This is a genomic window from Pseudomonas sp. BS3782 TE3695 (assembly GCF_050435305.1).
GTDB lineage: Bacteria > Pseudomonadota > Gammaproteobacteria > Pseudomonadales > Pseudomonadaceae > Aquipseudomonas.
The window spans coordinates 1,437,772-1,495,442 of sequence record NZ_JBNDKB010000001.1; the positions used below are offsets into that span (position 1 = coordinate 1,437,772).

46 protein-coding genes, 6 tRNA genes and 3 rRNA genes (2 of these 55 only partly in view) are annotated in these 57,671 nt (G+C 56.9%); 44 read left to right on the plus strand and 11 right to left on the minus strand.

All coding sequences use genetic code 11. The features are described from left to right. Positions 1 to 674, plus strand: the 3' portion of a protein-coding gene (locus ABH909_RS06425; RefSeq protein ID WP_429431368.1) for a TerB family tellurite resistance protein. It extends 94 nt beyond the left edge of the window; the window shows 674 of its 768 coding nt (coding positions 95-768); its start codon lies off the left edge, out of view; the stop codon is at positions 672 to 674. A gap of 131 nt (positions 675 to 805) precedes the next feature. On the opposite strand, the gene ABH909_RS06430 is transcribed toward ABH909_RS06425, so the two are convergent. After that, entirely contained in the window at positions 806 to 1,798 is a 993-nt protein-coding gene (locus ABH909_RS06430; RefSeq protein WP_429431371.1) for an alpha/beta hydrolase family protein, read from the minus strand. Positions 1,799 to 1,871: 73 nt separating this feature from the next. Between ABH909_RS06430 and ABH909_RS06435 the strand changes: the two genes are divergently transcribed. The 10 genes from ABH909_RS06435 to trpE all read left to right on the plus strand — a co-directional run bounded on the left by ABH909_RS06435 (position 1,872) and on the right by trpE (position 14,326). Beyond that, positions 1,872 to 4,265 (plus strand): PAS domain-containing sensor histidine kinase, encoded by a 2,394-nt coding sequence (locus ABH909_RS06435; RefSeq protein ID WP_429431374.1) that lies wholly within the window; start codon positions 1,872 to 1,874, stop codon positions 4,263 to 4,265. A gap of 104 nt (positions 4,266 to 4,369) precedes the next feature. After that, on the plus strand, positions 4,370 to 4,999 hold the full coding sequence (locus ABH909_RS06440; RefSeq protein WP_003210977.1) for a response regulator: 630 nt from the start codon (positions 4,370 to 4,372) through the stop codon (positions 4,997 to 4,999). Between the two features lie 346 nt (positions 5,000 to 5,345). Further along, the gene (locus ABH909_RS06445) at positions 5,346 to 6,470 is read left to right on the plus strand and encodes an ABC transporter ATP-binding protein (RefSeq protein ID WP_429431377.1); all 1,125 of its coding nucleotides are present in this window, start codon (positions 5,346 to 5,348) and stop codon (positions 6,468 to 6,470) included. A 48-nt stretch (positions 6,471 to 6,518) separates the two neighbouring features. After that, entirely contained in the window at positions 6,519 to 7,562 is a 1,044-nt protein-coding gene (locus ABH909_RS06450; RefSeq protein ID WP_429431380.1) for an ABC transporter substrate-binding protein, read from the plus strand. Between the two features lie 181 nt (positions 7,563 to 7,743). Continuing rightward, positions 7,744 to 8,991 (plus strand): ABC transporter permease, encoded by a 1,248-nt coding sequence (locus ABH909_RS06455; RefSeq protein ID WP_429431383.1) that lies wholly within the window; start codon positions 7,744 to 7,746, stop codon positions 8,989 to 8,991. 12 nt (positions 8,992 to 9,003) lie between these two features. Further along, positions 9,004 to 9,828: an ABC transporter permease gene (locus ABH909_RS06460; RefSeq protein WP_095630821.1), complete on the plus strand. Its 825-nt coding sequence runs from the start codon at positions 9,004 to 9,006 to the stop codon at positions 9,826 to 9,828. A gap of 221 nt (positions 9,829 to 10,049) precedes the next feature. Further along, complete coding sequence (locus ABH909_RS06465; protein WP_429431386.1) at positions 10,050 to 11,198, plus strand: iron-containing alcohol dehydrogenase; 1,149 nt, start codon at positions 10,050 to 10,052, stop codon at positions 11,196 to 11,198. An 86-nt stretch (positions 11,199 to 11,284) separates the two neighbouring features. After that, positions 11,285 to 11,959 carry a ribulose-phosphate 3-epimerase gene (gene rpe, locus ABH909_RS06470; RefSeq protein ID WP_429431389.1) on the plus strand — a complete coding sequence of 225 codons (675 nt, stop codon included), beginning with the start codon at positions 11,285 to 11,287 and terminating at the stop codon, positions 11,957 to 11,959. Further along, positions 11,956 to 12,774 (plus strand): phosphoglycolate phosphatase, encoded by an 819-nt coding sequence (locus ABH909_RS06475; RefSeq protein ID WP_429431391.1) that lies wholly within the window; start codon positions 11,956 to 11,958, stop codon positions 12,772 to 12,774. The genes rpe and ABH909_RS06475 overlap by 4 nt, the downstream gene beginning before the upstream one ends. Positions 12,775 to 12,844: 70 nt before the next feature. Then, positions 12,845 to 14,326 (plus strand): anthranilate synthase component I, encoded by a 1,482-nt coding sequence (trpE, locus tag ABH909_RS06480; protein ID WP_429431394.1) that lies wholly within the window; start codon positions 12,845 to 12,847, stop codon positions 14,324 to 14,326. 347 nt (positions 14,327 to 14,673) lie between these two features. Here the strand turns inward: trpE and estP are convergent, their stop codons facing one another. Next, entirely contained in the window at positions 14,674 to 16,581 is a 1,908-nt protein-coding gene (gene estP, locus ABH909_RS06485) for an esterase EstP (RefSeq protein WP_429431397.1), read from the minus strand. A 409-nt stretch (positions 16,582 to 16,990) separates the two neighbouring features. Here estP and ABH909_RS06490 point away from each other — a divergent pair, with 409 nt between their 5' ends. The 4 genes from ABH909_RS06490 to ABH909_RS06505 all read left to right on the plus strand — a co-directional run bounded on the left by ABH909_RS06490 (position 16,991) and on the right by ABH909_RS06505 (position 20,326). Then, positions 16,991 to 17,584: an aminodeoxychorismate/anthranilate synthase component II gene (locus ABH909_RS06490; protein WP_008067458.1), complete on the plus strand. Its 594-nt coding sequence runs from the start codon at positions 16,991 to 16,993 to the stop codon at positions 17,582 to 17,584. Positions 17,585 to 17,593: 9 nt separating this feature from the next. Next, positions 17,594 to 18,643 (plus strand): anthranilate phosphoribosyltransferase, encoded by a 1,050-nt coding sequence (gene trpD, locus ABH909_RS06495; protein ID WP_429431400.1) that lies wholly within the window; start codon positions 17,594 to 17,596, stop codon positions 18,641 to 18,643. Beyond that, positions 18,640 to 19,476: an indole-3-glycerol phosphate synthase TrpC gene (gene trpC / locus ABH909_RS06500; RefSeq protein ID WP_429431403.1), complete on the plus strand. Its 837-nt coding sequence runs from the start codon at positions 18,640 to 18,642 to the stop codon at positions 19,474 to 19,476. Before trpD ends, trpC begins: the two co-directional genes overlap by 4 nt. Positions 19,477 to 19,624: 148 nt before the next feature. Further along, complete coding sequence (locus ABH909_RS06505) at positions 19,625 to 20,326, plus strand: lipoate--protein ligase family protein (protein ID WP_429431405.1); 702 nt, start codon at positions 19,625 to 19,627, stop codon at positions 20,324 to 20,326. 10 nt (positions 20,327 to 20,336) lie between these two features. On the opposite strand, the gene crp is transcribed toward ABH909_RS06505, so the two are convergent. Continuing rightward, positions 20,337 to 20,981: a cAMP-activated global transcriptional regulator CRP gene (crp, locus tag ABH909_RS06510; RefSeq protein WP_429431408.1), complete on the minus strand. Its 645-nt coding sequence runs from the start codon at positions 20,979 to 20,981 to the stop codon at positions 20,337 to 20,339. A gap of 249 nt (positions 20,982 to 21,230) precedes the next feature. Here crp and ABH909_RS06515 point away from each other — a divergent pair, with 249 nt between their 5' ends. Continuing rightward, the gene (locus ABH909_RS06515) at positions 21,231 to 21,653 is read left to right on the plus strand and encodes an OsmC family protein (RefSeq protein ID WP_007941657.1); all 423 of its coding nucleotides are present in this window, start codon (positions 21,231 to 21,233) and stop codon (positions 21,651 to 21,653) included. 174 nt (positions 21,654 to 21,827) lie between these two features. Here the strand turns inward: ABH909_RS06515 and coq7 are convergent, their stop codons facing one another. The 6 genes from coq7 to hemJ form a co-directional block, all read right to left on the minus strand. Beyond that, entirely contained in the window at positions 21,828 to 22,475 is a 648-nt protein-coding gene (gene coq7, locus ABH909_RS06520) for a 2-polyprenyl-3-methyl-6-methoxy-1,4-benzoquinone monooxygenase (RefSeq protein ID WP_008008345.1), read from the minus strand. A gap of 224 nt (positions 22,476 to 22,699) precedes the next feature. Next, entirely contained in the window at positions 22,700 to 23,038 is a 339-nt protein-coding gene (locus ABH909_RS06525) for a histidine triad nucleotide-binding protein (RefSeq protein WP_007906873.1), read from the minus strand. A gap of 82 nt (positions 23,039 to 23,120) precedes the next feature. Then, positions 23,121 to 23,909 carry an SDR family NAD(P)-dependent oxidoreductase gene (locus tag ABH909_RS06530; RefSeq protein WP_429431412.1) on the minus strand — a complete coding sequence of 263 codons (789 nt, stop codon included), beginning with the start codon at positions 23,907 to 23,909 and terminating at the stop codon, positions 23,121 to 23,123. Between the two features lie 62 nt (positions 23,910 to 23,971). Continuing rightward, positions 23,972 to 24,949: a DUF805 domain-containing protein gene (locus ABH909_RS06535; protein WP_429431415.1), complete on the minus strand. Its 978-nt coding sequence runs from the start codon at positions 24,947 to 24,949 to the stop codon at positions 23,972 to 23,974. A gap of 69 nt (positions 24,950 to 25,018) precedes the next feature. Beyond that, positions 25,019 to 25,987, minus strand: coding sequence for an NAD(P)H-dependent flavin oxidoreductase (locus tag ABH909_RS06540; RefSeq protein WP_429431418.1), 969 nt, complete (start codon positions 25,985 to 25,987; stop codon positions 25,019 to 25,021). A gap of 33 nt (positions 25,988 to 26,020) precedes the next feature. Next, complete coding sequence (gene hemJ / locus ABH909_RS06545) at positions 26,021 to 26,452, minus strand: protoporphyrinogen oxidase HemJ (RefSeq protein ID WP_429431421.1); 432 nt, start codon at positions 26,450 to 26,452, stop codon at positions 26,021 to 26,023. Between the two features lie 135 nt (positions 26,453 to 26,587). Between hemJ and argC the strand changes: the two genes are divergently transcribed. Together argC and erpA are read left to right on the plus strand one after the other, a co-directional pair. Further along, positions 26,588 to 27,622 carry an N-acetyl-gamma-glutamyl-phosphate reductase gene (gene argC, locus ABH909_RS06550; protein WP_429431424.1) on the plus strand — a complete coding sequence of 345 codons (1,035 nt, stop codon included), beginning with the start codon at positions 26,588 to 26,590 and terminating at the stop codon, positions 27,620 to 27,622. Between the two features lie 168 nt (positions 27,623 to 27,790). After that, entirely contained in the window at positions 27,791 to 28,141 is a 351-nt protein-coding gene (gene erpA, locus ABH909_RS06555) for an iron-sulfur cluster insertion protein ErpA (RefSeq protein ID WP_007906865.1), read from the plus strand. A 72-nt stretch (positions 28,142 to 28,213) separates the two neighbouring features. Here the strand turns inward: erpA and ABH909_RS06560 are convergent, their stop codons facing one another. Then, complete coding sequence (locus ABH909_RS06560; protein ID WP_429431427.1) at positions 28,214 to 29,305, minus strand: anhydro-N-acetylmuramic acid kinase; 1,092 nt, start codon at positions 29,303 to 29,305, stop codon at positions 28,214 to 28,216. Positions 29,306 to 29,308: 3 nt separating this feature from the next. After that, positions 29,309 to 30,739, minus strand: coding sequence for a peptidoglycan DD-metalloendopeptidase family protein (locus tag ABH909_RS06565; protein WP_429431430.1), 1,431 nt, complete (start codon positions 30,737 to 30,739; stop codon positions 29,309 to 29,311). Positions 30,740 to 30,949: 210 nt separating this feature from the next. On the opposite strand from ABH909_RS06565, the gene tyrS reads away from it, so the two are divergent. The 26 genes from tyrS to tuf (ABH909_RS06695) form a co-directional block, all read left to right on the plus strand. Further along, complete coding sequence (tyrS, locus tag ABH909_RS06570; RefSeq protein WP_429431433.1) at positions 30,950 to 32,149, plus strand: tyrosine--tRNA ligase; 1,200 nt, start codon at positions 30,950 to 30,952, stop codon at positions 32,147 to 32,149. A 563-nt stretch (positions 32,150 to 32,712) separates the two neighbouring features. Further along, positions 32,713 to 34,249 (plus strand): 16S ribosomal RNA (locus ABH909_RS06575). 82 nt (positions 34,250 to 34,331) lie between these two features. Continuing rightward, positions 34,332 to 34,408, plus strand: a tRNA-Ile gene (locus ABH909_RS06580). Positions 34,409 to 34,438: 30 nt separating this feature from the next. Continuing rightward, a tRNA-Ala gene (locus ABH909_RS06585) sits at positions 34,439 to 34,514 on the plus strand. 249 nt (positions 34,515 to 34,763) lie between these two features. Further along, a 23S ribosomal RNA gene (locus ABH909_RS06590) occupies positions 34,764 to 37,655 on the plus strand. A gap of 154 nt (positions 37,656 to 37,809) precedes the next feature. Continuing rightward, a 5S ribosomal RNA gene (rrf, locus tag ABH909_RS06595) occupies positions 37,810 to 37,925 on the plus strand. Together the 16S, 23S and 5S rRNA genes with 2 tRNA genes alongside form the textbook arrangement of a ribosomal RNA operon. Positions 37,926 to 38,061: 136 nt before the next feature. Beyond that, positions 38,062 to 39,021 carry a bifunctional biotin--[acetyl-CoA-carboxylase] ligase/biotin operon repressor BirA gene (gene birA / locus ABH909_RS06600; RefSeq protein ID WP_429431437.1) on the plus strand — a complete coding sequence of 320 codons (960 nt, stop codon included), beginning with the start codon at positions 38,062 to 38,064 and terminating at the stop codon, positions 39,019 to 39,021. Continuing rightward, entirely contained in the window at positions 39,011 to 39,760 is a 750-nt protein-coding gene (locus ABH909_RS06605; RefSeq protein ID WP_429431440.1) for a pantothenate kinase, read from the plus strand. Before birA ends, ABH909_RS06605 begins: the two co-directional genes overlap by 11 nt. A gap of 7 nt (positions 39,761 to 39,767) precedes the next feature. Beyond that, entirely contained in the window at positions 39,768 to 40,208 is a 441-nt protein-coding gene (locus ABH909_RS06610; protein ID WP_429431443.1) for a hypothetical protein, read from the plus strand. 142 nt (positions 40,209 to 40,350) lie between these two features. Next, a tRNA-Tyr gene (locus ABH909_RS06615) sits at positions 40,351 to 40,435 on the plus strand. Positions 40,436 to 40,459: 24 nt separating this feature from the next. Further along, positions 40,460 to 40,533: transfer RNA gene (locus tag ABH909_RS06620), tRNA-Gly, on the plus strand. A 26-nt stretch (positions 40,534 to 40,559) separates the two neighbouring features. Continuing rightward, positions 40,560 to 40,635: transfer RNA gene (locus tag ABH909_RS06625), tRNA-Thr, on the plus strand. Between the two features lie 84 nt (positions 40,636 to 40,719). Beyond that, complete coding sequence (tuf, locus tag ABH909_RS06630; protein ID WP_007896619.1) at positions 40,720 to 41,913, plus strand: elongation factor Tu; 1,194 nt, start codon at positions 40,720 to 40,722, stop codon at positions 41,911 to 41,913. A gap of 53 nt (positions 41,914 to 41,966) precedes the next feature. Further along, positions 41,967 to 42,042 (plus strand) — tRNA-Trp (locus ABH909_RS06635). A 45-nt stretch (positions 42,043 to 42,087) separates the two neighbouring features. Beyond that, positions 42,088 to 42,456 carry a preprotein translocase subunit SecE gene (gene secE, locus ABH909_RS06640; RefSeq protein ID WP_429431446.1) on the plus strand — a complete coding sequence of 123 codons (369 nt, stop codon included), beginning with the start codon at positions 42,088 to 42,090 and terminating at the stop codon, positions 42,454 to 42,456. 9 nt (positions 42,457 to 42,465) lie between these two features. Then, positions 42,466 to 42,999: a transcription termination/antitermination protein NusG gene (nusG, locus tag ABH909_RS06645; RefSeq protein WP_007933727.1), complete on the plus strand. Its 534-nt coding sequence runs from the start codon at positions 42,466 to 42,468 to the stop codon at positions 42,997 to 42,999. Between the two features lie 117 nt (positions 43,000 to 43,116). Further along, positions 43,117 to 43,548 (plus strand): 50S ribosomal protein L11, encoded by a 432-nt coding sequence (gene rplK, locus ABH909_RS06650; RefSeq protein ID WP_008008888.1) that lies wholly within the window; start codon positions 43,117 to 43,119, stop codon positions 43,546 to 43,548. Further along, on the plus strand, positions 43,548 to 44,243 hold the full coding sequence (gene rplA, locus ABH909_RS06655; protein WP_007896626.1) for a 50S ribosomal protein L1: 696 nt from the start codon (positions 43,548 to 43,550) through the stop codon (positions 44,241 to 44,243). The genes rplK and rplA overlap by 1 nt, the downstream gene beginning before the upstream one ends. Positions 44,244 to 44,441: 198 nt before the next feature. Then, positions 44,442 to 44,942 (plus strand): 50S ribosomal protein L10, encoded by a 501-nt coding sequence (rplJ, locus tag ABH909_RS06660; RefSeq protein WP_007896629.1) that lies wholly within the window; start codon positions 44,442 to 44,444, stop codon positions 44,940 to 44,942. Positions 44,943 to 45,022: 80 nt separating this feature from the next. Beyond that, positions 45,023 to 45,388, plus strand: a complete 366-nt coding sequence (gene rplL, locus ABH909_RS06665; RefSeq protein ID WP_008073881.1) for a 50S ribosomal protein L7/L12 — start codon at positions 45,023 to 45,025, stop codon at positions 45,386 to 45,388. 220 nt (positions 45,389 to 45,608) lie between these two features. Next, positions 45,609 to 49,682 (plus strand): DNA-directed RNA polymerase subunit beta, encoded by a 4,074-nt coding sequence (gene rpoB, locus ABH909_RS06670; RefSeq protein WP_007896631.1) that lies wholly within the window; start codon positions 45,609 to 45,611, stop codon positions 49,680 to 49,682. 64 nt (positions 49,683 to 49,746) lie between these two features. Then, positions 49,747 to 53,946: a DNA-directed RNA polymerase subunit beta' gene (gene rpoC / locus ABH909_RS06675; protein ID WP_007896632.1), complete on the plus strand. Its 4,200-nt coding sequence runs from the start codon at positions 49,747 to 49,749 to the stop codon at positions 53,944 to 53,946. A gap of 216 nt (positions 53,947 to 54,162) precedes the next feature. Next, on the plus strand, positions 54,163 to 54,534 hold the full coding sequence (gene rpsL / locus ABH909_RS06680) for a 30S ribosomal protein S12 (protein WP_002555494.1): 372 nt from the start codon (positions 54,163 to 54,165) through the stop codon (positions 54,532 to 54,534). A gap of 118 nt (positions 54,535 to 54,652) precedes the next feature. Then, positions 54,653 to 55,123 (plus strand): 30S ribosomal protein S7, encoded by a 471-nt coding sequence (rpsG, locus tag ABH909_RS06685; protein ID WP_002555493.1) that lies wholly within the window; start codon positions 54,653 to 54,655, stop codon positions 55,121 to 55,123. A 30-nt stretch (positions 55,124 to 55,153) separates the two neighbouring features. After that, entirely contained in the window at positions 55,154 to 57,259 is a 2,106-nt protein-coding gene (gene fusA / locus ABH909_RS06690; protein ID WP_083375647.1) for an elongation factor G, read from the plus strand. 31 nt (positions 57,260 to 57,290) lie between these two features. Beyond that, positions 57,291 to 57,671, plus strand: the 5' end (the start) of a protein-coding gene (gene tuf, locus ABH909_RS06695) for an elongation factor Tu (RefSeq protein WP_007896660.1). It continues 813 nt past the right edge of the window; the window shows 381 of its 1,194 coding nt (coding positions 1-381); it begins with the start codon at positions 57,291 to 57,293; its stop codon lies off the right edge, out of view.

The window sequence follows — 57,671 nt, forward strand, 5'->3', positions numbered from 1 at the left end:
TGGACCGGCGCCTGCATCTGCAAAGCTGGGCGCATTTATGGGAAAAATTCGGTGGTCGCTCGGTGCTGCGCAACGATGAACTGCTGTTCGTGTTGCTGGGTCGATTGGCCAAGAGCGATGGACGGGTAGTCGATGGCCACATTCAGCAGGCGCGGCAGGAAATGCGCTCGCTGGAGATGACCGAGTCGGCGCAACGTCGGGCGATTGCGGCGTTCAATCGCGGTAAGTCGGGACACGACCGGTTGCGCGGTTATCTGCGACGCCTGAGTGCCCAACCCCATGCGGCGGAAGGGGTGTTGCGTGCCTGTTGGCGGATGGTCTGGGCGGATGGTCGCGCCGGTAGCAATGAGCGCGAACTGATTGCCCAGTGGGGCAAATGGCTCGGCTGGACGTCCCATCAAGTGCAGGCGCTGGCCAGCGATTATGAGCCGCAGAAGCGATCGTTGGTCACCGGCGCGATCACGTATCAGGATGCCTTGCGACTGTTGGGCGTGTCTGCCACCAGTGAACCGGCACAAATCAAGCGTGCCTATCGCCGCCTGCTCAGTCGGCATCATCCGGACAAGATTGCCGGCAGCGGTGCGACGGCGTTGCAGGTTCGTGAGGCAACGGACAAGACTCGTGAATTGCACAATGCCTATACGTTGATTCGTGAGCGGCGGGATTTTCGGTAGCAGGGCAGAGTTGTGTTGACATGCTATTGCTTTCGCGAGCAAGCCCGCTCCCACATTTGATCGGTGTTGCCTGTCTGAACGCGATCTGATGTGGGAGCGGGCTTGCTCGCGAAGGGCGCGCCGCCGATCTATCAGTCCGCCGCAGGCTGTGGATTCAACCACCCGCGCACCCGCCGTACCAATTGCTCTTGTTCGGCCTTGGCATTCCCCGGCAAAGCCTTGAGCGACACCTGACTGAACCCCGAAGTTTTCAAGCGCTTGCTGGCCTGCAAACGTTCCAGCGCCGCGTTACGATCCACCGGCTTATCCATATAGAAGATGTCTGCGGTAGGCAGCTTCAACGTGGGTGTGAGCTCAGCCAGTCCCGGTTTTGCTGTAACAGGCGTCTGGGTGGCAATCATCACGAATTTCTCGACTTGCGATGGCTGCTTCTCGCTCAGATAACGCGCGGCCCAGTAAGCGCCGGTGCCATGGCCCAGCAGGACAATACTGCGAGCGCTTTGCTGTTCGGCGTAGGCGATGGCGGCATCGATACGGGCGAAGATTCGCTCCGCGTCGGCTTTGGCGTGTTCTTCGGTGGTTTCGACGATGGCCTTGTCGGTCACCTCCGCTTCGCCGCCGGCCGCCTGTTCGATGGGCGCCGCCGTCGTCGCGTCTTTGCTGCCGGCATCAGGGGTTTTGGGCGCTGGCGCCACTTCGACGATACGTGGCGCAATGGCGTCGCTTTGCAGGTCCGGCAAGGTGATACTCAGGCTGCTCCACTCGGCGTCCGGCAATTTACGGCGCAATGGGCCGATCGCTTGCGGCCAGTCAACGGTTTCGCCGGCGCCCGGGATGATAATCACCGCGCCTTTGGGTTCGGCGGTATTGGCCGGTTTCCACAAGGCGAGGAAGTTGTCGGTACCGGCTTGCAGTTGCTGCTGTTCCTGTGCGGGGATTTTTCGCTCAAGTGCGGCCGCTTCTTCCTGACTACGCTCAAGCAGCGGCTGGCGTTCAACCGGTTTTTCTTCTGCGGGTTTTTCCGCGGCGGCAGGTGCCGGGTCAGCCGCTTCGACGGAAAACGCGCAAGGCAGGATCAACGACAGGCACAATGCTGGCAGTGCCAGGCGGTAGACAGGGGGCATCGGATATTCCAGGCCAGAAGTGATTCCGGCAGCCTAATGGGTTGGTCAGTATTTGTCAGTGTGTGAGACTTCGATGATGCATTTTCGCTGCCTGTGGGTTATCGGCTGTTTGTGGTTTCCCTTGATGGGCTGGGCGGCGCCCGCGCCACCGGCGCATGTCGTGCAACTGTCGCCAGCGCAACAGCAATGGCTGGCGCAGCATGGCGAGTTGCGGGTCGGCGTGGTGTTGCAAACGCCTTATGCCCAATACGATCGCCGCTTGCAGCGCCTGTCCGGGGTTAATATCGAGCTGATGAAGTGGCTGGCCAAGGCGCTCAAGATCGAACTGAGCTGGCGTAATTATCCCGATCTTGCGCAACTGGAAGCCGCCGCCCGTGAAGGCGACATCGATATCGCGCCAGGCCTGACGCAAACCCCCGCGGCTTTGCGGCTCTGGCAATTTTCCGACCCTTACATGCGGGTGTCGCAACTGGTGGTCAGCGACCAGAAAAGCACCGGGGCCGTAGAGCTGGAAAAACTCGACAGCCAGACCCGCGTTGCCGTGCGCATGCCCAGCGTCACCGCCGATTATCTGCGCAGCAATTATCCTCATCTGAACTTGCAGGGCGTGCCTCTGGAGCGCCAGGCGCTGCAACTGTTGTTGAGTCAGCAGGCCGGTTACGCCGTAGTCGATGAAGCGCAGTTCGGGCGTCTGTCTGCCGAGCCCGAATTCTCCGGGTTGGTCGTGGTGGGCGATATCGGTTTCCCGCAACTGCTGCGAGTGGCCACGCGCCGGGATTGGCCGGAGTTGGCCGGTATCGTTGAAAGCGCACTGCGAGCGATCCCGGCCAAGGATCTGGAGCAATTGCACAATCAATGGGTGCAACCCAAGTATCCGCGGCTGACCGAGTCGCCGGGGTTCTGGCAAAACCTCTGCCTGCTCTTGTTGGTGTTGCTGCTGAGCAGCATGGCCATTGTGTTCTGGCAGCGGCGTCAACAACACAGTCTGGAGCAACGATTGCTGGCGGCGCGCGAAGACATTGCCCTGCGCGAGGCCAGCGAAGAGGCCTTGCGCCTCACGCAGTTTTCCATCGATCAGAGCACCGTCGGCATCCTTTGGGTCAACTGGGACAGCCACGTGCGCTATGCCAACCGGGCGGCTGAAACCATGCTCGGCTACCCGGTGGGCGGAATCATTGATCGGCCATTGATCGACTTCGAGCCCGGCTTGCACATGGATCGCTGGCTGAGCCTGTGGAAACGCGCCAGGGCCAGTGACGAAGCGCCGCAAAGTTTCGAGACCCATTGCGTGCGAGCGGACGGCAGTATCCTGCCGGCGGATGTTTCGTTGAGTTTCTTGCGTTTTCGCGATGGCGAATACCTGGTGGTTTACCTCAATGACGTCACCGAGCGTCGTCGCGCCCTGGCCGCGTTGCAGGAAAGCGAAGCGCGCCTGAAAGGGATCGCCGCCAATGTCCCCGGCCTGGTCTTTCGTCTGGAGCGCGCGCCGGTGACCGGGCAGATCGACTTTGCCTACATCAGTGAAGGCAGCGAGAGCCTGGTGGGCTACTCGCCCGCGACGCTGGCTCATCGCGACAAAGGCTTGCGCAGTCTGGTGCATCCGGACGATAGGGCCAGTTATCACCAGACCCAGGATCACGCGCTGGACACCGACAGCGACTGGTCGTGGCAGGGCCGGATTCTGACCCGTCAGGGCGAGCAGCGCTGGGCCGAGATCAAGGCCATCACTCGCCGCCTCGATGACGGCGCCTATGTCTGGGACGGGATCGTCTGGGACATCACCGAGAGCAAGCGTATCGAACTGGAACTGGCCAGCTCCCGCGAGCAATTGCGCGAGTTGTCCGCCCACCTGGAGAGCGTTCGGGAAGAGGAAAAGGCCCGCATCGCCCGGGAAGTTCACGACGAATTGGGTCAGATGCTGACCGTGTTGAAGCTGGAAACGTCCATGTGCGAATTGGCCTACGCCCAGCTCGATCCGGGCCTGCATGAACGCTTGAACAGCATGAAGCGGCTGATCGCGCAGCTGTTTCAATTGGTGCGCGATGTGGCCACGGCGCTACGGCCGCCGATTCTCGATGCCGGGATTGCCTCGGCCATTGAATGGCAGGCCCGGCGGTTCGAGGCGCGCACGCAGATTCCGTGTCTGGTGCAGGTGCCGGATAACTTGCCGGTGCTCAGCGATGCCAAGGCCATTGGGCTGTTCCGCATCCTTCAGGAAGCGCTGACCAATGTCATGCGCCACGCCCAGGCGCATACTGTTGAACTGACGCTGGCCCTTGAGGGCGATGAACTCTGCCTGACTGTCAGCGATGATGGCGTAGGATTTGTCGCCGCCACTGGCAGGCAGACATCCTTTGGTGTGGTCGGCATGCGTGAGCGGGTGTTGATCATGGGCGGGCAGTTATCGCTTGAGAGTGAGCCGGGGGAGGGTACGACTCTCAGCGTGCGCGTGCCGTTGGACCGCTAAAAGATCGCAGCCTTCGGCAGCTCCTACGCCGAACGCATACCCCTGTAGGAGCTGCCGAAGGCTGCGATCTTTTCGGCGACAAGGCAATTTTTGAGGAGAGGCAAGTGATCCGTGTACTGGTAGCCGAAGACCACACCATCGTTCGTGAAGGCATCAAGCAATTGATCGGCTTGGCCAAGGACTTGCTGGTGGTAGGGGAGGCGAGCAATGGTGAACAGTTGCTCGAAACCTTGCGCCATGTTCCCTGCGAAGTGGTGTTGCTGGATATCTCCATGCCCGGGGTCAACGGCCTGGAAGCGATCCCGCGGATTCGCGCCTTGAACAATCCCCCGGCGATTCTGGTGTTGTCGATGCACGACGAAGCACAAATGGCCGCTCGGGCGTTGAAGGTCGGTGCAGCAGGTTATGCGACCAAGGACAGCGATCCGGCATTGCTGCTCACGGCAATCCGCAAAGTCGCGGCGGGTGGGCGATACATTGACCCGGACCTGGCTGACCGGATGGTCTTCGAAGTCGGCCTGACGGATTCGCGGCCATTGCACTCCTTGCTGTCGGAGCGTGAATTCTCGGTATTCGAACGCTTGGCCCAGGGCGCCAACGTCAACGACATCGCCCAGCAACTGGCCCTGAGCAGCAAAACCATCAGCACCCACAAGGCGCGACTGATGCAGAAACTCAACATCACCTCCCTGGCTGAACTGGTGAAGTACGCGATGGAACACAAACTCCTCTGAGAACTGTTCACGATCACCCGTAGGAGCTGCCGCAGGCTGCGATCTTTTGATCTTGATCTTCGGCGATCTTGATGCCGCCAAAAGATCGCAGCCTGCGGCAGCTCCTACAAGGACCGTGTCGGCATGTCCATTTGCGACATGCACACAAAGCCGCTTTTACCCATTCTTGCGGCTTGCAGCTTCAAGCTTGCCGCTGCTCCTATCCATCCCCGCCATCCTTGTAGGGCAATCCCTACCCACAACCTTCCATCCGGCTGAGGCGATTCTCTCCTGCGCCCCGATTTGCGCCACTCCCAGCGTCCACTAGGCTTAGTCCACAGCAGTCATCAATAACAAAGGTGTGGGTATGAGCCAGGTTGATTCAAGCGCAGGGGCCAGCGATATTCTGGTCAGCTTTCGTGGAGTGCAAAAGAGCTACGACGGCGAGAACCTGATCGTCAAAGACCTCAACCTGGATATTCGCAAAGGCGAATTCCTCACCTTGCTCGGGCCGTCCGGCTCCGGCAAGACCACCAGTCTGATGATGCTCGCCGGTTTCGAAACGCCGACCGCCGGCGAAATTCAGCTGGCCGGGCGTTCCATCAACAACGTGCCACCGCATAAACGCGACATCGGCATGGTGTTCCAGAACTACGCGTTGTTCCCGCACATGACGGTCGCCGAGAACCTGGCGTTCCCGCTGACCGTGCGCGGCTTGAACAAGAATGATGTCAGTGACCGGGTCAAACGCGTTTTGAGCATGGTTCAGCTCGACACCTTCGCCCAGCGTTATCCGGCGCAACTGTCCGGCGGCCAGCAACAGCGTGTGGCCTTGGCCCGTGCGTTGGTGTTCGAACCGCAACTGGTGCTGATGGACGAACCTCTCGGCGCACTGGATAAACAACTGCGCGAACACATGCAGATGGAAATCAAACACCTGCACCAGCGCCTCGGTGTGACCGTGGTCTACGTGACCCACGACCAGGGCGAAGCCCTCACCATGTCTGACCGTGTGGCGGTGTTCCATCAGGGCGAGATCCAGCAGATCGCGCCACCGCGCTCCCTCTATGAAGAACCGAAAAACACCTTCGTCGCCAACTTCATCGGCGAGAACAACCGTCTCAATGGTCGCTTGCACAGCCACACCGGCGACCGCTGCGTCGTCGAACTCGGTCGCGGTGAAAAGGTTGAGGCCCTGGCGGTCAATGTCGGCAAGACCGGCGACCCCGTCACCCTGTCGATTCGCCCGGAACGCGTGAGCCTCAATGGTTCGAGCGAGTCCTGCGTCAACCGCTTCTCGGGGCGGGTGGCGGAATTCATCTATCTGGGCGACCACGTCCGGGTTCGCCTGGAAGTCTGCGGCAAGACCGACTTCTTCGTGAAACAACCGATTGCCGAGCTCGATCCCGCGCTCACTGTCGGCGACGTGGTACCGCTTGGCTGGCAGGTCGAACACGTTCGCGCGCTCGACCCACTTTTAGAGGCGCATTGATCGCCCCGGCTACACCAACACCAACCCTGCACGTGGAGAGAACAATAAATGTTGAGATCCCTGAAATTCACCGCTTTGGTCATGGGCATGATCGGCGCGGCACACGCGATGGCGGCGGGCCCGGACCTGACCGTGGTGTCCTTTGGCGGGGCGAACAAGGCGGCGCAGGTCAAAGCCTTCTACGCACCGTGGGAAGCGGCGGGCAACGGCAAGATCGTGGCGGGCGAGTACAACGGCGAAATGGCCAAGGTCAAAGCCATGGTCGACACCAAGAGCGTGTCCTGGGACCTGGTGGAGGTTGAATCGCCAGAACTGTCCCGTGGTTGCGACGAAGACATGTTCGAGCAACTCGACCCTGCGCTGTTCGGCAACACCGAAGACTACGTCAAAGGCGCTATCCAGCCTTGTGGCGTGGGCTTCTTCGTGTGGTCGACCGTGCTGGCCTACAACGCCGACAAACTGAAAACCGCGCCGACCAGTTGGGTCGATTTCTGGGACACCAAGACATTCCCGGGCAAACGTGGCCTGCGTAAAGGCGCCAAGTACACCCTTGAGTTCGCCTTGATGGCCGATGGTGTTGCACCGAAAGACGTCTACAAAGTGCTGGCCGGCAAGGACGGTCAGGACCGTGCGTTCAAGAAGCTCGATGAGCTGAAGCCAAGCATCCAGTGGTGGGAAGCCGGCGCGCAACCGCCGCAGTATCTCGCTTCCGGTGACGTGGTCATGAGCTCGGCCTACAACGGCCGGATCGCCGCGGTACAGAAAGAAAGCAACCTGAAAGTGGTGTGGAATGGCGGTATCTACGACTTCGACGCGTGGGCGATTCCAAAAGGTCTGGACAAGACCCGTGCTGAAGCGGCGAAGAAATTCATCGCCTTCACCGTGCAACCGCAGCAACAGAAGACCTACTCGGAAAATATCGCTTACGGCCCGGCCAACACCAAAGCTGTGCCGTTGTTGGCCAAGGATGTCCTGAAAGACATGCCGACCACCCCGGAAAACATCGCCAACCAGGTGCAGATCGACGTCAGCTTCTGGGCTGACAACGGCGAGCAACTGGAGCAGCGCTTCAATTCCTGGGCTGCGAAGTAATCCTTCGCCTGTAGGAGCTGCCGAAGGCTGCGATCTTTTGACTTTGGCTTTTTCAAGATCAAGAGATCGCAGCCTCGTTGCACTCGACAGCTCCTACAGGAGCGAGGCGTTTTTTGAGTATTGATGTAATGCGGCATCGCTGTGTGCGATGCCGCCCATCCAAAGATTTCCGGAGTACGCCATGGCTATCGCCGTTCCCGTGAACGCGGGCACTGACCCCACCTTGAAGCAGCGGCTCAAGCATGCCGAGCGGATCAACCGCTGGAAAGCTCAAGCCTTGATCGCGCCGTTGGTGCTGTTTCTGTTGCTGGTGTTCCTGGTGCCGATCGTGGCGCTGCTCTACAAAAGCGTCGGTAACCCCGAAGTGGTCGGCGCCATGCCGCGCACCGTGGCAGCCATCGCCAGTTGGGATGGCCGAGGCCTGCCGGCAGAGCCTGTGTACAAGGCCGCCAGCGAAGACCTCGCCGAAGCCCGCAAGAATCAGACCTTGGGCGACTTGTCCAAGCGCTTGAACATGGAGTTGGCCGGCTACCGCAGCCTGCTGACCAAAACCGCACGCGCCTTGCCGTTCGCCACCGAGCCGACGTCCTATAAAGAAGCGCTCGAAGCGCTGGACGAGCGTTGGGGTGATCCGGCCTATTGGCAGGTCATACGCCGCAATACCAGCAATGTGACGCCTTATTACCTGCTGGCCGCTGTCGATCATCGTATCGACGACCTCGGTGAGCTGGCTCCGGCCACCCCCGATCAGGCGATCTACCTCGATATCTTTGCCCGAACCTTCTGGATGGGCCTGATCATCACCGTGATCTGCCTGGTGCTAGCCTATCCACTGGCCTACCTGCTGGCGAACCTGCCATCGCGGCAAAGCAACCTGTTGATGATTCTGGTGCTGTTGCCGTTCTGGACCTCGATTCTGGTGCGGGTCGCCGCGTGGATCGTGTTGCTACAGTCGGGCGGTTTGATCAACAGCGGGTTGATGGCCATGGGCATTATCGATAAGCCGCTGGAACTGGTGTTCAACCGCACCGGGGTTTACATCTCGATGGTGCACATCCTGCTGCCGTTCATGATTCTGCCGATCTACAGCGTAATGAAAGGCATCTCGCCGACGTACATGCGCGCAGCGATTTCCCTGGGCTGCCACCCGTTCGCCAGTTTCTGGCGGGTGTATTTCCCGCAGACCTATGCCGGTGTCGGTGCCGGTTGCCTGTTGGTGTTCATCCTCGCCATCGGCTACTACATCACCCCGGCGTTGCTGGGCAGCCCGAACGATCAGATGGTCAGTTATTTCGTCGCCTTCTACACCAACACCAGCATCAACTGGGGTATGGCGACCGCGCTCGGTGGGCTGTTGCTGCTGGCGACCGTGGTGCTTTATCTGATTTACAGCCGGCTGGTGGGCGCCAGTCGCCTGCGTCTGAGCTAAGGGGAGAATGAAATGCTGAGTCCTTACATGTCGCCCATCGAACGGGTGTGGTTCTACAGCTTGCGGATTCTCTGCGGCTTGATTCTGTTGTTCCTGATCCTGCCGGTGCTGGTGATCATTCCGCTGTCGTTCAACTCCGGAAGCTTTCTGGTCTATCCGCTGCAAGGCTTCTCGTTGCAGTGGTACGAGGACTTTTTTGCTTCGGCGGAATGGATGCGTTCGTTGAAGAACAGCATGATCGTGGCCCCCGCAGCGACGGTGCTGGCGATGATCTTTGGCACGTTGGCGGCGATCGGCCTGACCCGGGGTGATTTCCCGGGTAAGCCACTGGTGATGGCGCTGGTGATTTCGCCGATGGTGGTGCCGGTGGTCATCATTGGTGTGGCGAGTTATCTGTTCTTTGCGCCGCTGGGATTGGGCAACAGCTTTTTCTCGTTGATCGTGGTGCATGCGGTGTTGGGTGTGCCGTTTGTGATCATCACGGTGTCGGCGACCTTGCAGGGGTTCAACCAGAACCTGGTGCGGGCCGCTGCCAGCCTCGGGGCTTCACCGCTGACCGCATTCCGGCGGGTGACCTTGCCGTTGATTGCGCCGGGCGTGATTTCCGGTGCGCTGTTTGCCTTCGCCACCTCATTCGATGAAGTGGTGGTGACACTGTTCCTTGCCGGTCCTGAACAAGCGACCTTGCCTCGGCAGATGTTCAGCGGTATCCGTGAAAACCTCAGCCCGACGATTGCCGCTGCCGCGACGCTGCTGATTGCGTTCTCGGTGGTCCTGTTGCTGACCCTGGAATGGCTGCGTGGGCGCAGCGAAAAACTGCGTACCGCGCAGGTCTGACGCGGTCTCTGTAGGAGCTGTCGAGTGAAACGAGGCTGCGATCTTTTGATCTTGTTCTTAAAAGCAAAATCAAAAGATCGCAGCCTCGTTTCGCTCGACAGCGCCTACAGGGTTTTGTGTGTTTTTCGGGGGCGTGGGGCATTCACGAACTTAATAGCAGACAACCCCCAATCCCCAGCTACTATTGTGCCCAGCTCCCCTATCTATAAGAGGCTGCGCATATGAGTCTTTCCTCTTTCAAAATCGCTCACAAACTGATCACTGGCGCAGGTGCCATCGAGCAACTGGCGGCTGAACTCACACGTCTGGACATCGATAACCCGCTGATCGTCACCGACGCCGCACTGGTCAAGTCCGGCACGGTAGAGCTGGCGCTGGCGCAGCTGGGCGAGCGCAGCTACGAGGTTTTCGACCGGGTGCTGCCGGATCCGGAAATCGCCATCGTCGAAGATTGCATGCGGGTTTACCGTGAAGGCGGGCATGACGGATTGATTGGTCTCGGTGGCGGCAGTGCCATCGACATTGCCAAGAGTGTTGCAGCCTATGCGGGTTACCACGGCGCCCTGGAGGATTTGTTCGGCGTCGATCAGGTGCCGCGCAAAGGCCCGCCGCTGATTGCTATCCCGACCACTGCCGGCACCGGTTCGGAAGTGACTAACGTGGCCATCCTCTCCGACAAGGTCGCGCAACTGAAGAAAGGTATTGTCAGCGATTACCTGTTGCCGGACGTGGCAATGATCAGCCCGCAAATGACCCTGACCTGCCCGCGCAGTGTCACCGCTGCCAGTGGCATCGATGCGCTGGTGCATGCCATCGAGTCCTACCTGTCGCTCAATGCCTCGCCCATCACCGATGCCCTGGCCATTGGCGCGATCAAACTGATTACCAAAGCACTGCCCAAGGCCTACGCCAATCCATCCCATCTGCAAGCCCGCGAAGACATGGCCACCGCCAGCCTGATGGCCGGCATGGCGTTCGGCAATGCCGGGGTCGGCGCGGTGCATGCGTTGGCGTATCCACTGGGCGGGCGTTTCAACATTGCCCATGGCGTCAGCAATGCCTTGCTGCTGCCGTATGTAATGACCTGGAACAAGATGGCTTGCGTGGAGCGCATGCAGGATATTGCCGAGGCCATGGGAGTGAAGACCGCTCATCTGAGCGCCAACGAAGCGGCGGACAAAGCCGTGGAGGCGATGACCGAGCTGTGTGCAGCGGTAGAAATCCCGCTGGGCCTACGCAGTTTCGGGGTGCCCGAGGATGCGATCCCGGCCATGGCCGTGGAAGCCGCTGGGATTGAGCGCCTGATGCGTAACAATCCGCGCAAGTTGAGTACCGTCGATATCGAGAAGATCTATCGAGCGGCCTATTAGTACCCAATCATCGCAGCACGGTGCGCGCGTCAAAGCATGAGGTATACAATGCGCGCCATCGTGATTCTGCTCAAAAAAGGTGCGTCATGCAGCCCTTCGTCATTGCTCCGTCGATTCTCTCCGCCGACTTCGCCCGCCTGGGCGAGGAAGTGGACAACGTCCTGGCCGCCGGCGCCGACTTCGTGCACTTCGATGTCATGGACAACCACTACGTGCCCAACCTGACCATCGGCCCGATGGTGTGTGCCGCGCTGCGCAAGTACGGCGTGACTGCGCCGATCGATGCGCACTTGATGGTCAGCCCGGTGGACCGCATCGTCGGTGACTTCATCGAAGCCGGTGCGACCTACATTACTTTCCACCCGGAAGCCACGCAGCACGTCGACCGTTCCCTGCAACTGATCCGCGAGGGCGGCTGCAAGGCCGGCCTGGTGTTCAACCCGGCGACCCCGCTGGACGTACTCAAGTACGTGATGGACAAGGTCGACATGGTGTTGCTGATGAGCGTCAACCCGGGCTTCGGCGGGCAGAAGTTCATTCCCGGCACCCTCGACAAGCTGCGTGAGGCGCGGGCGCTGATCGATGCCTCCGGTCGTGACATTCGCCTGGAAATCGACGGTGGGGTGAACGTGAACAACATTCGCGAAATCGCTGCTGCTGGCGCCGACACCTTCGTGGCCGGTTCGGCGATCTTCAATGCGCCGAACTACCAGGACGTGATTGAAAAAATGCGCGCCGAACTGGCTCTGGCTCGCCCATGAGTGGTTTTGAGCAGCTGTTCCCCGGGCGTCTGCCGCGGCTGGTGATGTTCGATCTGGATGGCACGCTGGTCGATTCAGTCCCCGACCTCGCGGCGGCCGTGGATAACATGCTGCTCAAACTCGGGCGCCAACCTGCCGGTATCGAAGCGGTACGGGAGTGGGTCGGCAACGGCGTGCACGTGCTGGTGCGCCGGGCCTTGGCCAACCACATCGACGGCGAGGGTGTCGATGAGGTCGAGGCTGAGCATGCCCTGGAATTGTTCAACGGCTTTTATGAGGACGGTCACGAACTGACGGTGGTTTACCCCGGCGTGCGTGACACCCTCAAATGGCTGAACAAGCAAGGCGTCGAAATGGCGCTGATCACCAATAAGCCGGAACGCTTCGTCGCGCCGCTGCTGGATCACATGAAGATCGGCCGTTACTTCAAATGGATCATCGGTGGCGACACCCTGCCGAATAAGAAACCCGACCCGGCCGCGCTGTTTTTCGTGATGAAAATGGCCAACATTCCAGCGTCCCAATCGTTGTTCGTCGGTGACTCGCGCAGCGACGTGCTGGCGGCGAAAGCGGCGGGGGTCAAATGCGTGGCCCTCAGTTACGGCTATAACCACGGTCGGCCAATCGCCGAAGAATCGCCGGCGCTGGTGATCGATGATCTGCGCAAACTAATTCCCGGTTGCCTGGATCCGGCCGCTGAGATAACGTTGCCCGACGCTGTTCAATCCCCTCCTGGAAACGCCATCGTGGTGGTCACTCGCAAACTCTGGATGAAAGTCATCAAGGCCCTGGCCCGCTGGCGTTGGCGCGCCTGACTTGTTCCTGGCCGGCGTACCGGCGCGTTTGCACACCTGACCGTTAGACCCTCAAGCCACGAGGCACCTCATGATCCGCGAAGAATTCCTGCGTTTGGCCGCTGCCGGCTACAACCGCATCCCGCTTGCCTGCGAAACCCTGGCCGACTTCGACACGCCGTTGTCGATCTACCTGAAACTGGCCGACGAGCCCAATTCCTACTTGCTGGAGTCGGTGCAGGGCGGCGAGAAATGGGGCCGTTATTCAATCATCGGCCTGCCGTGCCGCACCGTGTTGCGGGTTCACGATCACCACGTCAGCGTGACCCACGACGGCGTCGAGATCGAAAGCCACGACGTTGAAGACCCGCTGGCCTTTGTCGAAGCCTTCAAGGCGCGTTACAACGTGCCGACCATCGCCGGTCTGCCGCGCTTCAATGGTGGTCTGGTGGGCTACTTCGGTTATGACTGCGTGCGCTATGTGGAGAAGCGTTTGGGCAAATGCCCGAACCCGGATCCACTGGGCGTACCGGATATTCTGCTGATGGTGTCCGACGCGGTGGTGGTGTTCGACAACCTCGCCGGCAAAATGCACGCGATTGTCCTGGCCGATCCATCGCAGGAAGACGCCTTCGAACAAGGTCAGGCGCGTCTGCAAGCGCTGCTCGAGCAACTTCGTCAGCCGATCACCCCGCGCCGTGGCCTGGACTTCAGCAAACAGCAATCGGCTGACCCGGTGTTCCGCTCCAGCTTCACCCAGAACGATTACGAAAAAGCCGTCGACACCATCAAGGAATACATCCTGGCCGGTGACTGCATGCAGGTCGTGCCGTCCCAGCGTATGTCGATCGACTTCAAGGCCGCGCCTATCGATCTGTATCGGGCGCTGCGCTGCTTCAACCCGACGCCTTACATGTACTTCTTCAACTTCGGCGATTTCCACGTCGTCGGCAGTTCGCCGGAAGTACTGGTGCGAGTCGAAGACAATCTGATCACCGTGCGCCCGATTGCTGGCACTCGTCCGCGAGGTGCCAACGAAGAGGCTGACGTGGCGCTGGAAAAAGATCTGCTGTCGGACGACAAGGAAATCGCCGAGCACTTGATGCTGATCGATCTGGGCCGCAACGACACTGGTCGGGTTTCGGAAATCGGTTCGGTGAAACTCACCGAGAAGATGGTCATCGAGCGTTACTCCAACGTGATGCACATCGTGTCCAACGTGACCGGTCAGTTGAAGGCCGGTCTGACGGCGATGGACGCATTGCGGGCGATCCTGCCGGCCGGTACCTTGTCTGGCGCGCCGAAGATCCGCGCGATGGAAATCATCGACGAGCTGGAACCGGTCAAGCGTGGCGTCTACGGCGGCGCGGTCGGTTACTTCGCCTGGAACGGCAACATGGACACCGCGATTGCGATCCGCACCGCAGTGATCAAGAACGGCGAACTGCACGTGCAGGCCGGTGGCGGCATCGTCGCCGACTCTGTCCCGGCACTGGAATGGGAAGAAACCCTGAACAAGCGCCGCGCCATGTTCCGTGCAGTAGCCCTGGCCGAGCAGACGCCGGACATCTGAGTACGCAAAACCTGCAGGAACGGGCTTTTGTGGCGGGAGCTTCTGTGGCGAGGGGGCTTGCCCCCGTTGGGTCGCGAAGCGGCCCTCTGCATTCTTTCCTTTCAGGCTGATCAATTCGCCTGGATTTACGACTGCTACGCAGCCGAACGGGGGCAAGCCCCCTCGCCACAATAAGTGCTCACTATAAAAAACGCGGCGCCTGTAAGGGCGCCGCGTTTTTTGTGCCTGCCATTCCCGTGTAGGAGCTGCCGAAGGCTGCGATCTTTTGATCTTGTACCTCGGTCGCTCCCAACACCGCCAAAAGATTGCAGGCTGCGCCAGCTCCTACGCAAACCGCCTGCGCAGGGTCAGAAGTCTAGCGCCACCCCAACGCTGATGCCCTGTTGGGTAAAGTCATCATCCTTGCGGAACGTGTAACCACCACGCAGCGCCAGGTCGGCGGTCAATTTGTGGCTGACCCCCAGGCTCACGCGGTTCAAATGACTTTGCGGCGTATAACCTTCCAGCGTGAAGTCATTGGCCGGCAGGCTATTGAGGGCCATGTTTACCTTCTGAACGTCATCTTCGTACTCGCGTTCGTAGGCATATTCGCCAAAAACCTGGGTCTGACGGGTGAAGTTGTATTTGCCTTGCAAGCCGACACCCAGGCGTTTCGAGTCTCGGGTCTGATCATCAAAAGTCAGCGCCGTGGAGCGGTTGCCGTTTTCCGAGTAGCCGTCGACTTCCACTTCTGCGTAATCGGCACTGATGAACGGTGACAGATGCCATTCGCTGCCCGGTTGCGCAATGTCATAGCCAAGGCGAGTGCTGAAGGCCCAGAGATGGCCGTCGGTATCACCCTTTTCCCCACCTTCGCTGACACCCAGGTCGAATTTGCGTTCGAGGTTGTCGTAATCCAGTTTGCCACCGGTCAATGCGGCATCGGCCCACCAGCGATTCTGCTGAAACTGGGCGAAGGCGGTCGCCAGATAGCTATTGAGTTTGTAGTCCGAATCGTTACTGCCAGCGTCCAGGTTCTGACGATAGAAGCCTGCTGCCACACCCACGCGCCAGGCTTCATTGAGGCGATAGCTGCCACCGATATTCAGGTTGTAGCCGCTGCCATCAGCACTGGCGCCGCTGCTTTGACTATCGACATCCAGATGCTGACCACCGCCGGCGACAATCGCGCGCCATTGACCGACGGCCTGCCAGTTTTCCCAGTCGGATTGCCACTGGCTACGCAGTTCATCCTGATGGGCGCGTAAGGTGGCATGGGCCATTTCCGGCAGCAGCGTCAGTTCCCAAGGCGCCGACAGCAAGGAATAGGCGTAATCGGCGATCAGCTTTTGCCCGGCTTCCGTGGGGTGGACCGAGTCGTTATAAATCAGCTTGCTCGGGTCCGGGGTTGCACTGTTGATGCCATACACGGCGTTCTCCGTACAACCGCTGCCGCTAAAACAGGTGGCTGTCAGATTCTGGCCGGTGGCGAGGCCGAAACGCGCCGGGTCGGCGAAGGTTTCCTGCAACAGCAGTGGAATGTTCAGCGGGATAATTTCGGCATTGATCCCCGCCAGGCGTGTGACCAACTGTTGATTGAAGTCGGTACTCAGCTGTGAGATCGAGGCTTGTAATGGGGTGCCATTGACGGCGGGCGTCAACCCAAGGTCGGGCAGCAGCCAGACCACGATGTATTTGGCGCCGGCGGTTTGCAGCGTCTGCACGCTGTCGGCCAGTTGATTCGCCGCGGTATTGGCCTGGGCGGTATTGAGTACGCGGCCTTGAAGGAAGTCGTTGCCGCCCCCGGAGATGTAATACAGCGCATTCGGATCGGCGCGGAAATTGTTCGTCGGCAGATAGCCTGGTCGGGTGCGTTCGCCCGTGGCGGATTCGGTAGTGATCGAATCCAGAATCTGGTCGGTGCGGTAACCGCCCACGGCCCAGTTGTTGCCATCCACCAGCCCTTGATTGGCGCGTACAGCCGAAGTCGAGGCGGCGGTCTGATCTGCTGAGAACCCGAGACGTCCGCCCAACAATTGGGTGGAATTCAGCGAGCGAAATTCACCACTGCCATCCAGGTAGACCGGCCCTGTCCGGTTAGTAAAACGCTGAGTCGCACCGGCAGGGCCGCCCGTGTCGGTAAACTGCCCGGCATCGTTGAGGCTGTCGCCGAAGACGACGAAATTCGAATACGGGTTGGGCGCGGCGATCGCCTGGGCACAGGCCGCAGCGAGCAGGCATCCGGCGAGCGGTACAAACAACGTCTGTTTGATCATGAGCAAGTCCGTTTATTTATTGTTGTTGTAAGCGAAACGACAGTACCAAAAACTTCCGGCCCTTTGCCATCTATCGCGAACCCTTCGCTTGTTTCGCGCCCTGTCGCCCCGACCATATTGCACGCTCTGCCCAGCTAAGTTACTGTGCCGAGACGTATGAATGAGACCTTCCCCGTGTTGATCGTCAGCAAACTTCTGGATCAAGTCATCAAGGCACACGCCCGTTGGCGTTGGCGCGCCTGAATCTTTTCTGCCGGCCTGGCCGGACCTGTACCGCTTTGCCTTCTTTACCTGTATGAAATGCCGCTTTGCTGGCGCCACTCCAGCACCTGACAAAGCGCAACGCACTGCGGGTAAATCATTCGAAGGCCGTATTAAAAGTCAGTGAATTCAAGAGGTTCTTAACGCCATGTTGCTGATGATCGATAACTACGATTCTTTTACTTACAACGTTGTGCAGTACCTCGGCGAGCTGGGTTCCGAGGTCAAAGTCGTGCGCAACGATGAACTCACCATTGCCGAAATCGAAGCCCTCAACCCTGAGCGTATCGTCGTGTCGCCCGGTCCTTGCACCCCGACCGAAGCCGGTATTTCCATCGAAGCGATCAAGCACTTCGCTGGCAAGTTGCCGATTCTCGGTGTTTGCCTGGGTCACCAGTCCATCGGCCAAGCCTTTGGTGGCGATGTGGTCCGTGCCCGTCAAGTCATGCATGGTAAGACTAGCCCGGTATTCCACGAGGACAAGGGCGTGTTCGAAGGTCTGAATCGCCCGCTGACGGTCACCCGCTACCACTCGCTGATCGTCAAGCGTGAAACCCTGCCCGATTGCCTGGAACTCACCGCCTGGACCCAGCTCGAAGACGGCTCGGTCGACGAAATCATGGGCCTGCGCCACAAAACGCTGAACATCGAGGGTGTGCAATTCCACCCTGAGTCTATCCTCACCGAACAGGGCCACGAGCTGTTCGCCAACTTCCTCAAACAAACCGGCGGCACGCGCTAAGGACTTTCCATGGATATCAAGACTGCCCTGAGCCGTATCGTCGGCCACCTCGACCTCAGTACCGAAGAGATGCGCGATGTCATGCGCGAAATCATGACCGGGCAATGCACGGATGCGCAGATCGGCGCGTTCATGATGGCCATGCGCATGAAGAGCGAAAGCATCGATGAAATCGTCGGCGCCGTGACGGCGATGCGCGAGTTGGCGGACAAGGTTGAACTCAATACCCTCGACGGCGTGGTCGATGTGGTCGGCACCGGCGGCGACGGCGCGAACATTTTCAACGTTTCCACTGCTTCCTCGTTCGTGGTCGCGGCGGCCGGCTGCACCGTGGCCAAGCACGGTAACCGTGCGGTGTCGGGCAAAAGTGGCAGCGCTGATCTGCTTGAGGCGGCCGGTATCTACCTGAACCTGACGCCGGTCCAGGTGGCGCGTTGCATCGATAACGTCGGCATCGGTTTCATGTTTGCCCAGACTCACCACAGCGCCATGAAGCACGCCGCCGGTCCGCGCCGCGAGCTGGGCTTGCGCACGCTGTTCAACATGCTCGGCCCGCTTACGAATCCGGCCGGTGTGAAACATCAGGTGGTGGGTGTGTTCAGTCAGGCGTTGTGCCGGCCATTGGCCGAAGTCTTGCAGCGCTTGGGCAGCAAACACGTGTTGGTGGTGCACTCGAAAGATGGCCTGGACGAGTTCAGTCTGGCAGCCCCGACCTTTGTGGCTGAATTGAAGAATGATCAGATCACCGAATACTGGGTCGAACCCGAAGATTTGGGGATGAAGAGCCAGAGCCTGCACGGTCTGGCAGTGGAAAGTCCGGCGGCCTCCCTTGAGCTGATCCGTGATGCCTTGGGCAAGCGCAAGACCGAGATCGGTCAGAAAGCCGCCGAGATGATCGTGCTCAATGCCGGTGCCGCGCTGTACGCCGCTGATGTTGCCAGCAGTTTGAAAGAAGGCGTTGCCCTGGCGCACGATGCGCTGCACACAGGCCTCGCTCGGGAAAAACTTGAGGAATTGGGTGCATTTACCGCGGTATTCAAAGTGGAGAATGAGGGATGAGTGTACCGACGGTTCTGGAGAATATTCTGGCCCGCAAAGTCCAGGAAGTCGCCGAGCGTAGCGCCCGTGTGAGCCTGGCGGAGCTGGAAAACCTGGCCAAGGCGGCCGATGCACCCCGTGGTTTTGCCCAGGCATTGATCGATCAGGCCAAGACGAAACAGCCGGCGGTCATTGCGGAAATCAAGAAAGCCTCGCCCAGCAAAGGCGTGATTCGCGAGCACTTCGTTCCCGCCGACATCGCCAAAAGTTACGAGAAGGGCGGCGCGACCTGCCTGTCGGTACTCACCGACATCGATTACTTCCAGGGCGCCGATGCGTATCTGCAACAGGCGCGGGCTGCATGCAAGCTGCCGGTGATCCGCAAGGATTTCATGATCGATCCGTACCAGATCGTCGAGTCCCGTGCTCTGGGTGCCGACTGCGTGCTGTTGATCGTTTCCGCACTGGATGACGTAAAAATGGCCGAACTGGCGGCCGTGGCCAAAAGCGTTGGTCTCGATGTGCTGGTGGAAGTCCACGACGGCGATGAGCTGGAGCGGGCCTTGAAGACACTCGACACGCCACTGGTGGGTGTGAACAACCGCAATCTGCACACTTTCGAAGTCAATCTGGAAACCACCCTCGACCTGTTGCCGCGTATTCCGCGTGATCGTCTGGTGATTACCGAGAGTGGCATTCTCAACCGGGCCGATGTCGAGTTGATGGAAATCAGCGACGTGTATGCGTTCCTGGTCGGCGAAGCGTTCATGCGCGCGGAAAACCCGGGTACCGAACTGCAGCGCCTGTTCTTTCCCGAGCGTGGTGTTCCAGTGAGCGGTTCTACGCTCGACTGACTGAGAATCGGGGCGCTCCCTTCGCGAGCAAGCCCGCTCCCACATTACCCCGCGTTCATCCAGACAACGCGAATCCACTGTGGGAGCGGGCTTGCTCGCGAAGGCGGCATAAGATGCACCACAGACTGACCGTCCTATGGAATACCTTATGACCTCACCAACCCCCCTGACCATCGAAGCCGGCCTGCTTGCCGAGCAGGATCTGCTGGCGCATGTGTGCACCGGTGAGGCGGAATTCGGTCTGCTGTTCTGGCAACCCACTGACCGCGCATTGGTCATGCCTCGTCGCTTGAATCGTCTGCCACAGTTCGAGGCCGCCTGCGAAGTCTCCGCTGCCGCCGGCTGGCCGGTATTGCTGCGCGAAACCGGCGGTGAGCCAGTACCGCAATCGGCCTCGACCATCAACATCGCACTGGTTTATGCCCCGCCGCGCAGCGAAGGCGATTTGAACCGCATCGAAACCGGCTACCGGCGTCTGTGTGATCCGATCTGTCAGTTACTCGATGAGCTGGGCGGCACTTCGTCGTTGGGCGAAATTGAGGGTGCGTTCTGCGACGGCCGTTTCAACGTCAACCTCGATGGCCGAAAGATGGTCGGCACCGCCCAGCGGTGGCGCCAGAGCAAGGGCGGTCAGCGTCCGGTCGGCCTGGTACACGGGGCGATGTTGATCGATAACGAGCGAGAGTCGATGGTCGCGGCGGTCAATCGCTTCAATGAAGCCTGTGGCCTGGAGCAGCGGGTTCGCGCTGAAAGCCACATCGCCCTGCATGAAAAGTTTGCCGCTGCTGATGCGCTGGAACGGCTCGATACACTCTACCGACAGTTGCTGGCAGAAATGTTCGAAGCTTAAGTTCTCGAGCTTAGCGCGTACCGAAGACCACCATGGTCTTGCCCTTGACGTCGACCAGATTGCGCTCCTCCAAATCCTTGAGCACGCGGCCGACCATCTCACGGGAACAACCGACAATCCGGCCTATTTCCTGACGGGTTACTTTGATCTGCATGCCGTCCGGGTGAGTCATGGCGTCAGGTTGCTTGCACAGTTCCAGCAGACAGCGTGCAACGCGACCGGTCACGTCGAAGAAGGCCAGGTCGCCGACCTTGCGCGTGGTATTGCGCAAGCGCTGTGCGATTTGTCCGCTGAGCACGTAAAGAATGTCTGGGTCTTGTTGGGACAGCTCGCGGAATTTCGCGTAGCTGATTTCCGCGACGTCGCATTCGACCTTGGACCGCACCCAAGCGCTGCGCTCCTGTTCCAGGCCCGCTTGTTCAAACAGACCCAGCTCGCCGAAAAAGTCCCCGGCGTTGAGGTAGGCAATGATCATTTCACGGCCATCGTCATCCTCAATCAGAATGGTGACCGAACCTTTGATGATGAAAAACAGCGTGTCGGAGCGGTCACCGGCACAAATGATATTGGTCTTGGCGGTATAGCGACGGCGTTGGCAGTGCATCAACAGCTTGTCGAGGTTCTTGATTTTGGGTGTGGGGGTAATAGCAACCATGGTTGTATCCCGAAAAGACTGCACGGTGTGTTTGTTTTTTATAGGCGCTGGCGAAGCCTGCGATCCTTTTTGTTCGCTGCGAAGCTGGCTATGCGCCACTGATTTGGCGCCAGCTTAACAGACACATTCCTTCAAGATTCGAGAATTTGCCTACGACGCAGATGGTTATGTCCTAGGAAGGCGAAGCGCTGCCAATCAAGGGCCCTGTGCTAAGCTGGCGACCCTTTTTTAGACAGTGGAGTCTTGGCGATGAAGGCACGCATCCAATGGGCTGGCGAAGCCATGTTCCTCGGCGAATCCGGCAGCGGTCATGTCGTGGTCATGGACGGTCCGCCCGATGCCGGCGGTCGTAACCTGGGTGTCCGGCCGATGGAAATGCTCCTGCTGGGTGTTGGCGGCTGCAGCAATTTCGATGTGGTCAGCATCCTCAAGAAGTCCCGTCAGGCCGTCGAAAGCTGCGAAGCCTTCCTCGAAGCCGAGCGTGCGACCGAAGATCCGAAGGTTTTCACCAAAATCCACATGCACTTCGTGGTCAAGGGCCGCGGGCTGAAAGAAGCCCAGGTCAAGCGCGCCATCGAGCTGTCGGCCGAGAAGTATTGCTCGGCTTCGATCATGCTCGGCGCGGCCGGTGTGGCGATTACCCATGACTACGAAATCATCGAGCTCGGTTGAGTCGACGTGCAGACTCAGGTGATGCAAATTTTCTACGCGCGCAACATGCCGAACTAAGAGTTCCGAGTACAAAAAAAGGCGACTACCTCGAGGTAGTCGCCTTTTTTATTACGAACCGCGGTTCCTGTAGGAGCGGGCTTGCCCGCGATGGGGACGTCGCGGGCGCTGCAATACTTAGATCCGGTACGTACTCTTGGTCATTACCTTGGCCAACAGACTCATGCCGAACTTCACTGGTGCAGGAAAACGGAACCCCCCGGCATCCAGCGCACTTTCAGCATGATGTTCTTCGTCGATACGCATCTGCTCCAGAATCGCCCGGGATTTTTCATCCTCGGCCGGCAGTTGCTCGAGGTGTTCGTTCAGGTGTTTGCAGACCTGATGCTCGGTGGCAGCAACGAAACCCAGGCTGACTTTGTCGCTGATCAACCCGGCGACCGCGCCAATCCCGAACGACATGCCGTAGAACAGCGGATTGAGGATGCTGGTATGGCTGCCCAACTGATGAATGCGTTGTTCGCACCACACCAGATGGTCGATTTCTTCTTCGGCGGCGTGCTCCATGGCGGCGCGCACTTTCGGCAGCTTGGCGGTCAGGGCCTGACCTTGATACAGCGCCTGGGCACAGACTTCGCCGGTATGGTTGATGCGCATCAAACCGGCGACGTGTCGGGTGTCCTCGTCGCTCATTTGTGCATCCGGCTGCACGATGGCAGGCGACGGACGGTAGGGCTGACCACTGAAAGGCAACAAAGTCCGCATCGCGGCGTCGGCTTGCAGCAGAAGACGGTCAATCGGCGAGTAGTGACGTTGGGTAGTCATGCTGACCTCCGGGAAGAATCTCGGCGGCCAGTTTAACCCAATCGGCCGGGGGAGGGTTTGCGCTGGGTCATCTGTGGCGAGGGAGCTTGCTCCCGCTCGGCCGCGAAGCGGTCGTAAATTCAACCCACCGGTTCTGTCTGGAAAAACTCGATGCGTGGATTTGGGCTGCTTCGCAACCCAGCGGGAGCAAGCTCCCTCGCCACATAAACCTGTACTGCTTGCAATCAGCCCGGCGGCCAGTGCATCTGGCGTTGACCGAGCACGTGCATATGAATGTGATAGACGGTCTGCCCGCCCAATTCATTGCAGTTCATGACCACCCGGAAACCTTCTTCGCAGCCCAATTCCAGAGCCAGACGCTGGGCCGTGAACAGAATATGCCCGGCCAAAGCCTTATCGTCCTCGGTGAGGTCGTTAAGGGTGCGCACAGGTTTCTTCGGGACGACCAGGAAATGCACGGGGGCCTGTGGCGCGATGTCGTGGAAGGCCAGTACCTGGTCGTCCTCATAAATGATCTTCGCCGGGATTTCCCGGTTGATGATCTTGGTGAACAGAGTATCCACAGCTGTTTTCTCCGTTGTTTGGGCTGGGCTGAGTGTAACCATGGGTCAGGCCAGAGCCCAGTCTTTTGCCTTGAGGATTTGATCAGCGCGGACAATGAGCTTTGTTGACCATGCCCGCGATTGTCCGGGTCAGCCAGCGTGAGCCGAGCCGCGGCAGCAATGCAAACCAGCGATTCAGGCGGCCGGGAATAATAATGGCGCGATTTTTCGCCAACGCGCGCACCGTATAGAGCGCGACTTCTTCCGGGCTCATCAGCAAATTGCTCTCGACCAGTTTGTCAGTGTCCAGTTGCGCGGTGCGGAAAAACGCCGTGCGGGTCGGGCCGGGGCACAGCACCGATACTTTGACCGCGCATTTCTTCAGTTCGACCCGTAAACCTTCGGAAAAATGCAGCACGTAAGCCTTGCTGGCGTAATAAGTGCTCATCCAGGGGCCGGGATGAAACGCCGCGACCGAGGCGACGTTCAGAATCTGCCCGCCGCCCTGCAAGGCCATGCTGTTGCCGATGGCATGGCACAAGCGCGTGAGGGCCAGAATGTTCACTTCGATCAAGTCCTGTTCGGTCATCCAGTCTTGGGCCAGGAATGGACCGCAGGTGCCGATGCCGGCACAGTTGACCAGCAAATCGATCTGCCGGTCGCCTTCTTCCAGTTCCAGCAAAAAACCGGACAGTCTCAGCGGCTCGCCCAGGTCACAGGCACGAAACAGCACCTCCACACCAAAACGTTGAGTCAGTTCAATCGCAATGCTTTCCAGCTGATCACGCTGTCGGGCCACCAGAATCAGGCTGCGGCCGCGCCGGGCCAGCGCTTCGGCCATCGCCAGGCCGATGCCGCTGGAAGCGCCAGTGATCAGAGCGTAACGGGTCATGCAGTTCTCCATCGCAACAGCTCCGCGCCGGCGACGCAGGTGTCACGGGCGGGGAGCGCTGTTCATTCTTTCGCAGAGTCTACAGGGGGCTCGGCTGCTTCGGCTGCATCATCGGATGAATTCGGCGCCGGTTCGGCCTCATAGGCCGGCGCCACGTCGACTTCGTCGGTGATTACCGCGCTGCTTTGATAGGTGCTGTCGGTGGCGCTTTCGTATTCATCCTGGATCGCGGTGAGGCCTCCAGTCAGCCCGCCCACAAACATGATCGCGATAAACACCAGCCACAACGAAGCCAGCACCCTGACCGCATTGCTATTGGGCGGTGGCGGTGCGCCATATCGGTTGGCCGTGTTGTTGCCCGGCACGATCATTATGACAAACGGAAAGACGCTGCCTACGACCGGTACAAGGTTCAGCAGCCAGAGCCAGCCGGACCAGCCGATATCATGCAGGCGCTGCACACTGAACTGGATGCTGATGAAGGCGAGCACTACGACCAGAATAACGGCCAATAGACCCGCGAGAATCAAGCCTGCAGTGGAGTCCGTGCTGATGAGCGCGAAGCCGAAAATAGCCAACACGGAGCCAACGCCAAGCGTTACCAGCGTAAGGGCCATCGTCCAGGCCAGAAAGCGCAAGCGACCGATGCGGCCAACGAAACTGAAGGCCTTGAGCGTAGAAAACTCCGACAATGTTTCGCCGACAGAGGCGCGGGGCGGCGCATAGGGAGAATCAGGATCTGCCGTGACAGGTTGACTGTTGGCAGGAGCGTGTTCGTGAACGTCGGACAGGTTCAGCTCGATCGAGGGTTCTGTCTCGATTCGGGCATCGATGCCGGTTTTCGTCAGCGCCTGAAGGTAAATCTGCGCATCGGCGTGTGACAGGTCGCGCTTGAGTGCAACCTTCTGGCCACTGAACAGGCGTTCAATGGCCGCGACGTCGCTTTTGAACAGCTCGGCGAGATTGAGCTTCGCGGTGGTGACGTCAACACCTGGCTGCAGAGCGCCATCGAAGACGATCTTGAAACGGTTTTCGCTCATGGCCGGGCATCCTTGTCGCAAGAGTTTGTAATAGACGGTGTTGCAGCTATGAAGTGTAAGGCCCGCCTGTCAGCGCGGCCAGCGCTTGGGCAACGCTGCCGCCATTTCCAGCGCTTTGCGGTATTCGGCATCGAGACGTGCGACCAGTTGATCGACACTCGGCAGGTCCTCGATTTCTCCGACGCCCTGGCCTGCGGACCACACGGTTTTCCAGGCTTTGGCTTCATCGTTCAATGGCTTGAGCTTGGAGCCGAAGTCCACCTCGCCCTTGCCTTGCAGGGCTGCCATGTCGAACCCGGCGGCCTCAAGGCTGCGGCGCATGAAGCTTGCCGGCACTCCCGACACCGCTGGAGTATGGACGATGTCTGCGGCTCTGGAAGTCAGGAGCATCTCCTTATACGCGTCAGGCGCATGACTTTCCGTGGTGCCGATAAATCGCGTACCGAAGTAGGCCAAATCCGCGCCGAGCAATTGTGCGGCAAGAATTTCATGGCCATGGTTCAGGCAGCCGGCCAGCAACAGGGTCTTGTCGAAAAACTGTCGAATCTCGGCGATCAGCGAAAACGGGCTCCAGGTCCCGGCGTGACCACCGGCGCCCGCAGCCACGGCGATCAAGCCGTCCACACCGGCCTCGGCAGCTTTTTCCGCGTGGCGACGGGTCGTCACGTCATGAAACACCAGGCCGCCATAGCTGTGCACGGCGTCGACCAATTCCTTCACGGCACCGAGGCTAGTGATCACGATCGGAACTTTGTGCTCGATGCAGATCGCCAGATCTGCCTGCAATCGCGGGTTGCTGTTGTGGACGATCAGATTCACTGCATAAGGCGCGGGGTTTTCCAGTATCGCCAGACCTGCTTCGATTTCTTCCAGCCAGGCCTTGAAACCGCTGCTTTCACGCTGGTTCAGCGCAGGAAAGCTGCCCACCACGCCATTACGGCAGCAGGCGAGTACCAGTTCAGGGTTGGAAATCAGGAACATCGGCGCTGCTACCACGGGCAGACGCAAACGTTGTTCGAGCAAAGCGGGCAGCGACATTGGAAGTACCCCGGATGAATGATGCTTGTTGGATTAAAACGGCCGAACGACGACCAGAATTACGATAGCCAGCAATATCAGAACCGGCACTTCATTGAACCAGCGATAAAAGACATGGCTGCGGGTGTTTTCGCCACGGGCAAAACGTTTTACCTGTGCGCCGCACATGTGGTGATAGCCGATCAGGATTACCACCAGGGTCAATTTGGCATGCATCCATGCACCTTGGGTGAAGTAGGCGCTCGGGTTGAGGCTGATCAGCCAGATGCCGAACACCAGGGTGGCGATCATCGCCGGGCCCATGATGCCCCGGTACAGCTTGCGCTCCATGATACTGAAGCGTTCCTTGCTGACGGCGTCTTCGCTTTGGGCGTGATAGACGAACAGGCGTGGCAGGTAAAACAGGCCGGCAAACCAGCAGACCATGCTGACGATATGAAGCGCTTTGAGCCACAGATAAAGCATTTTTGGTTATTCCCAGGTTCACGGTAGCGAAGATAGTAGGGGGTAGAGTGTCCGCACGTCACCTTGACGGTTGTCGCAGGGCCGCGCGGCCCCTATTATCGACGGCTTTCCAGTGGGTTCGTTGAGGGCAGGTTTATGGTCAAGGTCGGTATCGTCGGCGGCACGGGTTACACCGGTGTCGAACTGCTGCGTCTGTTGGCACAGCATCCGCAAGCTGAAGTGGTAGTGATCACTTCCCGATCCGAGGCCGGCCTGGCCGTGGCCGACATGTACCCGAACCTGCGAGGCCATTACGACGGCCTGGCTTTCAGTGTTCCGGACATCAAGACGCTCGGAGCCTGCGATGTGGTGTTCTTCGCCACGCCGCACGGTGTCGCCCATGCCTTGGCGGGTGAGTTGCTGGCTGCCGGGACCAAGGTCATTGACCTGTCGGCAGACTTCCGCCTGCAAGACGCCGATGAGTGGGCCAAATGGTACGGTCAGCCGCACGGCGCGCCGGAACTGTTGGAGGAGGCGGTTTACGGCTTGCCGGAAGTCAATCGTGAACAAATCAAGCAAGCGCGCCTGATCGCTGTGCCGGGTTGCTACCCGACGGCCACGCAATTGGGATTCCTGCCATTGCTTGAAGCCGGTCTGGCCGATACCACTCGTTTGATTGCAGACTGCAAATCCGGCGTCAGCGGTGCCGGCCGTGGTGCTTCTGTAGGTTCGCTGTACTCCGAAACGTCGGAAAGCATGAAGGCTTACGCCGTCAAAGGGCACCGTCACTTGCCGGAAATCCGCCAGGGCCTGCGTCGTGCAGCGGGCAAGGACGTGGGGCTGACCTTCGTTCCGCACCTGACGCCAATGATTCGCGGCATCCACTCGACGCTCTACGCAACTGTTATGGATCGCTCGGTGGATCTGCAGGCGTTGTTCGAAAAGCGCTATGCCAACGAACCGTTCGTCGATGTGATGCCTGCCGGCAGCCATCCGGAAACTCGCAGCGTGCGCGGTGCCAACGTTTGCCGTATTGCCGTGCACCGTCCGCAGGATGGTGATCTGGTGGTGATATTGTCGGTGATCGACAATCTGGTCAAAGGCGCGTCGGGTCAGGCGGTGCAGAACCTGAATATTCTGTTCGGTCTGGATGAGCGTTTGGGTCTGTCCCATGCGGGCATGCTGCCGTAAGGCTTTACCCCGCTCAGCAAAAAGGCCCGTCGAACGGGCCTTTTTGCATTTTGGTCTGACAATTGGGTTGATTGATATACCGTAACAATAGTTGACCGATTTTCTGGGAGAAGCGGATAATGCGCGTCATCACGCATTATGGCGGCGTAACGCCGGGAGATAGTCAGCATGAGCGTCGAATCCTTCACCCCCACGGCTTTGCAATTCACCCACGGTGCCGCGCACAAGGTGAAGAGCCTGGTCGATGAAGAGGGGAATGATCGCTTGAAGCTGCGCGTATTCGTTACGGGCGGCGGTTGTTCAGGGTTTCAATACGGCTTCACCTTCGATGAAGAAGTGGCCGATGACGACACCATCGTCGAGCGCGAAGGCGTCAGCCTGGTGGTCGATCCGATGAGCTTCCAGTACCTGGCAGGTGCCGAAGTGGATTACCAGGAAGGTCTGGAAGGTTCGCGTTTCGTGATCAAGAACCCGAACGCTACCACCACCTGTGGCTGTGGCTCTTCGTTCTCGATCTGATCGCATCCTCAGCATTGCCAGGCGCCGCAGAGTCTCGGGACTTTGCGGCGTTTTGCTGTCTGGGGTTCAGGTTCAGGCGGGATAGATGGCGCCGAGTACACGCAGACCGCGAGCACCGGTGACGCTCGGGCGGTTGGCTGCGATACCTTCCAGGCAGCAATGAGCCAACCAGGCGAAGGCCATGGCTTCGACCCAGTCCGGGTCTACACCATACGCAGCGGTGCTGCCGACTTTCGCATTCGGCAACAGGCTGGCCAAGCGGCGCATCAATGTGCCGTTGTGCGCGCCGCCACCACAGACAAGCAGCTCATCAGTATCCGATTGGGCGCTTTGCAATGACTCGACAATGGTCAATGCCGTCAGCTCAAGCAGCGTGGCCTGTACGTCTTCGGCAGCGAAGGTCGGTAACTGCGACAGATGCTGCATCAGCCATGGAAGATTGAACACTTCGCGACCGGTGCTCTTCGGGCCCTGGGTCACAAAGAATGGATCACTGAGCAGTTCGTTCAACAGAACCGGTTGAACCTTGCCGCTGGCGGCCCATTGACCGTCACGATCAAAGTTATCGCCGCGTTGCTGGTGAATCCAGGCATCCAGCAAGACATTCCCGGGGCCGCAGTCAAACCCGGCGACAGGCTTGCCGGGTTCGATCAGGCTGAGGTTGCTGAACCCGCCGATATTCAATACCGCGCGGTTGCCAGGCTGTTCTTCAAACAGGGCTTCGTGAAAGGCTGGAACCAGTGGCGCGCCTTGTCCGCCGGCGGCGACATCGCGGCTGCGGAAATCGCTGACCACGGTGATGCCGGTCAGCTCGGTGAGTAAGGCAGGGTTGCCGATTTGCACCGTGAACCCACGCGCCGGCTCGTGACGAATAGTCTGGCCGTGGCTGCCAATCGCGCGAATGTCGTCGGGTTTCAGGTTCTGTTGGTCGAGGAGGGTGTGAATGCCCTGTGCGGCTAGTTTCACCCAGTTCTGTTGGGCAATGGCGGAGCGGGCAATCTCGTCCGGGCCGCTGGCGCACAAGCCAAGTAGCTCGGCGCGCAGGGAGTCAGGCATAGGGATGTAATGGGTGGCGATCAGCTTGATCGCCGGGGTTTGCTCGATCAACGCAATGTCCAGGCCATCAAGACTGGTCCCGGACATCACACCTATATAGAGCGCCATGGCTTAGCGTTTACTCGAAGCCAGCTGCGTGGTTTTCTCTTGATCCATGCGTGCCATCAGCGGTTGGCTTTGCGCGAGGAAGCGTGAGCGTTCAGCTTTGGAGATCGGATCAGCCATCGCCACTTTCTGACCCAGCGGGTCGACGTGCACGCCATTGACCTGGAACTCGTAGTGCAAGTGCGGACCGGTGGAGAGGCCGGTGGTGCCGATGTAACCGATCACCTGACCTTGCTTGACGCTGCCGCCAGTCTTAACGCCTTTGGCGAAGCCCTGCATGTGGCCGTATAGCGTGCGGTAGGTATTGCCGTGCTGGATGATCACAGTGTTGCCGTAACCGCCGCGACGGCCCGCCAATAATACTTTGCCGTCACCGGCAGCCTTGATCGGCGTACCGCGTGGTGCGGCGTAATCGACACCCTTGTGGGCACGGATCTTGTTCAGGATCGGGTGCTTGCGGCCCATGGAGAATTTCGAGCTGATGCGGGCGAAGTCTACCGGGGTGCGGATAAACGCCTTGCGCATACTGTTGCCGTCAGCGGTGTAGTAGCTGCTGTTGCCTTGTTTGTTGGTGTAGCGCACCGCCGTATATGTCTTGCCGCGGTTGGTGAAACGTGCGGAGAGGATCGGGCCATTGCCAACAGCTTTGCCATTGACGACCTTCTGCTCGTAAATCACATCGAACTCGTCACCTTGGCGAATATCCTGGGCGAAGTCGACGTCATAGCCAAACACGCTGGCCATATCCATGGTCAGGCTATGGGATAAGCCAGCCCGGGCGGCAGATTGCGACAGCGAGCTGTTGATCACGCCATGAACATAGGCGGAGCGAACGGTGGGCTTGGCGGTAATGCGATTAAACGTATAACCCTTGTCATTCTTGGTCAGGCTGATGCTTTCCGTGTCGCTGACTTTGCTGTGCAAATTGGTCAGCTGGCCATCAGGGCTCAGTTCGAACTCAAGCTTCTGGCCACGTTTTAGCTGGCTGAACTGCCTGGCCTGCTTGTCGCTGGCCAGTACTTCATTCACCGAAGTGGCCGGAAGGCCGACTTTCTCGAACAAAGTCGAAAGTGTGTCGCCTTTGCTGACAATCACTTCCTTATGGCTGGGCGCCTTCTTTTCTTCGACGACTGGCGCGGGAGCAGGAGCGGGGCTCGCCTGGGCAGTTTCTTGAGTGTCTTCGGCGCTGTTTTCGATCTGCGCGAAGGGGGGGGATGCCGGCTCATTTGTGGCTTGGACGGCGTCGACGGCGTCTTGATCTTGTGTCAGTTGTTCTGCAGGGCTTTCCAGCTCAAGACTCAGGGTCGTCTTTTTGGCTTCAACATCACTGGAAGGGAATACCAGAAGCGCCAGGCTGAGAAGGGCGGCGATGCCACTTGCTGCGAGCAGGTGGGTCTTCGGGTAAAGCGGCGGCGCTTTAGACGGTTCTGTGGTCATAGGTAATTTTGACTTTGAAAAGATGAATTGGAAAAGATGAATGACATGATGAAGACGAAATAACTGTATAAAATATAACCAAATCATCTCTTAAGCAAGTCTGCGAGCGCTCTGTCCGTGGATTGGCGTCCGCGCGCCGGGCAAAACTTGTATTTGGTGCGCGATCTTGTATGGTTGTTCCCCTTTGAATCTGAGCCTTGCGGGTCTGTTATGAAGTCGGTTGAAGAGCAGCTAGCGCTGATCAAGCGTGGTGCAGAAGAACTGTTGGTCGAGTCCGAGCTGGTCGAGAAACTCAAGCGTGGCCAGCCATTGCGTATTAAGGCAGGCTTCGATCCGACCGCGCCGGATTTGCACCTGGGTCACACGGTGCTTATTAATAAGCTGCGCCAGTTCCAGGATCTGGGGCACCAGGTGATCTTCCTTATAGGTGACTTCACCGGGATGATCGGTGATCCAAGCGGCAAGAGCGCGACACGTCCTCCGCTCACCCGTGAGCAGGTTCTCGATAATGCGGAGACCTACAAGACTCAAGTCTTCAAGATTCTTGATCCGGCCAAGACTGAAGTGGCGTTCAACTCCACCTGGATGGATCAGATGGGGCCAGCTGACTTCATTCGCCTAACTTCGCAATACACTGTGGCTCGCATGCTCGAGCGCGACGATTTCGACAAGCGCTACACTACCAATCAGCCCATCGCTATTCACGAATTCCTCTATCCGCTGGTACAGGGTTATGACTCGGTAGCGTTGCGCGCGGATGTCGAGCTGGGTGGTACCGATCAAAAGTTCAATCTGCTGATGGGGCGTGAGCTGCAGCGTGGTTATGGTCAAGAGGCTCAATGCATTCTGACCATGCCGCTGCTCGAAGGTCTGGATGGCGTGAAGAAGATGTCCAAGTCGCTGGGCAACTATGTCGGCATTCAGGAAGCGCCGGGTGTCATGTACGGCAAGCTCGTCTCTATTCCAGATGTGCTGATGTGGCGTTACTTCGAATTGCTCAGTTTCCGCTCCATGGAAGAGATCAATGCTTTTCGGGCTGACGTCGAAGCGGGCGCGAATCCGCGTGACATCAAGATCAAGCTGGCCGAAGAGATCGTTGCACGCTTCCATGGTGAAGAGGCAGCAGCCAATGCTCACCGTGCGGCAGGCAACCGTATGAAAGATGGTGAGCTGCCAGATGATCTGCCAGAGATCGAATTGACTGCCGCCGAGGATATGCCGATTGCTGCCGTCCTTAATAAAGCAGGGTTGGTGAAGAACTCTGCAGTGGCGCGCGACCTTCTAGGTTCTGGTGGTGTGCGTATAGATGGTGAGGTTGTCGATCGCACCTTTATATACGTACTGGGCGCGACCCATGTTTGCCAAGCCGGGAAGAAGGCATTTGCGCGTATTACGCTTAAATCCGAATAAAGCTGAAATCAGGGCTTGACGGCAGATTCTGGACGTCTATAATTCGCCCCACTTCCGGCGCAGTCGAAACGGAAAACTCCTTGGTAAACAATGAGTTATGCGGTTTTCGGCAGCGGTTACGCTTCAGTTCATCGAAGCCAGAAGGAGTTGAAAGAGCGGTGTGGTTTGGCTCTTTTGACGGTTCGATCCTCTCGGTCGAAAGCGGAGAAAAAGAGGTGTTGACAGCAGCGAGTAACGCTGTAGAATTCGCCTCCCGCTAACGAGAGATCGGAAGCGCAAGTGGTTGAAGTTGTTGAAGATTCCCAAGCGAAACTTTGAAAACTTCTGAAAATAACCGCTTGACAGTAACAGAGGCTGCTGTAGAATGCGCGCCTCGGTTGAGACGAAAGGTCTTAACCAACCGCTCTTTAACAACTGAATCAAGCAATTCGTGTGGGTGCTTGTGGAGTCAGACTGATAGTCAACAAGATTATCAGCATCACAAGTTACTCCGCGAGAAATCAAAGATGTAACCAACGATTGCTGAGCCAAGTTTAGGGTTTCTTAAAAACCCAAAGATGTTTGAACTGAAGAGTTTGATCATGGCTCAGATTGAACGCTGGCGGCAGGCCTAACACATGCAAGTCGAGCGGTAGAGAGGTGCTTGCACCTCTTGAGAGCGGCGGACGGGTGAGTAATGCCTAGGAATCTGCCTGGTAGTGGGGGATAACGCTCGGAAACGGACGCTAATACCGCATACGTCCTACGGGAGAAAGCAGGGGACCTTCGGGCCTTGCGCTATCAGATGAGCCTAGGTCGGATTAGCTAGTTGGTGAGGTAATGGCTCACCAAGGCGACGATCCGTAACTGGTCTGAGAGGATGATCAGTCACACTGGAACTGAGACACGGTCCAGACTCCTACGGGAGGCAGCAGTGGGGAATATTGGACAATGGGCGAAAGCCTGATCCAGCCATGCCGCGTGTGTGAAGAAGGTCTTCGGATTGTAAAGCACTTTAAGTTGGGAGGAAGGGCAGTTACCTAATACGTAATTGTTTTGACGTTACCGACAGAATAAGCACCGGCTAACTCTGTGCCAGCAGCCGCGGTAATACAGAGGGTGCAAGCGTTAATCGGAATTACTGGGCGTAAAGCGCGCGTAGGTGGTTCGTTAAGTTGGATGTGAAAGCCCCGGGCTCAACCTGGGAACTGCATTCAAAACTGACGAGCTAGAGTATGGTAGAGGGTGGTGGAATTTCCTGTGTAGCGGTGAAATGCGTAGATATAGGAAGGAACACCAGTGGCGAAGGCGACCACCTGGACTGATACTGACACTGAGGTGCGAAAGCGTGGGGAGCAAACAGGATTAGATACCCTGGTAGTCCACGCCGTAAACGATGTCAACTAGCCGTTGGGAGCCTTGAGCTCTTAGTGGCGCAGCTAACGCATTAAGTTGACCGCCTGGGGAGTACGGCCGCAAGGTTAAAACTCAAATGAATTGACGGGGGCCCGCACAAGCGGTGGAGCATGTGGTTTAATTCGAAGCAACGCGAAGAACCTTACCAGGCCTTGACATCCAATGAACTTTCCAGAGATGGATGGGTGCCTTCGGGAACATTGAGACAGGTGCTGCATGGCTGTCGTCAGCTCGTGTCGTGAGATGTTGGGTTAAGTCCCGTAACGAGCGCAACCCTTGTCCTTAGTTACCAGCACGTCATGGTGGGCACTCTAAGGAGACTGCCGGTGACAAACCGGAGGAAGGTGGGGATGACGTCAAGTCATCATGGCCCTTACGGCCTGGGCTACACACGTGCTACAATGGTCGGTACAGAGGGTTGCCAAGCCGCGAGGTGGAGCTAATCCCAGAAAACCGATCGTAGTCCGGATCGCAGTCTGCAACTCGACTGCGTGAAGTCGGAATCGCTAGTAATCGCGAATCAGAATGTCGCGGTGAATACGTTCCCGGGCCTTGTACACACCGCCCGTCACACCATGGGAGTGGGTTGCACCAGAAGTAGCTAGTCTAACCTTCGGGAGGACGGTTACCACGGTGTGATTCATGACTGGGGTGAAGTCGTAACAAGGTAGCCGTAGGGGAACCTGCGGCTGGATCACCTCCTTAATCGACGACATCAGCTGCTCCATAAGTTCCCACACGAATTGCTTGATTCATTGAAGAAGACGATAAGAAGCAGCCCGAAATTGGGTCTGTAGCTCAGTTGGTTAGAGCGCACCCCTGATAAGGGTGAGGTCGGCAGTTCGAATCTGCCCAGACCCACCAATTTTGTGTGGGAAACGCCTGTAGAAATACGGGGCCATAGCTCAGCTGGGAGAGCGCCTGCCTTGCACGCAGGAGGTCAACGGTTCGATCCCGTTTGGCTCCACCACTACTGCTTCTGTTTGTTGAAAGCTTAGAAATGAGCATTCCATCCTGGTGATGGTGAATGTTGATTTCTAGTCTTTGGCTAGATCGTTCTTTAAAAATTTGGGTATGTGATAGAAAGATAGACTGAACACTACTTTCACTGGTAGTGGATCAGGCTAAGGTAAAATTTGTGAGTTGCTCTTTATGAGCAAGCATCGAATTTTCGGCGAATGTCGTCTTCACAGTATAACCAGATTGCTTGGGGTTATATGGTCAAGTGAAGAAGCGCATACGGTGGATGCCTTGGCAGTCAGAGGCGATGAAAGACGTGGTAGCCTGCGAAAAGCTTCGGGGAGTCGGCAAACAGACTTTGATCCGGAGATGTCTGAATGGGGGAACCCACCTAACATAAGTTAGGTATCTTAAGCTGAATACATAGGCTTAAGAAGCGAACCAGGGGAACTGAAACATCTAAGTACCCTGAGGAAAAGAAATCAACCGAGATTCCCTTAGTAGTGGCGAGCGAACGGGGACTAGCCCTTAAGTGGCTTTGAGATTAGCGGAACGCTCTGGAAAGTGCGGCCATAGTGGGTGATAGCCCTGTACGCGAAAATCTCTTGGCCATGAAATCGAGTAGGACGGAGCACGAGAAACTTTGTCTGAATATGGGGGGACCATCCTCCAAGGCTAAATACTACTGACTGACCGATAGTGAACTAGTACCGTGAGGGAAAGGCGAAAAGAACCCCGGAGAGGGGAGTGAAATAGATCCTGAAACCGTATGCGTACAAGCAGTGGGAGCCCACTTTGTTGGGTGACTGCGTACCTTTTGTATAATGGGTCAGCGACTTATTTTCAGTGGCGAGCTTAACCGAATAGGGGAGGCGTAGCGAAAGCGAGTCTTAATAGGGCGTCTAGTCGCTGGGAATAGACCCGAAACCGGGCGATCTATCCATGGGCAGGTTGAAGGTTGGGTAACACTAACTGGAGGACCGAACCGACTACCGTTGAAAAGTTAGCGGATGACCTGTGGATCGGAGTGAAAGGCTAATCAAGCTCGGAGATAGCTGGTTCTCCTCGAAAGCTATTTAGGTAGCGCCTCATGTATCACTGTAGGGGGTAGAGCACTGTTTCGGCTAGGGGGTCATCCCGACTTACCAAACCGATGCAAACTCCGAATACCTACAAGTGCCGAGCATGGGAGACACACGGCGGGTGCTAACGTCCGTCGTGAAAAGGGAAACAACCCAGACCGTCAGCTAAGGTCCCAAAGTTATGGTTAAGTGGGAAACGATGTGGGAAGGCTTAGACAGCTAGGAGGTTGGCTTAGAAGCAGCCACCCTTTAAAGAAAGCGTAATAGCTCACTAGTCGAGTCGGCCTGCGCGGAAGATGTAACGGGGCTCAAACCATACACCGAAGCTACGGGTATCACTTAGGTGATGCGGTAGAGGAGCGTTCTGTAAGCCTGTGAAGGTGAGTTGAGAAGCTTGCTGGAGGTATCAGAAGTGCGAATGCTGACATGAGTAACGACAATGGGTGTGAAAAACACCCACGCCGAAAGACCAAGGTTTCCTGCGCAACGTTAATCGACGCAGGGTTAGTCGGTCCCTAAGGCGAGGCTGAAAAGCGTAGTCGATGGAAAACAGGTTAATATTCCTGTACTTCTGGTTATTGCGATGGAGGGACGGAGAAGGCTAGGCCAGCTTGGCGTTGGTTGTCCAAGTTTAAGGTGGTAGGCTGGAATCTTAGGTAAATCCGGGATTCTAAGGCCGAGAGCTGATGACGAGTGTTCTTTTAGAACACGAAGTGGTTGATGCCATGCTTCCAAGAAAAGCTTCTAAGCTTCAGGTAACCAGGAACCGTACCCCAAACCGACACAGGTGGTTGGGTAGAGAATACCAAGGCGCTTGAGAGAACTCGGGTGAAGGAACTAGGCAAAATGGCACCGTAACTTCGGGAGAAGGTGCGCCGGTGAGGGTGAAGCATTTACTGCGTAAGCCCACGCCGGTCGAAGATACCAGGCCGCTGCGACTGTTTATTAAAAACACAGCACTCTGCAAACACGAAAGTGGACGTATAGGGTGTGACGCCTGCCCGGTGCCGGAAGGTTAATTGATGGGGTTAGCTAACGCGAAGCTCTTGATCGAAGCCCCGGTAAACGGCGGCCGTAACTATAACGGTCCTAAGGTAGCGAAATTCCTTGTCGGGTAAGTTCCGACCTGCACGAATGGCGTAACGATGGCGGCGCTGTCTCCACCCGAGACTCAGTGAAATTGAAATCGCTGTGAAGATGCAGTGTATCCGCGGCTAGACGGAAAGACCCCGTGAACCTTTACTATAGCTTTGCACTGGACTTTGAATTTGCTTGTGTAGGATAGGTGGGAGGCTTTGAAGCGTGGACGCCAGTTCGCGTGGAGCCAACCTTGAAATACCACCCTGGCAACTTTGAGGTTCTAACTCAGGTCCGTTATCCGGATCGAGGACAGTGTATGGTGGGTAGTTTGACTGGGGCGGTCTCCTCCTAAAGAGTAACGGAGGAGTACGAAGGTGCGCTCAGACCGGTCGGAAATCGGTCGTAGAGTATAAAGGCAAAAGCGCGCTTGACTGCGAGACAGACACGTCGAGCAGGTACGAAAGTAGGTCTTAGTGATCCGGTGGTTCTGTATGGAAGGGCCATCGCTCAACGGATAAAAGGTACTCCGGGGATAACAGGCTGATACCGCCCAAGAGTTCATATCGACGGCGGTGTTTGGCACCTCGATGTCGGCTCATCACATCCTGGGGCTGAAGCCGGTCCCAAGGGTATGGCTGTTCGCCATTTAAAGTGGTACGCGAGCTGGGTTTAGAACGTCGTGAGACAGTTCGGTCCCTATCTGCCGTGGACGTTTGAGATTTGAGAGGGGCTGCTCCTAGTACGAGAGGACCGGAGTGGACGAACCTCTGGTGTTCCGGTTGTCACGCCAGTGGCATTGCCGGGTAGCTATGTTCGGAATAGATAACCGCTGAAAGCATCTAAGCGGGAAACTAGCCTCAAGATGAGATCTCACTGGGACCTTGAGTCCCCTGAAGGGCCGTCGAAGACTACGACGTTGATAGGTTGGGTGTGTAAGCGCTGTGAGGCGTTGAGCTAACCAATACTAATTGCCCGTGAGGCTTGACCATATAACACCCAAGCAATTTGCTGACCTGAAGAGGCACCAGATTGCGGTGTGTGAAGACGCAAGAACCGAAAGTTCGATATTCACAAAACACCAGGCTATCACCTACCCAATTTGCTGAAGCGCGGCCACCAGGCCACGACTCGGTACCCGAATTTCTTGACGACCATAGAGCATTGGAACCACCTGATCCCATCCCGAACTCAGCAGTGAAACGATGCATCGCCGATGGTAGTGTGGGGTTTCCCCATGTGAGAGTAGGTCATCGTCAAGATCAAATTCCGAAACCCCTATCTGCGTACGCAGGTAGGGGTTTTGTTTTGTCCGCAGGAAAATCTCGCTTGTAGGGTTTCTATGCAACAGCCTGGGGCATGGCTATCATGCGGGCCTCATTGTGAGGCGAGACTTGCATGCTGACCTTGTTAAAGCTTCTTAAGGATGGTCGATTCCATTCGGGCCAGGCTCTGGGTGCTGCCTTGGGCGTCAGTCGTAGCGCTGTATGGAAGCAGCTTCAGCACTTAGAAGCTGAGCTCGGTTTATCCATTCATAAAGTGCGCGGTCGCGGCTATCAACTGGCTGCGCCATTGACACTGCTTGATCCTGCGGAAATAAGCGCGCGGTCGCCTTCTTGTGAGTGGCCCATTCTGGTCCTCGATTCAATTGACTCTACAAACGCTGAGGCCTTGCGCGCTATCGAGCGTGGCCAGCCGGCACCCTTTCTGGTGCTTGCTGAGCGGCAAACGGCCGGTCGCGGACGGCGTGGGCGCAAATGGGTGAGCCCATTCGCGGAAAACATCTATTACAGCCTGGTGCTGCGCATTGATGGTGGGATGCGGCAGCTGGAGGGCTTGAGTCTTGTCGTTGGGCTTGCCGTTATGCAAGCCTTGCGGGGGCTTGGCATCTCTGGTGTGGGGTTGAAATGGCCGAATGATGTGCTTGTGGGGCAGCAAAAAATTGCTGGAATACTGCTCGAGTTAGTGGGGGATCCTGCTGATGTGTGTCACGTGGTTATCGGTGTCGGAATCAATGTGAACATGCAACTGACCGATGAGGTTGATCAGCAATGGACATCCATGCGCCTGGAGTCGGGTCAGGCGGTTGATCGCAATCATCTGGTTGCGGAGCTAGGGCTAATGCTTCAGACCTATCTAAATCGTCACCAGGCGAGCGGATTTTCGGCTATTCAGGCGGAATGGGAGCAAAATCATCTATGGCAGGGTCGGGCGGTGTCATTGATTGCCGGTGTTAATCAGATAGATGGAGAAGTCCTGGGTATCGATAGTCAGGGTGCCTTGCGCTTGAAGGTGGATGGTGTGGAGAAGGTTTTTAGTGGTGGCGAGCTCAGTCTGAGGTTGCGTGATGATTCTTGAGCTCGATTGTGGAAACAGTTTCATCAAGTGGCGGGTGCTTGGCGAGGATCTCCGGCGGGTGGTTGGCGAGGGGGTCGTTGATTCGAATTTCGCGTTGCTGGAGAGTTTGAAAGGGCTCAAAGGGCTCGCTCTCATGCATTGTCGGTTGGTCAGCGTCAGAACCGCCGAAGAAACCAATGTGCTGATCTCTCTGCTGGCTGATGCTTTCGGTGTTTCCGTAGTGTGCGCGGCACCGGCTCGTGAAATGTCCGGTGTTCGAAATGGCTATGAGGAATTTGAGCGGTTAGGGCTTGATCGCTGGCTTGCAATGCTGGGAGGCTTTCATCTGGCTGCGGGCGCTTGTCTGGTGCTCGACTTTGGTACGGCCGTTACGGCTGACTTTATTGCTGGGGATGGTGAGCATCTCGGAGGATTTATCTGTCCGGGGATGCCTTTGCTGCGCAATCAGTTGCGTACCCATACCCGTAGAATCCGCTATGGAGATCTTGCTGCCGAGCGCGCTTTGGAGAGTCTTGTTCCAGGGCGCACAACCGTCGAAGCGGTCGAGCGAGGTTGTTTGCTAATGTTGAGGGGGTTTGTCCTGACTCAGCTGGAGTTGGCGCGCAGCTATTGGGGAGAGGATTTCGCAGTCTTCCTGACTGGAGGGGACGCTGATCTGGTCTCCGAAATTGTGCCCGAGGCCAGAGTGGTTCCAGACCTGGTATTTGTAGGTTTGGCGATGGCGTGTCCTTTGTCCTGAGGTTTTTATGCGTTGGTTGTTCCTGCTGTTGCTTGTTCTCAATGTGTTCTATTACGTCTGGCACCAACAGGAGGCTCCACTTCGCGCGAAAGATGTAACTCCCTTGAGTTTGTATCGCGGCTCGCAGCAGGATATTCGTTTATTGAGCGAAGCAACTGATACGGCTCGAGACAAAGGAAAATCTACGCAGGCGGATGGCAATTGTCTCTATCTGGGTGGTTCTGCCCGGCAGGATGTCGCCCAGGTAATCGAGCGTCGATTGAGTGATATGGATATCAAGTTTCAGCCCTTGCCGAAGGATCGCCCCGAATATGCTGGTTACTGGGTGCGCATATCCCCGGAAAGCCGGCGTTTGTTGGGTGACTCGCAGTTGCAAAACCTTTCTAGAGAATTCAACGAGTTAAAACATAAAATAATGCCGTGTGAGGGGGTTGCACCCGCCGAATAGTTTGCATAGAATGGCGCCCGCTTCGCAGTGAAGACCTTTAATGGTTGGCAGTGTGAAGCGAGGTCAATGCAGCTAACCTCAGGTTTTTAATGAGAAAATGCTTGACAGAAGGCTGGCATGATATAGAATGCCGGCTCGCTTAGGAGGGGTTCCCGAGCGGCCAAAGGGATCAGACTGTAAATCTGACGTCTACGACTTCGAAGGTTCGAATCCTTCCCCCTCCACCATTTTTAGCGAGAGCTGCAAGCTCCGCGGGTATAGTTTAGTGGTAGAACCTCAGCCTTCCAAGCTGATGATGCGGGTTCGATTCCCGCTACCCGCTCCAGGTTTGCAGGTCCTGCAAAGTGTTACGCTCTTGTAGCTCAGTTGGTAGAGCACACCCTTGGTAAGGGTGAGGTCAGCGGTTCAAATCCGCTCAAGAGCTCCATATAACAAGGCAGATATGAAAATATCTGCCTTTGTTTTAATGGTTGATAGTACTTGCTTAATTCTTCTGCTAGGGGTGATTTCGATGGCTAAGGAAAAGTTCGAGCGTAACAAGCCGCACGTCAACGTTGGCACCATTGGTCACGTAGACCATGGCAAGACGACTTTGACTGCCGCTCTGACCCGTGTCTGCTCCGAAGTGTTCGGTTCGGCAAAGGTTGACTTCGACAAGATCGATAGCGCCCCAGAAGAAAAAGCTCGTGGTATCACCATTAACACTGCTCACGTTGAGTACGATTCGGCTGTGCGTCACTACGCTCACGTCGACTGCCCGGGGCACGCTGACTATGTGAAGAACATGATCACCGGTGCAGCGCAGATGGATGGTGCGATTCTGGTTTGCTCGGCCGCTGATGGTCCGATGCCGCAAACCCGTGAGCACATCCTGTTGTCCCGTCAGGTTGGTGTTCCGTACATCGTTGTCTTCCTGAACAAGGCTGACATGGTTGACGATGCTGAACTGTTGGAACTGGTTGAGATGGAAGTGCGTGATCTGCTGAGCACTTACGATTTCCCAGGTGACGACACTCCGATCATTATTGGTTCGGCGCTGATGGCGCTGAATGGTCAAGACGACAACGAGATGGGTACTACTGCCGTCAAGAAGTTGGTCGAGACTCTGGATAGCTATATTCCGCAGCCTGAGCGTGCTATCGATAAGCCGTTCCTGATGCCGATCGAGGATGTGTTCTCGATCTCCGGTCGCGGTACTGTTGTGACTGGTCGTGTTGAGCGTGGCATTGTCCGCATTCAGGAAGAAGTCGAGATTGTTGGTCTTCGTGATACTGTCAAAACTACTTGCACTGGTGTTGAAATGTTCCGCAAGCTGCTCGACGAAGGTCGTGCGGGTGAGAACTGCGGTGTTTTGCTGCGTGGTACCAAGCGTGATGATGTTGAGCGTGGCCAGGTTTTGGTCAAGCCCGGCACCGTCAAGCCGCATACCAAGTTCACTGCTGAGGTTTACGTTCTGAGCAAAGAAGAAGGCGGTCGTCACACTCCGTTCTTCAAAGGCTACCGTCCACAGTTCTACTTCCGTACAACTGATGTGACTGGTAACTGCGAGCTGCCAGAAGGTGTTGAAATGGTGATGCCGGGTGATAACGTTCAAATGACCGTTACCCTGATCAAAACCATCGCGATGGAAGATGGTCTGCGTTTCGCTATCCGTGAGGGCGGTCGTACCGTCGGCGCTGGTGTCGTAGCAAAAGTCATCGAGTAAGTTGTTGTAATGTCTTTTTCGGGCCGGCATAATGGTCGGCCTGATTTTGTTTTAGGTCAGTAGCTCAATTGGCAGAGCGACGGTCTCCAAAACCGTAGGTTGGGGGTTCGATTCCCTCCTGACCTGCCAGATTCACTTGGTGTGTCTGGCTTTCTTTTCACAGGATCTTCATAGATGACTCCTAAAGCTGAAGCTCAAGGCTCTCGCTTCGATCTGCTCAAGTGGCTAGTAGTAGTCGCTTTGGTGGTTGTTGGCGTTGTTGGCAATCAGTATTACTCTGCTTCGCCGATCCTGTACCGCGTACTCGCTTTGCTTGTCATTGCTGCTGTAGCTGCCTTTGTAGGCCTGCAGACAGTCAAGGGCAAGTCTTTCTTTGTACTGGTTAAGGAAGCTCGCGCCGAGATTCGTAAAGTCGTTTGGCCAACTCGCCAAGAAACCACGCAGACCACGCTGATTGTTGTGGCTGTTGTTCTGGTTATGGCGTTGCTGTTGTGGGGGCTTGATTCCCTGCTCGGCTGGCTTGTTTCCTTGATTGTCGGCTAAGGGTGTCCCGTGGCTAAGCGTTGGTACGTTGTGCATGCTTACTCCGGTTACGAGAAGCATGTCATGCGCTCGTTGATAGAGCGCGTAAAGCTGGCTGGCATGGAAGATGGCTTTGGCGAAATTCTGGTTCCCACTGAAGAAGTGGTTGAAATGCGTAATGGCCAGAAACGCAAAAGCGAGCGTAAGTTCTTCCCAGGTTATGTGCTGGTCCAGATGGACATGAATGAGGGTACTTGGCACTTGGTCAAGGATACTCCTCGGGTGATGGGTTTCATCGGCGGTACTGCTGATAAACCTGCACCAATCACAGATAAAGAGGCAGAAGCGATTCTGCGTCGCGTTGCTGATGGTAGCGACAAGCCGAAGCCGAAAACGTTGTTCGAGCCAGGCGAGTCGGTACGTGTCAATGACGGGCCGTTTGCTGATTTTACTGGCACGGTAGAAGAAGTTAACTACGAGAAGAGCCGGATCCAAGTGGCAGTGCTCATTTTCGGTCGCTCTACTCCGGTAGAGCTAGAGTTCAGCCAGGTCGAAAAAGTCTAGCTGAGCAAGCATCCCAACCCCGCAGCCCCAGGCTGTGGGGTTTTGTCGTCACTGGGATAAACGCGCAAGTAACCGGGGAGCCTTTCGAGGCGTTCGAACCCGTAATTGGAGTGCCTCATGGCCAAGAAGATTACCGCTTACATCAAGCTGCAAGTGAAGGCCGCTCAGGCTAACCCAAGCCCACCTGTTGGTCCTGCTCTGGGTCAGCACGGCGTGAACATTATGGAATTCTGCAAGGCTTTCAACGCCCGCACCCAGGGTATTGAGCCAGGCTTGCCGACTCCAGTGATCATCACTGTCTACAGCGACCGTAGCTTCACTTTTGAAACCAAATCCACACCTGCTTCGGTTCTGCTGAAGAAGGCTGCTGGTCTGACTAGCGGTTCCGCTCGTCCGAACACCGTTAAGGTTGGCACCGTGACCCGTGCTCAGCTGGAAGAAATCGCGAAAACCAAAAACGCGGATCTGACTGCAGCTGATATGGAAGCAGCCGTGCGTACTATCGCCGGTTCTGCTCGTAGCATGGGCCTTAACGTGGAGGGTGTGTAATGGCTAAGTTGACCAAGCGTCAAAAGGCTATCGCCGGCAAAATCGAAGCAGGCAAGTCCTACAACTTTGTAGACGCTGCTGCTCTGCTGGCTGAGCTGTCGACTGTCAAGTTCAGCGAGTCGTTCGACGTTGCTGTGAACCTGGGTGTTGACCCGCGTAAATCCGACCAGGTCGTTCGTAGCGCTACCGTGCTGCCACACGGCACTGGTAAGACTGTTCGCGTTGCTGTGTTCACCCAAGGTCCAGCTGCCGAGGCTGCTCTGGCTGCCGGCGCTGACCGTGTAGGTATGGACGACCTGGCTGCCGAAATGAAAGGCGGCGACCTGAACTACGACGTAGTTATCGCATCCCCGGATGCCATGCGCGTTGTTGGTCAGTTGGGTCAGATCCTGGGCCCACGCGGCCTGATGCCTAACCCTAAAGTCGGCACTGTAACTCCAGACGTAGCTACCGCGGTTAAAAACGCCAAGGCTGGTCAGGTTCGTTATCGCACCGACAAAAACGGCATCATCCACACCTCCGTTGGCAAAGTCGGCTTCGATGCCGTCAAGCTGAAGGAAAACGTTGAAGCCCTGATCGCTGATCTGAAGCGTATCAAGCCAGCTTCCTCGAAAGGTATTTACGTCAAGCGCGTTACCCTGAGCACCACCATGGGTCCAGGTCTGGTCATCGACCAAGGCTCGCTCGACGCGTAAGACACAGATTGGCGCAAGCGATTGCGCCAATTGAAAGATTGGGGTCCCTGCCTGGCGGGGGCTATCCAAGACCGTAGGCGACGCAAGTCTTAAACCTCAAGCCTACGCAGATGGTGCTCCCGGTTCCTTACCGAATCAGACACCAAAACGACATCCGGCTTCGGTTGGATGAAACGGTAACAAGCAGGAGTTAAACCCGTGGCAATTAAACTCGAAGACAAGAAGGCCATCGTCGCTGAAGTCAACGAGGCTGCCAATGTTGCCCTGTCTGCTGTTGTGGCTGATGCCCGCGGCGTGACAGTTGGCGCTATGACCGGACTCCGTAAAGAGGCTCGTGAAGCTGGCGTTTACGTACGTGTTGTACGTAACACCCTGCTCAAGCGCGCCGTTGCTGGCACTCAATATGACGTGCTCAACGACGTGTTCACCGGCCCGACCTTGATTGCATTTTCGAAAGAACATCCGGGCGCTGCTGCTCGTATCTTCAAAGAATTCGCAAAAGGTCAGGATAAGTTCGAGATCAAGGCGGCTGCGTTCGAGGGCAAGTTCCTCGCAGCTAATCAGATCGACGTGCTGGCAAGTCTGCCGACCCGTGACGAAGCAATTTCTCAGCTGATGAGCGTGATTCAAGGCGCAACCAGCAAATTGGCTCGTACTCTGGCGGCCCTTCGCGACCAGAAAGAAGCTGCTGCAGCCTAAGGCTGAGCGACTCCTTTCAGCGTTTATTGTTTATTTCGATGGCCGCTTAGGCTGTCACCCCAATACAGGAATTTATAGTCATGTCTCTGACTAACGACCAAATCATCGAAGCAATCGGCGAAAAATCCGTTCTGGAAATCGTTGAGCTGATCAAGGCCATGGAAGAGAAGTTCGGCGTTTCCGCTGCCGCTGCTTCCGCTGGTCCAGCTGCTGTTGCTGCCGTTGTTGAAGAACAAACTGAATTCAACGTCATGCTGACCGAAGCTGGCGAGAAGAAAGTTAACGTGATCAAGGCAGTACGTGAACTGACCGGTCTGGGCCTGAAAGAAGCCAAGGCTGTAGTTGACGGCGCTCCTGCCATGGTTCTGGAAGCTGTTTCGAAAGACGCAGCTGACAAAGCCAAAGCAACTCTGGAAGAAGCAGGCGCTAAAGTCGAGCTGAAGTAAGCATCGACTTTGCACCTCCAGCCCGAGCGTTAAGCGAAAGGCTGATGGCTGGTGGCTCTTGCCACCGGCCTTTTTCCGTTATTGGCAGCCGACTGGGTCGGTGCTGGTAACGAGCTGTAACCACCCGATGCGGTGGCGCAAACCATGGGGTTTGCACGATTTTCTGGCTGCTCCCGTCGGGAGGGGCCAAACAAGCAGGTGACCAAGCTGGGGAACGCTGATGGCTTACTCATATACTGAGAAAAAACGTATCCGCAAGGACTTTAGCAAGTTGCCGGACGTCATGGATGTGCCGTACCTCCTGGCCATCCAGCTGGATTCGTATCGTGAATTCTTGCAAGCGGGAGCGACTAAAGATCAGTTCCGCGACGTGGGCCTGCATGCGGCCTTCAAATCCGTTTTCCCGATCATCAGCTACTCCGGCAATGCTGCGCTGGAGTACGTCGGTTATCGCCTGGGCGAGCCGGCATTTGATGTCAAAGAATGCGTATTGCGCGGTGTAACTTACGCCGTACCTTTGCGGGTAAAAGTGCGCCTGATCATTTTCGACAAAGAATCGTCGAACAAAGCGATCAAGGACATCAAAGAGCAAGAAGTCTACATGGGTGAAATCCCCCTGATGACTGAAAACGGTACCTTCGTAATTAACGGTACCGAGCGTGTAATCGTTTCCCAGCTGCACCGTTCCCCGGGCGTGTTCTTCGACCACGACCGTGGCAAGACGCACAGCTCCGGCAAACTGCTGTACTCCGCGCGCATCATTCCTTACCGCGGTTCGTGGCTGGACTTCGAGTTCGACCCGAAAGACTGCGTGTTCGTGCGTATCGACCGTCGTCGCAAGCTGCCTGCATCGGTATTGCTGCGCGCGCTGGGCTATACCACTGAAGAAGTGTTGGACGCGTTCTACACCACCAACGTCTTCCACGTGCAAGGTGAAAACCTCAGCCTGGAACTGGTGCCTCAGCGCCTGCGTGGTGAAATTGCTGTCCTGGATATCCTGGATGACAAAGGCAAGGTTATTGTCGAGCAAGGTCGTCGTATCACTGCTCGCCACATCAACCAGCTGGAAAAAGCAGGGATCAAAGAGCTGCAGGTGCCTCTGGACTACGTCTTGGGCCGCACTACCGCCAAGGTCATCGTGCATCCGGCAACCGGCGAAATCCTGGCAGAGTGCAACACCGAACTGAACACCGAAATCCTGGCAAAAATCGCCAAGGCTCAGGTTGTTCGCATCGAAACTCTGTACACCAACGATATCGACTGCGGTCCGTTCGTCTCCGACACTCTGAAGATCGACTCCACCAGCAACCAATTGGAAGCGCTGGTCGAGATCTATCGCATGATGCGTCCTGGCGAGCCGCCAACCAAAGACGCTGCCGAAACCCTGTTCAACAACCTGTTCTTCAGCCCTGAGCGCTATGACCTGTCTGCGGTCGGCCGGATGAAGTTCAACCGTCGTATCGGTCGTACCGAGATCGAAGGTTCGGGCGTGTTGTGCAAGGAAGACATCGTCGCGGTACTGAAGACTCTGGTCGACATCCGTAACGGTAAAGGCATCGTCGATGACATCGACCACCTGGGTAACCGTCGTGTTCGCTGCGTAGGCGAAATGGCCGAGAACCAGTTCCGCGTTGGCCTGGTGCGTGTTGAGCGTGCGGTCAAAGAGCGTCTGTCGATGGCTGAAAGCGAAGGCCTGATGCCGCAAGACCTGATCAACGCCAAGCCAGTGGCTGCGGCGGTGAAAGAGTTCTTCGGTTCCAGCCAGCTTTCCCAGTTCATGGACCAGAACAACCCGCTGTCCGAGATCACCCACAAGCGTCGTGTCTCTGCACTCGGCCCTGGCGGTTTGACTCGTGAGCGTGCTGGCTTTGAAGTGCGTGACGTACACCCGACTCACTACGGTCGTGTATGCCCGATTGAAACGCCGGAAGGTCCGAACATCGGTCTGATCAACTCCTTGGCTGCCTATGCGCGCACCAACCAGTACGGCTTCCTCGAGAGCCCGTACCGTGTGGTGAAAGACGCTTTGGTCACCGACGAGATCGTGTTCCTGTCCGCCATCGAAGAAGCTGATCACGTGATCGCTCAGGCTTCGGCCACGATGAACGACAAGAAAGTCCTGATCGACGAGCTGGTAGCTGTTCGTCACTTGAACGAGTTCACCGTCAAGGCGCCGGAAGACGTCACCTTGATGGACGTATCGCCCAAGCAGGTAGTTTCGGTTGCAGCGTCGCTGATCCCGTTCCTCGAGCACGACGACGCCAACCGTGCGTTGATGGGTTCGAACATGCAGCGTCAAGCTGTACCAACGCTGCGCGCTGACAAGCCGCTGGTCGGTACCGGCATGGAGCGTAACGTAGCCCGTGATTCCGGCGTTTGCGTCGTGGCTCGTCGTGGCGGCGTGATCGACTCCGTCGACGCCAGCCGTATTGTGGTTCGTGTTGCTGATGATGAAGTTGAAACCGGCGAAGCTGGTGTCGACATCTACAACCTGACCAAGTACACCCGCTCCAACCAGAACACCTGCATCAACCAGCGTCCGCTGGTGAGCAAGGGTGATCGGGTTCAGCGCAGCGACATCATGGCCGACGGTCCGTCCACCGACATGGGTGAACTGGCTCTGGGTCAGAACATGCGCATCGCGTTCATGGCATGGAACGGCTTCAACTTCGAAGACTCCATCTGCCTGTCCGAGCGTGTTGTTCAGGAAGACCGTTTCACCACGATCCACATTCAGGAACTGACCTGTGTGGCACGTGACACCAAGCTTGGGCCAGAGGAAATCACTGCAGACATCCCGAACGTGGGTGAAGCTGCACTGAACAAGCTGGACGAAGCCGGTATCGTTTACGTAGGTGCTGAAGTTGGCGCAGGCGACATCCTGGTGGGTAAGGTCACTCCGAAAGGCGAGACCCAACTGACTCCGGAAGAAAAACTGCTGCGTGCCATCTTCGGTGAAAAAGCCAGCGACGTTAAAGACACTTCCCTGCGTGTGCCTACCGGCACCAAGGGCACTGTCATCGACGTACAGGTCTTCACCCGTGACGGCGTTGAGCGTGATGCTCGTGCACTGTCGATCGAGAAGACTCAACTCGACGAGATCCGCAAGGACCTGAACGAAGAGTTCCGTATCGTTGAAGGCGCCACTTTCGAACGTCTGCGTTCCGCTCTGGTCGGCCACAAAGCCGAAGGCGGCGCCGGTCTGAAGAAAGGTCAGGAAATCACCGACGAAGTTCTCGACGGTCTTGAGCATGGTCAGTGGTTCAAACTGCGCATGGCTGAAGATGCTCTGAACGAGCAGCTCGAGAAGGCTCAGGCCTACATCGTTGATCGCCGCCGTCTGCTGGACGACAAGTTCGAAGACAAGAAGCGCAAACTGCAGCAGGGCGATGACCTGGCTCCAGGCGTGCTGAAAATCGTCAAGGTTTACCTGGCAATCCGTCGTCGCATCCAGCCGGGCGACAAGATGGCCGGTCGTCACGGTAACAAAGGTGTGGTCTCCGTGATCATGCCGGTTGAAGACATGCCGCACGATGCCAATGGCACCCCGGTAGACGTCGTCCTCAACCCGTTGGGCGTACCTTCGCGTATGAACGTTGGTCAGATCCTTGAAACTCACCTGGGTCTCGCGGCCAAAGGTTTGGGCGAGAAGATCAACCGGATGGTCGAAGAGCAGCGTAAGGTTGCTGAACTTCGCACCTTCCTGGACGAGATCTACAACCAGATCGGCGGTCGTAACGAAGATCTGGATAGCTTCTCCGACCAGGAAATCCTGGATCTGGCGAAGAACCTGCGTGGCGGCGTACCAATGGCCACTCCAGTGTTCGACGGCGCCAAGGAAAGCGAAATCAAGGCCATGCTGAAACTGGCAGACCTGCCAGAAAGCGGCCAGATGCAGCTGACCGACGGCCGTACCGGCAACAAGTTCGAGCGCCCGGTTACTGTTGGCTACATGTATATGCTGAAGCTGAACCACTTGGTAGACGACAAGATGCACGCTCGTTCTACCGGTTCGTACAGCCTGGTTACCCAGCAGCCGCTGGGTGGTAAGGCACAGTTCGGTGGTCAGCGTTTCGGGGAGATGGAGGTCTGGGCACTGGAAGCATACGGTGCTGCTTACACTCTGCAAGAAATGCTCACAGTGAAGTCGGACGATGTGAACGGTCGGACCAAGATGTACAAAAACATCGTGGACGGCGATCACCGTATGGAGCCGGGCATGCCCGAGTCCTTCAACGTGTTGATCAAAGAAATTCGTTCCCTCGGCATCGATATCGATCTGGAAACCGAATAACACGTGACGCGAATCGAGAGCGGGGCAGGATTGCCCGCTCTCTGCTCCGCCAGGAGGAAAGGCCTTGAAAGACCTACTGAATTTGCTGAAAAACCAGGGTCAAGTCGAAGAGTTCGACGCCATCCGTATTGGATTGGCATCGCCTGAGATGATCCGTTCGTGGTCGTTCGGTGAAGTTAAAAAGCCGGAAACCATCAACTACCGTACGTTCAAACCTGAGCGTGACGGCCTGTTCTGCGCCAAGATCTTTGGCCCGGTAAAGGATTACGAGTGCCTGTGCGGTAAGTACAAGCGCTTGAAGCACCGTGGTGTGATCTGCGAGAAGTGCGGCGTTGAAGTCGCGCTGGCCAAAGTTCGTCGTGAGCGCATGGCGCACATCGAACTGGCCTCGCCAGTTGCCCACATCTGGTTCCTGAAATCGCTGCCGTCCCGTATCGGCTTGCTGATGGACATGACCCTGCGTGATATCGAACGCGTTCTCTACTTCGAGAGCTATGTCGTTATCGATCCAGGCATGACCACCCTTGAAAAAGGTCAGCTGCTCAACGACGAGCAGTACTTCGAAGCGCTGGAAGAGTTTGGCGACGATTTCGATGCCCGCATGGGTGCCGAAGCTGTCCGTGAACTGCTGCACGCTATCGACCTGGAACACGAGATTGGCCGCCTGCGTGAAGAAATTCCGCAAACCAACTCCGAAACCAAAATCAAGAAGCTGTCCAAGCGTCTGAAGTTGATGGAAGCCTTCCAGGGTTCCGGCAACCTGCCAGAGTGGATGGTGCTGACCGTTCTGCCGGTTCTGCCGCCAGATCTGCGTCCACTGGTCCCGCTGGATGGCGGTCGCTTCGCGACTTCCGACCTCAATGATCTGTATCGTCGAGTGATCAACCGTAACAACCGCTTGAAGCGTCTGCTCGATCTGTCCGCTCCGGACATCATCGTGCGCAACGAAAAGCGTATGTTGCAGGAAGCCGTCGATGCACTGCTCGACAACGGTCGTCGTGGCCGCGCTATCACTGGTTCCAACAAGCGTCCTCTGAAATCCCTGGCTGACATGATCAAGGGTAAGCAGGGTCGTTTCCGTCAGAACTTGCTCGGTAAGCGTGTTGACTACTCCGGTCGTTCGGTAATTACCGTAGGTCCGACCCTGCGTCTGCACCAGTGCGGTCTGCCGAAGAAGATGGCTCTGGAGCTGTTCAAGCCGTTCATTTTCGGCAAGCTGGAAATGCGTGGTCTTGCTACCACCATCAAAGCTGCCAAGAAGATGGTCGAGCGCGAGCTGCCAGAGGTTTGGGACGTTCTCGCTGAAGTGATTCGCGAACACCCGGTTCTCCTCAACCGTGCACCGACCCTTCACCGTCTGGGTATCCAGGCGTTTGAACCGGTACTGATCGAAGGTAAGGCTATCCAGCTGCACCCTCTGGTCTGTGCTGCGTACAACGCCGACTTCGACGGCGACCAAATGGCCGTGCACGTACCGCTGACGCTGGAAGCCCAGTTGGAAGCGCGTGCGTTGATGATGTCGACCAACAACATTCTGTCGCCAGCCAACGGTGAGCCAATCATCGTTCCGTCGCAGGACGTTGTATTGGGTCTGTACTACATGACTCGTGAAGCGATCAACGCCAAGGGCGAAGGTCGTGTGTTCGCGGATCTGCAGGAAGTTGACCGTGTATTCCGTGCCGGCGAAGCCGCACTGCACGCCAAGGTCAAAGTGCGGATCAACGAAACCGTTAACGATCGTGATGGTGGCAGCGTCAAGAACACCCGTATCGTCGACACCACTGTCGGCCGTGCGCTGTTGTTCCAGGTTGTTCCACCAGGCCTGTCGTACGACGTCGTCAACCAGCCGATGAAGAAAAAAGCGATCTCCAAGCTGATTAACCAGTGCTACCGCGTGGTTGGTTTGAAAGAGACCGTGATCTTCGCTGACCAGTTGATGTACACCGGTTTTGCTTATTCGACCATCTCCGGCGTTTCCATCGGTGTTAACGACTTCGTTATCCCGGATGAAAAAGCCCGCATCATCGGCGCTGCTACCGACGAAGTGAAAGAGATCGAAAGCCAGTACGCCTCCGGCCTGGTAACCCAGGGCGAGAAGTACAACAAAGTGATCGACCTTTGGTCCAAGGCGAACGACGAAGTTTCCAAGGCGATGATGGCCAACCTCTCGAAAGAGAAAGTCATCGACCGTCATGGCGTCGAAGTCGACCAAGAGTCTTTCAACTCGATGTACATGATGGCCGACTCGGGCGCACGGGGTTCTGCTGCGCAGATCCGTCAGCTCGCCGGTATGCGTGGCCTGATGGCCAAGCCGGATGGTTCCATCATCGAAACGCCGATTACTGCAAACTTCCGTGAAGGTTTGAGCGTACTTCAGTACTTCATCTCCACTCACGGTGCTCGTAAAGGTTTGGCGGATACCGCGTTGAAAACTGCGAACTCCGGTTACCTGACTCGTCGTCTGGTAGACGTGGCGCAGGATCTGGTAGTAACCGAGATCGATTGCGGCACCGAACATGGCCTGGTAATGACTCCGCACATTGAAGGCGGTGACGTTGTTGAGCCACTGGGTGAGCGCGTATTGGGTCGTGTCATTGCCCGTGACGTATTCAAGCCGGGTACCGAGGAAATCATCGTTCCTGCCGGCACTCTGGTAGACGAGAAGTGGGTCGAGTTCATCGAGCTGAACAGCATCGACGAAGTGATCGTGCGTTCGCCGATCAGCTGCGAAACCCGCTACGGCATTTGCGCCAAGTGCTACGGCCGTGACTTGGCTCGTGGTCACCAGGTGAACATCGGTGAAGCGGTCGGCGTTATCGCTGCTCAGTCCATCGGTGAGCCGGGTACCCAGCTGACGATGCGTACGTTCCACATCGGTGGTGCGGCAAGCCGGACCTCCGCAGCCGACAGTGTTCAGGTGAAGAATGGCGGTACCGTCCGTCTGCATAACCTGAAGCACGTTGAGCGAGTGGATGGTTGCCTGGTTGCTGTGTCCCGTTCCGGTGAGCTGGCAATCGCTGATGACTTCGGTCGTGAGCGCGAGCGTTACAAGCTGCCGTACGGTGCTGTGATTTCGGTTAAAGAAGGTGACAAGGTCGACGCTGGCGCAATCGTGGCCAAGTGGGATCCGCACACTCACCCAATCGTTACCGAAATGAAAGGTACCGTGACCTACGTGGGCATGGAAGAAGGCATCACGATCAAGCGTCAGACTGACGAATTGACCGGTATGACCAACATTGAAGTACTCGACGCCAAAGATCGTCCAGCTGCCGGTAAAGATATCCGTCCTGCTGTGAAGATGGTTGATGACAACGGCAAGGATCTCTTGCTGCCGGGTACCGACGTAATTGCTCAGTACTTCCTGCCTGCTAACGCCTTGGTCGGTGTAGCGGACGGTGCGAAAATCGCGATCGGTGATGTTATCGCTCGTATTCCGCAAGAGACTTCGAAGACCCGTGACATCACCGGTGGTCTGCCGCGTGTTGCCGACTTGTTCGAAGCTCGTCGTCCCAAAGAAGCCTCGATTCTGGCTGAAGTCAGTGGCACCATCGCGTTCGGTAAAGAGACCAAAGGCAAGCGCCGTCTGGTTATCACCCCGAACGACGGTAGCGATCCGTACGAAGAGCTGATTCCGAAGTGGCGTCACCTGAACGTCTTCGAAGGCGAACAGGTAAACCGCGGCGAAGTTATCTCCGACGGCCCGAGCGATCCACACGACATCCTGCGTTTGCTGGGTGTGAGTGCGCTGGCCAAGTACATCGTGAACGAGATCCAGGACGTTTACCGTCTGCAAGGCGTGAAGATCAACGACAAGCACATCGAGACCATCCTGCGTCAGATGCTGCGTAAAGTTGAAATCGCTGAATCCGGCGATTCCAGTTTCATCAAGGGTGACCAGATGGAATTGACTCACGTTCTGGTAGAGAACGAGCGTCTGGCTGGCGACGAGAAATTCGTTTCCAAGTTCACTCGCGTACTGCTGGGTATCACCAAGGCGTCGTTGTCCACCGAATCGTTCATCTCGGCGGCTTCCTTCCAGGAAACCACTCGCGTACTGACCGAAGCGGCGGTAACCGGCAAGCGCGATTACCTGCGCGGCCTGAAAGAAAACGTAGTCGTGGGTCGTTTGATCCCGGCGGGTACCGGTCTGGCTTACCACAGCGAGCGCAAGCGTCGCCGTGATGCTGACAAACCGTTGCGCGTAAGCGCCAGTGAAGTGGAAGCTGCACTGACCGAAGCACTGAACTCGAGCGGTAACTGAGTTCTGCGGTAAATGAGCGTAAGGCCCTGGCCGTTCCGTTCATCGAATCGAGACAATTTGTCGAGGTTGGATGAGCGGGGAGGTCGGGGCCTTTCCTTGACTGGGGGCAAGATCCTCTTTAGACTCTTGTACCCCTAAATTTGGCGGGAATTCGTTCCTGCCATTTTGCTTTTCTTGCAAGACAATAGCGTCGCAAGACAACAGTGGAGCTAGTAGATGGCAACTATCAACCAGCTGGTACGTCAGCCGCGTAAGCGTATCGTCGAGAAATCCGACGTGCCTGCGCTGCAGAACTGCCCGCAACGTCGTGGCGTATGCACCCGTGTGTATACCACCACGCCGAAAAAACCTAACTCGGCACTGCGTAAAGTATGCCGTGTGCGTCTGACCAACGGTTTCGAGGTTTCCTCGTACATCGGCGGTGAAGGCCACAACCTGCAAGAGCACAGCGTGGTACTGATTCGCGGCGGTCGTGTAAAAGACTTGCCAGGTGTTCGTTACCACACCGTACGCGGTTCTTTGGATACTTCCGGCGTTAAAGGTCGTAACCAGGGTCGTTCGAAGTACGGTACCAAGAAGCCTAAGTAGTAGTGGCTTTTTGTAAAAACTGATTTTCTATTTTTCTGAGTCGATAAGAGTAAGGTCGGAGGCGTCCCGAAAGGGCACCGATTCCGAGCGAACCTGAAGACCGTTTGAGGGCTTATCCATGCCAAGAAGACGCGTAGCAGCCAAGCGCGAAGTGCTTGACGATCCAAAATACGGCAGCCAAATCCTGGCCAAGTTCATGAACCACGTTATGGAAAGCGGCAAGAAAGCCGTTGCCGAACGTATCGTTTATGGCGCGCTGGAAAAGGTTAAAGAACGCAAGAACAGCGATCCCCTGGAAATCTTCGAGAAAGCTCTCGACGCCATCGCTCCGCTGGTCGAAGTAAAGTCGCGCCGTGTAGGCGGTGCTACTTACCAGGTTCCGGTCGAAGTTCGTCCGTCCCGTCGTAACGCTCTGGCAATGCGCTGGTTGGTAGACTTCGCCCGTAAGCGCGGCGAGAAGTCTATGGCTCTGCGTTTGGCTGGCGAACTGTTGGACGCTGCCGAAGGCAAAGGTGCTGCAGTTAAGAAGCGTGAAGACGTGCACCGTATGGCTGAAGCCAACAAGGCTTTCTCGCACTACCGCTTCTAATTTTTGCGTCACTAATTTTGCGAGGGCTTTATGGCTCGTACTACACCGATTAACCGCTACCGTAACATTGGTATCGTTGCTCACGTGGATGCTGGTAAAACCACCACCACCGAGCGCGTCCTTTTTTACACTGGCAAAAGTCACAAAATGGGCGAGGTGCATGACGGCGCCGCGACCACGGACTGGATGGTGCAGGAGCAGGAGCGTGGTATTACCATTACTTCTGCTGCAATCACCGCCTTCTGGCAGGGTTCCGAGAAGCAGCACAAGGACCAATACCGCTTCAACGTCATCGACACCCCGGGCCACGTTGACTTCACTATTGAAGTTGAGCGTTCCCTGCGTGTTCTCGACGGCGCGGTCGTTGTGTTCTGCGGCACCTCGGGTGTTGAGCCTCAGTCGGAAACCGTATGGCGTCAAGCCAACAAGTACGGCGTTCCACGTCTTGTTTACGTAAACAAGATGGACCGTGCTGGTGCCAACTTCCTGCGCGTGATCGGTCAGATCAAGCAGCGTCTGGGTCACACTCCGGTGCCAATCCAGTTGGCCATCGGTTCCGAAGACAACTTCCAGGGTCAGATCGATCTGATGGCCATGGAAGCTGTTTACTGGAATGACTCTGACAAAGGCATGGTTCCAGTTCGCAAGCCTATCCCTGCTGAACTGCAGGAACTGGCTGACGAGTGGCGCGGCAACATGGTTGAGGCTGCGGCCGAAGCCAGCGAAGAGCTGATGAACAAGTACCTCGAAGGTGAAGAACTCACCAACGCGGAAATCAAGGCCGCTCTGCGTCAGCGTACTATCGCTGGTGAGATCGTTCTGGCTGTTTGCGGTTCTTCCTTCAAGAACAAGGGTGTTCCCCTGGTTCTCGACGCCGTGATCGACTACCTGCCGGCTCCTACCGATATTCCTGCCATCAAGGGTACTGACCCTGATGACGAGACCAAGGAAATGGAGCGTCACGCAGACGACAGCGAGCCGTTCTCGGCTCTGGCGTTCAAGATCGCTACCGACCCATTCGTGGGTACCTTGACCTTCGTTCGAGTTTACTCGGGCGTGTTGGCCTCCGGCGACGGCGTGATCAACTCGGTTAAAGGCAAGAAAGAGCGCGTGGGTCGTATGGTGCAAATGCACGCAAACGCCCGTGAAGAAATCAAGGAAGTGCGCGCTGGTGACATCGCGGCCTTGATCGGCATGAAGGACGTCACCACTGGTGAAACTTTGTGCAACGCTGACAAGCCAATCATCCTGGTTCGCATGGACTTCCCGGAGCCGGTTATTTCGGTTGCCGTAGAGCCTAAGACCAAGGATGACCAGGAAAAAATGGGTATCGCTCTGGGCAAGCTCGCTCAGGAAGATCCATCTTTCCGCGTCAAGACTGATGAAGAGACTGGTCAAACGATCATCTCCGGCATGGGCGAGTTGCACCTGGACATCCTGGTTGACCGGATGCGCCGTGAGTTCAACGTCGAAGCCAACATCGGCAAGCCTCAAGTTTCGTACCGTGAGCGCATCACGAAGAGCTGCGAGATTGAAGGCAAGTTCGTTCGCCAGTCCGGCGGTCGTGGCCAGTTCGGTCACTGCTGGATTCGTTTTGCTCCTGCTGACGAAGGTCAGGAAGGTCTGCAATTCCTGAACGAAGTAGTGGGTGGTGTGGTTCCTAAGGAATACATCCCGGCTATCCAGAAGGGTATCGAAGAGCAGATGAAGAACGGCGTTGTTGCCGGCTATCCGCTGATCGGCCTGAAGGCTACCGTGTTTGATGGTTCCTACCACGACGTCGACTCCAACGAGATGGCGTTTAAAGTGGCTGCTTCCATGGCAACCAAGCAACTGGCCCAGAAGGGCGGTGGTGAGTTGCTTGAGCCGATCATGGCGGTAGAGGTTGTTACGCCTGAAGACTATATGGGTGACGTGATGGGCGACCTTAACCGTCGTCGCGGCATGATCCTGGGTATGGAAGACACGGTCTCCGGCAAAGTGATTCGCGCCGAAGTTCCGCTGGGTGAGATGTTCGGTTATGCGACCGACGTCCGTTCCATGTCCCAAGGTCGCGCAAGCTACTCTATGGAATTCAAAAAATACAATACAGCTCCGTCGCATATCGTCGAAACTGTTACCAAAAAACAAGGCTGATTCAGCCCCTTTAGGCTAGGAGTTAATTGTCGTGGCTAAAGAAAAATTTGACCGTACCCTCCCGCACGTCAACGTTGGCACCATCGGTCACGTCGACCACGGTAAAACCACGCTGACCGCTGCTCTGACTCGCGTCTGCTCCGAAGTTTTCGGTTCGGCCGTTGTTGCTTTCGACAAAATCGACAGCGCTCCGGAAGAAAAGGCTCGTGGTATCACCATCAACACCGCGCACGTTGAATACAACTCGCTGATCCGTCACTACGCTCACGTTGACTGCCCGGGTCACGCTGACTATGTGAAGAACATGATCACCGGTGCTGCTCAGATGGACGGCGCTATCCTGGTTTGCTCGGCCGCTGATGGTCCGATGCCACAAACCCGTGAGCACATCCTGCTGTCCCGTCAGGTTGGC

Bases quoted from the DNA above. Each gene is read 5' to 3' on its own strand.
- ABH909_RS06430 (WP_429431371.1), bottom strand. From the start codon at position 1,798: ATGCCCCCTGTCTACCGCCTGGCACTGCCAGCATTGTGCCTGTCGTTG.
- ABH909_RS06435 (WP_429431374.1), top strand. From the start codon at position 1,872: ATGATGCATTTTCGCTGCCTGTGGGTTATCGGCTGTTTGTGGTTTCCC.
- ABH909_RS06445 (WP_429431377.1), top strand. From the start codon at position 5,346: ATGAGCCAGGTTGATTCAAGCGCAGGGGCCAGCGATATTCTGGTCAGC.
- ABH909_RS06450 (WP_429431380.1), top strand. From the start codon at position 6,519: ATGTTGAGATCCCTGAAATTCACCGCTTTGGTCATGGGCATGATCGGC.
- ABH909_RS06455 (WP_429431383.1), top strand. From the start codon at position 7,744: ATGGCTATCGCCGTTCCCGTGAACGCGGGCACTGACCCCACCTTGAAG.
- ABH909_RS06460 (WP_095630821.1), top strand. From the start codon at position 9,004: ATGCTGAGTCCTTACATGTCGCCCATCGAACGGGTGTGGTTCTACAGC.
- ABH909_RS06465 (WP_429431386.1), top strand. From the start codon at position 10,050: ATGAGTCTTTCCTCTTTCAAAATCGCTCACAAACTGATCACTGGCGCA.
- rpe (WP_429431389.1), top strand. From the start codon at position 11,285: ATGCAGCCCTTCGTCATTGCTCCGTCGATTCTCTCCGCCGACTTCGCC.
- ABH909_RS06475 (WP_429431391.1), top strand. From the start codon at position 11,956: ATGAGTGGTTTTGAGCAGCTGTTCCCCGGGCGTCTGCCGCGGCTGGTG.
- trpE (WP_429431394.1), top strand. From the start codon at position 12,845: ATGATCCGCGAAGAATTCCTGCGTTTGGCCGCTGCCGGCTACAACCGC.
- estP (WP_429431397.1), bottom strand. From the start codon at position 16,581: ATGATCAAACAGACGTTGTTTGTACCGCTCGCCGGATGCCTGCTCGCT.
- ABH909_RS06490 (WP_008067458.1), top strand. From the start codon at position 16,991: ATGTTGCTGATGATCGATAACTACGATTCTTTTACTTACAACGTTGTG.
- trpD (WP_429431400.1), top strand. From the start codon at position 17,594: ATGGATATCAAGACTGCCCTGAGCCGTATCGTCGGCCACCTCGACCTC.
- trpC (WP_429431403.1), top strand. From the start codon at position 18,640: ATGAGTGTACCGACGGTTCTGGAGAATATTCTGGCCCGCAAAGTCCAG.
- ABH909_RS06505 (WP_429431405.1), top strand. From the start codon at position 19,625: ATGACCTCACCAACCCCCCTGACCATCGAAGCCGGCCTGCTTGCCGAG.
- crp (WP_429431408.1), bottom strand. From the start codon at position 20,981: ATGGTTGCTATTACCCCCACACCCAAAATCAAGAACCTCGACAAGCTG.
- ABH909_RS06515 (WP_007941657.1), top strand. From the start codon at position 21,231: ATGAAGGCACGCATCCAATGGGCTGGCGAAGCCATGTTCCTCGGCGAA.
- coq7 (WP_008008345.1), bottom strand. From the start codon at position 22,475: ATGACTACCCAACGTCACTACTCGCCGATTGACCGTCTTCTGCTGCAA.
- ABH909_RS06530 (WP_429431412.1), bottom strand. From the start codon at position 23,909: ATGACCCGTTACGCTCTGATCACTGGCGCTTCCAGCGGCATCGGCCTG.
- ABH909_RS06535 (WP_429431415.1), bottom strand. From the start codon at position 24,949: ATGAGCGAAAACCGTTTCAAGATCGTCTTCGATGGCGCTCTGCAGCCA.
- ABH909_RS06540 (WP_429431418.1), bottom strand. From the start codon at position 25,987: ATGTCGCTGCCCGCTTTGCTCGAACAACGTTTGCGTCTGCCCGTGGTA.
- hemJ (WP_429431421.1), bottom strand. From the start codon at position 26,452: ATGCTTTATCTGTGGCTCAAAGCGCTTCATATCGTCAGCATGGTCTGC.
- argC (WP_429431424.1), top strand. From the start codon at position 26,588: ATGGTCAAGGTCGGTATCGTCGGCGGCACGGGTTACACCGGTGTCGAA.
- erpA (WP_007906865.1), top strand. From the start codon at position 27,791: ATGAGCGTCGAATCCTTCACCCCCACGGCTTTGCAATTCACCCACGGT.
- ABH909_RS06560 (WP_429431427.1), bottom strand. From the start codon at position 29,305: ATGGCGCTCTATATAGGTGTGATGTCCGGGACCAGTCTTGATGGCCTG.
- ABH909_RS06565 (WP_429431430.1), bottom strand. From the start codon at position 30,739: ATGACCACAGAACCGTCTAAAGCGCCGCCGCTTTACCCGAAGACCCAC.
- tyrS (WP_429431433.1), top strand. From the start codon at position 30,950: ATGAAGTCGGTTGAAGAGCAGCTAGCGCTGATCAAGCGTGGTGCAGAA.
- birA (WP_429431437.1), top strand. From the start codon at position 38,062: ATGCTGACCTTGTTAAAGCTTCTTAAGGATGGTCGATTCCATTCGGGC.
- ABH909_RS06605 (WP_429431440.1), top strand. From the start codon at position 39,011: ATGATTCTTGAGCTCGATTGTGGAAACAGTTTCATCAAGTGGCGGGTG.
- ABH909_RS06610 (WP_429431443.1), top strand. From the start codon at position 39,768: ATGCGTTGGTTGTTCCTGCTGTTGCTTGTTCTCAATGTGTTCTATTAC.
- tuf (WP_007896619.1), top strand. From the start codon at position 40,720: ATGGCTAAGGAAAAGTTCGAGCGTAACAAGCCGCACGTCAACGTTGGC.
- secE (WP_429431446.1), top strand. From the start codon at position 42,088: ATGACTCCTAAAGCTGAAGCTCAAGGCTCTCGCTTCGATCTGCTCAAG.
- rplK (WP_008008888.1), top strand. From the start codon at position 43,117: ATGGCCAAGAAGATTACCGCTTACATCAAGCTGCAAGTGAAGGCCGCT.
- rplA (WP_007896626.1), top strand. From the start codon at position 43,548: ATGGCTAAGTTGACCAAGCGTCAAAAGGCTATCGCCGGCAAAATCGAA.
- rplL (WP_008073881.1), top strand. From the start codon at position 45,023: ATGTCTCTGACTAACGACCAAATCATCGAAGCAATCGGCGAAAAATCC.
- rpoB (WP_007896631.1), top strand. From the start codon at position 45,609: ATGGCTTACTCATATACTGAGAAAAAACGTATCCGCAAGGACTTTAGC.
- rpsL (WP_002555494.1), top strand. From the start codon at position 54,163: ATGGCAACTATCAACCAGCTGGTACGTCAGCCGCGTAAGCGTATCGTC.
- rpsG (WP_002555493.1), top strand. From the start codon at position 54,653: ATGCCAAGAAGACGCGTAGCAGCCAAGCGCGAAGTGCTTGACGATCCA.
- fusA (WP_083375647.1), top strand. From the start codon at position 55,154: ATGGCTCGTACTACACCGATTAACCGCTACCGTAACATTGGTATCGTT.